Origin of the sequence: Paracoccus aurantiacus (genome assembly GCF_007993065.1) — a bacterium.
GTDB classification, from domain to species: Bacteria; Pseudomonadota; Alphaproteobacteria; order Rhodobacterales; family Rhodobacteraceae; genus Paracoccus; species Paracoccus aurantiacus.
Genome location: NZ_VOPL01000001.1, coordinates 452816 through 509980, shown reverse-complemented (window position 1 = coordinate 509980; position 57165 = coordinate 452816). Strand labels below are relative to the sequence as shown.

The 57165-nt window shown below is 61.7% G+C and carries 52 protein-coding genes, 2 tRNA genes, 1 other RNA gene and 1 pseudogene (2 of these 56 only partly in view); 28 read left to right on the top strand and 28 right to left on the bottom strand.

Annotated features, from left to right (window positions below; translation table 11 throughout):
* The 5 genes from ribB to FQV27_RS02480 form a co-directional block, all read left to right on the top strand.
* Positions 1–400, top strand: the 3' end of a protein-coding gene (gene ribB / locus FQV27_RS02500) for a 3,4-dihydroxy-2-butanone-4-phosphate synthase (RefSeq protein WP_147096232.1). It extends 713 nt beyond the left edge of the window; 400 of the gene's 1113 nt are visible here — the last part of the coding sequence; its start codon lies off the left edge, out of view; the stop codon is at positions 398–400.
* Positions 401–403: 3 nt separating this feature from the next.
* Positions 404–955, top strand: a complete 552-nt coding sequence (locus FQV27_RS02495) for a 6,7-dimethyl-8-ribityllumazine synthase (RefSeq protein WP_147096231.1) — start codon at positions 404–406, stop codon at positions 953–955.
* Entirely contained in the window at positions 955–1428 is a 474-nt protein-coding gene (nusB, locus tag FQV27_RS02490) for a transcription antitermination factor NusB (RefSeq protein WP_246132971.1), read from the top strand. The genes FQV27_RS02495 and nusB overlap by 1 nt, the downstream gene beginning before the upstream one ends.
* A 90-nt stretch (positions 1429–1518) precedes the next feature.
* Complete coding sequence (locus FQV27_RS02485; RefSeq protein ID WP_147096229.1) at positions 1519–1827, top strand: hypothetical protein; 309 nt, start codon at positions 1519–1521, stop codon at positions 1825–1827.
* Between the two features lie 432 nt (positions 1828–2259).
* Positions 2260–3186, top strand: coding sequence for a DUF481 domain-containing protein (locus FQV27_RS02480; RefSeq protein ID WP_147096228.1), 927 nt, complete (start codon positions 2260–2262; stop codon positions 3184–3186).
* Between the two features lie 122 nt (positions 3187–3308).
* Here the strand turns inward: FQV27_RS02480 and ssrS are convergent.
* Positions 3309–3466: non-coding RNA, 6S RNA (gene ssrS / locus FQV27_RS02475), on the bottom strand.
* Positions 3467–3562: 96 nt separating this feature from the next.
* Between ssrS and FQV27_RS02470 the strand changes: the two genes are divergently transcribed.
* Entirely contained in the window at positions 3563–4024 is a 462-nt protein-coding gene (locus FQV27_RS02470; RefSeq protein WP_147096227.1) for an MmcB family DNA repair protein, read from the top strand.
* Here FQV27_RS02470 and FQV27_RS02465 read toward each other — a convergent pair.
* Positions 4021–4239 carry a DUF6324 family protein gene (locus tag FQV27_RS02465; protein WP_147096226.1) on the bottom strand — a complete coding sequence of 73 codons (219 nt, stop codon included), beginning with the start codon at positions 4237–4239 and terminating at the stop codon, positions 4021–4023. The genes FQV27_RS02470 and FQV27_RS02465 overlap by 4 nt on opposite strands.
* A gap of 105 nt (positions 4240–4344) precedes the next feature.
* On the opposite strand from FQV27_RS02465, the gene FQV27_RS02460 reads away from it, so the two are divergent.
* The 3 genes from FQV27_RS02460 to FQV27_RS02450 all read left to right on the top strand — a co-directional run bounded on the left by FQV27_RS02460 (position 4345) and on the right by FQV27_RS02450 (position 5637).
* A tRNA-His gene (locus tag FQV27_RS02460) sits at positions 4345–4421 on the top strand.
* Positions 4422–4557: 136 nt separating this feature from the next.
* Positions 4558–4932 (top strand): ElaB/YgaM/YqjD family protein, encoded by a 375-nt coding sequence (locus FQV27_RS02455; RefSeq protein ID WP_147096225.1) that lies wholly within the window; start codon positions 4558–4560, stop codon positions 4930–4932.
* Between the two features lie 3 nt (positions 4933–4935).
* Entirely contained in the window at positions 4936–5637 is a 702-nt protein-coding gene (locus tag FQV27_RS02450) for a phage holin family protein (protein WP_147096224.1), read from the top strand.
* Between the two features lie 49 nt (positions 5638–5686).
* Here the strand turns inward: FQV27_RS02450 and FQV27_RS02445 are convergent, their stop codons facing one another.
* The 7 genes from FQV27_RS02445 to FQV27_RS02415 all read right to left on the bottom strand — a co-directional run bounded on the left by FQV27_RS02445 (position 5687) and on the right by FQV27_RS02415 (position 12804).
* Positions 5687–6052, bottom strand: coding sequence for a DUF1850 domain-containing protein (locus FQV27_RS02445; protein WP_147096223.1), 366 nt, complete (start codon positions 6050–6052; stop codon positions 5687–5689).
* The gene (locus tag FQV27_RS02440; protein WP_147096222.1) at positions 6049–8133 is read right to left on the bottom strand and encodes a TRAP transporter permease; all 2085 of its coding nucleotides are present in this window, start codon (positions 8131–8133) and stop codon (positions 6049–6051) included. The genes FQV27_RS02445 and FQV27_RS02440 overlap by 4 nt, the downstream gene beginning before the upstream one ends.
* 58 nt (positions 8134–8191) lie before the next feature.
* Positions 8192–9148 (bottom strand): TAXI family TRAP transporter solute-binding subunit, encoded by a 957-nt coding sequence (locus tag FQV27_RS02435; RefSeq protein WP_147096221.1) that lies wholly within the window; start codon positions 9146–9148, stop codon positions 8192–8194.
* 127 nt (positions 9149–9275) lie between these two features.
* Entirely contained in the window at positions 9276–9638 is a 363-nt protein-coding gene (gene grxD, locus FQV27_RS02430) for a Grx4 family monothiol glutaredoxin (RefSeq protein WP_147096220.1), read from the bottom strand.
* A 10-nt stretch (positions 9639–9648) separates the two neighbouring features.
* Positions 9649–9891 (bottom strand): BolA family protein, encoded by a 243-nt coding sequence (locus tag FQV27_RS02425; RefSeq protein WP_147096219.1) that lies wholly within the window; start codon positions 9889–9891, stop codon positions 9649–9651.
* 177 nt (positions 9892–10068) lie between these two features.
* Entirely contained in the window at positions 10069–11907 is a 1839-nt protein-coding gene (gene ilvD / locus FQV27_RS02420) for a dihydroxy-acid dehydratase (protein ID WP_147096218.1), read from the bottom strand.
* 141 nt (positions 11908–12048) lie between these two features.
* Positions 12049–12804: a PAS domain-containing protein gene (locus FQV27_RS02415; protein WP_147096217.1), complete on the bottom strand. Its 756-nt coding sequence runs from the start codon at positions 12802–12804 to the stop codon at positions 12049–12051.
* A gap of 180 nt (positions 12805–12984) precedes the next feature.
* Between FQV27_RS02415 and gmk the strand changes: the two genes are divergently transcribed.
* The 4 genes from gmk to ispG all read left to right on the top strand — a co-directional run bounded on the left by gmk (position 12985) and on the right by ispG (position 16451).
* Complete coding sequence (gmk, locus tag FQV27_RS02410) at positions 12985–13617, top strand: guanylate kinase (RefSeq protein ID WP_147096216.1); 633 nt, start codon at positions 12985–12987, stop codon at positions 13615–13617.
* A complete protein-coding gene (locus FQV27_RS02405; RefSeq protein WP_147096215.1) occupies positions 13614–14135 on the top strand; it encodes a gamma carbonic anhydrase family protein in 522 nt (173 codons plus the stop codon). The genes gmk and FQV27_RS02405 overlap by 4 nt, the downstream gene beginning before the upstream one ends.
* 9 nt (positions 14136–14144) lie before the next feature.
* Positions 14145–15239, top strand: coding sequence for an ATP-binding protein (locus FQV27_RS02400; protein WP_147096214.1), 1095 nt, complete (start codon positions 14145–14147; stop codon positions 15237–15239).
* Between the two features lie 84 nt (positions 15240–15323).
* Positions 15324–16451, top strand: a complete 1128-nt coding sequence (gene ispG / locus FQV27_RS02395) for a flavodoxin-dependent (E)-4-hydroxy-3-methylbut-2-enyl-diphosphate synthase (protein ID WP_147096213.1) — start codon at positions 15324–15326, stop codon at positions 16449–16451.
* A 76-nt stretch (positions 16452–16527) separates the two neighbouring features.
* Here the strand turns inward: ispG and FQV27_RS02390 are convergent, their stop codons facing one another.
* A complete protein-coding gene (locus FQV27_RS02390; RefSeq protein ID WP_147096212.1) occupies positions 16528–17271 on the bottom strand; it encodes a DsbA family protein in 744 nt (247 codons plus the stop codon).
* A gap of 130 nt (positions 17272–17401) precedes the next feature.
* On the opposite strand from FQV27_RS02390, the gene FQV27_RS02385 reads away from it, so the two are divergent.
* The 6 genes from FQV27_RS02385 (at position 17402) to FQV27_RS19105 (ending at position 25764) form a co-directional block, all read left to right on the top strand.
* The gene (locus tag FQV27_RS02385) at positions 17402–18538 is read left to right on the top strand and encodes a pyridoxal phosphate-dependent aminotransferase (protein WP_147096211.1); all 1137 of its coding nucleotides are present in this window, start codon (positions 17402–17404) and stop codon (positions 18536–18538) included.
* A complete protein-coding gene (locus FQV27_RS02380) occupies positions 18538–19746 on the top strand; it encodes an N-acetylmuramoyl-L-alanine amidase (RefSeq protein ID WP_147096210.1) in 1209 nt (402 codons plus the stop codon). The genes FQV27_RS02385 and FQV27_RS02380 overlap by 1 nt, the downstream gene beginning before the upstream one ends.
* Positions 19747–19865: 119 nt before the next feature.
* Entirely contained in the window at positions 19866–22454 is a 2589-nt protein-coding gene (locus FQV27_RS02375; protein ID WP_147096209.1) for a penicillin-binding protein 1A, read from the top strand.
* Between the two features lie 116 nt (positions 22455–22570).
* Positions 22571–23698, top strand: a complete 1128-nt coding sequence (gene prfB, locus FQV27_RS02370) for a peptide chain release factor 2 (RefSeq protein ID WP_147096208.1) — start codon at positions 22571–22573, stop codon at positions 23696–23698.
* A gap of 828 nt (positions 23699–24526) precedes the next feature.
* Complete coding sequence (locus FQV27_RS02365; protein ID WP_147096207.1) at positions 24527–25132, top strand: hypothetical protein; 606 nt, start codon at positions 24527–24529, stop codon at positions 25130–25132.
* A gap of 65 nt (positions 25133–25197) precedes the next feature.
* Positions 25198–25764 (top strand): OmpA family protein, encoded by a 567-nt coding sequence (locus tag FQV27_RS19105; protein WP_281290012.1) that lies wholly within the window; start codon positions 25198–25200, stop codon positions 25762–25764.
* A gap of 364 nt (positions 25765–26128) precedes the next feature.
* Here FQV27_RS19105 and FQV27_RS02355 read toward each other — a convergent pair whose 3' ends face one another.
* From FQV27_RS02355 to FQV27_RS02320, 8 genes and pseudogenes are all read right to left on the bottom strand, one after another.
* Positions 26129–27229, bottom strand: a complete 1101-nt coding sequence (locus tag FQV27_RS02355) for a Hint domain-containing protein (RefSeq protein ID WP_147096205.1) — start codon at positions 27227–27229, stop codon at positions 26129–26131.
* A gap of 209 nt (positions 27230–27438) precedes the next feature.
* Positions 27439–29292, bottom strand: coding sequence for an ABC transporter ATP-binding protein (locus FQV27_RS02350; RefSeq protein WP_147096204.1), 1854 nt, complete (start codon positions 29290–29292; stop codon positions 27439–27441).
* Positions 29292–30341 carry an oligopeptide/dipeptide ABC transporter ATP-binding protein gene (locus tag FQV27_RS02345; protein ID WP_147096203.1) on the bottom strand — a complete coding sequence of 350 codons (1050 nt, stop codon included), beginning with the start codon at positions 30339–30341 and terminating at the stop codon, positions 29292–29294. The genes FQV27_RS02350 and FQV27_RS02345 overlap by 1 nt, the downstream gene beginning before the upstream one ends.
* Before the next feature lie 142 nt (positions 30342–30483).
* Positions 30484–31452 (bottom strand): annotated as a pseudogene (locus FQV27_RS02340) (oligopeptide/dipeptide ABC transporter ATP-binding protein); the annotation flags it as partial.
* 1 nt (position 31453) lies between these two features.
* On the bottom strand, positions 31454–32383 hold the full coding sequence (locus tag FQV27_RS02335) for an ABC transporter permease subunit (protein WP_186827187.1): 930 nt from the start codon (positions 32381–32383) through the stop codon (positions 31454–31456).
* Positions 32384–32387: 4 nt separating this feature from the next.
* A complete protein-coding gene (gene oppB, locus FQV27_RS02330) occupies positions 32388–33311 on the bottom strand; it encodes an oligopeptide ABC transporter permease OppB (protein ID WP_147096201.1) in 924 nt (307 codons plus the stop codon).
* A 108-nt stretch (positions 33312–33419) separates the two neighbouring features.
* Entirely contained in the window at positions 33420–35024 is a 1605-nt protein-coding gene (locus FQV27_RS02325; protein WP_147096200.1) for a peptide ABC transporter substrate-binding protein, read from the bottom strand.
* A 263-nt stretch (positions 35025–35287) separates the two neighbouring features.
* Entirely contained in the window at positions 35288–36892 is a 1605-nt protein-coding gene (locus tag FQV27_RS02320) for a peptide ABC transporter substrate-binding protein (RefSeq protein ID WP_147096199.1), read from the bottom strand.
* A gap of 267 nt (positions 36893–37159) precedes the next feature.
* Here FQV27_RS02320 and FQV27_RS02315 point away from each other — a divergent pair, with 267 nt between their 5' ends.
* Positions 37160–37807, top strand: a complete 648-nt coding sequence (locus tag FQV27_RS02315) for a TRAP transporter small permease subunit (protein ID WP_147096198.1) — start codon at positions 37160–37162, stop codon at positions 37805–37807.
* A complete protein-coding gene (locus FQV27_RS02310) occupies positions 37804–39984 on the top strand; it encodes a TRAP transporter large permease (protein WP_147096197.1) in 2181 nt (726 codons plus the stop codon). The genes FQV27_RS02315 and FQV27_RS02310 overlap by 4 nt, the downstream gene beginning before the upstream one ends.
* A 135-nt stretch (positions 39985–40119) precedes the next feature.
* Here FQV27_RS02310 and FQV27_RS02305 read toward each other — a convergent pair whose 3' ends face one another.
* The 3 genes from FQV27_RS02305 to FQV27_RS02295 form a co-directional block, all read right to left on the bottom strand.
* Positions 40120–40464, bottom strand: a complete 345-nt coding sequence (locus FQV27_RS02305; RefSeq protein WP_147096196.1) for a hypothetical protein — start codon at positions 40462–40464, stop codon at positions 40120–40122.
* A 34-nt stretch (positions 40465–40498) separates the two neighbouring features.
* A tRNA-Leu gene (locus FQV27_RS02300) sits at positions 40499–40582 on the bottom strand.
* Between the two features lie 65 nt (positions 40583–40647).
* Entirely contained in the window at positions 40648–41232 is a 585-nt protein-coding gene (locus FQV27_RS02295) for a flavodoxin family protein (protein ID WP_147096195.1), read from the bottom strand.
* 101 nt (positions 41233–41333) lie between these two features.
* Here FQV27_RS02295 and FQV27_RS02290 point away from each other — a divergent pair, with 101 nt between their 5' ends.
* The gene (locus FQV27_RS02290; protein WP_246132970.1) at positions 41334–41693 is read left to right on the top strand and encodes a winged helix-turn-helix transcriptional regulator; all 360 of its coding nucleotides are present in this window, start codon (positions 41334–41336) and stop codon (positions 41691–41693) included.
* Between the two features lie 3 nt (positions 41694–41696).
* On the opposite strand, the gene lipA is transcribed toward FQV27_RS02290, so the two are convergent.
* The 4 genes from lipA to FQV27_RS02275 form a co-directional block, all read right to left on the bottom strand.
* The gene (gene lipA / locus FQV27_RS02285; RefSeq protein ID WP_147096194.1) at positions 41697–42665 is read right to left on the bottom strand and encodes a lipoyl synthase; all 969 of its coding nucleotides are present in this window, start codon (positions 42663–42665) and stop codon (positions 41697–41699) included.
* Between the two features lie 90 nt (positions 42666–42755).
* Positions 42756–42893: a hypothetical protein gene (locus tag FQV27_RS19100; RefSeq protein WP_246132969.1), complete on the bottom strand. Its 138-nt coding sequence runs from the start codon at positions 42891–42893 to the stop codon at positions 42756–42758.
* A complete protein-coding gene (locus FQV27_RS02280) occupies positions 42893–43168 on the bottom strand; it encodes a GNAT family N-acetyltransferase (protein ID WP_246132968.1) in 276 nt (91 codons plus the stop codon). Before FQV27_RS02280 ends, FQV27_RS19100 begins: the two co-directional genes overlap by 1 nt.
* 89 nt (positions 43169–43257) lie before the next feature.
* Positions 43258–44421 (bottom strand): DUF6456 domain-containing protein, encoded by a 1164-nt coding sequence (locus FQV27_RS02275; RefSeq protein WP_246132967.1) that lies wholly within the window; start codon positions 44419–44421, stop codon positions 43258–43260.
* A gap of 211 nt (positions 44422–44632) precedes the next feature.
* Between FQV27_RS02275 and FQV27_RS02270 the strand changes: the two genes are divergently transcribed.
* A complete protein-coding gene (locus FQV27_RS02270; protein ID WP_186827186.1) occupies positions 44633–45031 on the top strand; it encodes a DUF6477 family protein in 399 nt (132 codons plus the stop codon).
* Here FQV27_RS02270 and FQV27_RS02265 read toward each other — a convergent pair.
* On the bottom strand, positions 44991–46595 hold the full coding sequence (locus FQV27_RS02265; RefSeq protein ID WP_147096193.1) for a helicase HerA-like domain-containing protein: 1605 nt from the start codon (positions 46593–46595) through the stop codon (positions 44991–44993). The two genes, FQV27_RS02270 and FQV27_RS02265, sit on opposite strands and share 41 nt — an antisense overlap.
* 433 nt (positions 46596–47028) lie before the next feature.
* On the opposite strand from FQV27_RS02265, the gene FQV27_RS02260 reads away from it, so the two are divergent.
* Positions 47029–47922, top strand: a complete 894-nt coding sequence (locus tag FQV27_RS02260) for an invasion associated locus B family protein (RefSeq protein WP_147096192.1) — start codon at positions 47029–47031, stop codon at positions 47920–47922.
* An 83-nt stretch (positions 47923–48005) separates the two neighbouring features.
* Here FQV27_RS02260 and FQV27_RS02255 read toward each other — a convergent pair whose 3' ends face one another.
* Positions 48006–48905 carry a lysophospholipid acyltransferase family protein gene (locus FQV27_RS02255; RefSeq protein WP_246132966.1) on the bottom strand — a complete coding sequence of 300 codons (900 nt, stop codon included), beginning with the start codon at positions 48903–48905 and terminating at the stop codon, positions 48006–48008.
* Between the two features lie 70 nt (positions 48906–48975).
* Positions 48976–51546, bottom strand: coding sequence for an aminopeptidase N (pepN, locus tag FQV27_RS02250; protein ID WP_147096191.1), 2571 nt, complete (start codon positions 51544–51546; stop codon positions 48976–48978).
* A gap of 145 nt (positions 51547–51691) precedes the next feature.
* Between pepN and FQV27_RS02245 the strand changes: the two genes are divergently transcribed.
* From FQV27_RS02245 to FQV27_RS02230, 4 genes are all read left to right on the top strand, one after another.
* Entirely contained in the window at positions 51692–52336 is a 645-nt protein-coding gene (locus FQV27_RS02245) for a hypothetical protein (protein WP_147096190.1), read from the top strand.
* Positions 52337–52542: 206 nt separating this feature from the next.
* Positions 52543–54117, top strand: coding sequence for a Re/Si-specific NAD(P)(+) transhydrogenase subunit alpha (locus FQV27_RS02240; protein ID WP_147096189.1), 1575 nt, complete (start codon positions 52543–52545; stop codon positions 54115–54117).
* Positions 54118–54127: 10 nt separating this feature from the next.
* Positions 54128–55570 (top strand): NAD(P)(+) transhydrogenase (Re/Si-specific) subunit beta, encoded by a 1443-nt coding sequence (locus FQV27_RS02235; protein ID WP_147096188.1) that lies wholly within the window; start codon positions 54128–54130, stop codon positions 55568–55570.
* A gap of 213 nt (positions 55571–55783) precedes the next feature.
* Positions 55784–57165 carry the 5' portion of an NCS1 family nucleobase:cation symporter-1 gene (locus FQV27_RS02230; RefSeq protein WP_147096187.1) on the top strand. Its footprint extends 52 nt past the window's final position, so the window shows 1382 of its 1434 coding nt (coding positions 1–1382); the start codon lies at positions 55784–55786; the stop codon falls past the right edge of the window.

Sequence of the window (57165 nt, the reverse complement as noted above, 5' to 3'; positions counted from 1 at the left end):
GCGCGTCTTTGCGGATGAAACGCATGGCGCAGAACATATCGTGCTGTCGAAGGGCGATCTTAGCGCGGCGGGCCCGGTCATGGTGCGGATGCATGCGCTCGATCCGATGCATGATGTGTTGGGGATCGACCGCGCCGGCGAGCTGCCTGACGCCATGCGCATGATCGAGAGAGAGGGACGGGGCGCGGTCGTTCTGATCCGCGACCTCAACAAGACCCTCGCGCTGCAAGGCGAGCAAAGCCCCCATACGCTGCGCCAATACGGGCTCGGCGCACAGATCCTTTCGTCACTCGGCCTGCACGAGCTGATCCTTCTGACCAATTCGGCGCCGCTGAAGGTGGTCGGGCTTGACGCTTACGGACTGTCCATCGCCGAAACCCGTCCCATCGTGAAGGAATAAGACATGGCCGGCATTTCCCATTACCAGCTTCCGTTGCCGCATTTCGACGTAGCGCCGCGCCTGCTGATCGTGGTCTCTCCCTATTACCGGGAGATTGCCGACGGGCTGATCGCGGGTGCGCGCGCTGTCGCGGAAGATGCCGGCGCCGTACTGGATATAATCGAGGTTCCGGGGGCGCTTGAAATCCCAACCGCAATCGGGCTGGCAGCGCGCAGCGGTCGTTTCGACGGATTCGTGGCGCTTGGCTGCGTGATCCGGGGCGAGACGACGCATTATGATACGGTCTGCAATGACAGCTCTCGCGGGCTTACGCTGCTCGGGCTTGAAGGCATCGCAATCGGCAACGGCATCCTCACGGTCGAGAACGAGGCGCAGGCAGAGGTCCGCGCAGATCCCGTTGGTCAGAACAAGGGCGGCGGGGCCGCCGCTGCGGCCTTGCATCTTGTGGCATTGTCGCGCAAATACGCCCCCACCCGCGCGGACCGGTCGCCCAAGGCCGATGATCGCGATCCGATCAGACTGGCGGGACGACTGGAAGGACCAAGCGGCGCATGATGAGCCAAGACCGACAGGACAAACGCCGTCAACGCAGCACGGCCGCGCGACTTTATGCCGTGCAGGCGCTGTTCCAGATGGAGGCGTCGGGCCAGTCTGCCGATCGCGTCAGGCAGGAATTCGAAGACTGGCGCATCGGGGTCGAGAACGAGGGCGAGATGTCGCCCGAGGCTGACGAGGCGCTGTTCTCGCGCATACTCGACGATGCGGTAACCTGGCAGGGGCGCATCGACCAGATGACGGACCGCGCCCTTGTCGCCCGCTGGCCGATTGCGCGGATTGATCCGGTTCTGCGCGCGCTTTTCAGGGCGGCCGGGGCCGAGCTTGTGGCCGCAAAAGCGCCGCCGCGCGTCGTCATCAGCCAGTATGTCGGCATCGCGAACGCGTTCTTTACCGAAGGGCCAGAGACGAAATTCGTGAACGCCGTGCTCGATCACATTGCGCGCGAGGCAGCGCCCGGCGCCCTCGGGTAAATTACGGCCGGCGTAAGCCATTCGCGAGAAATAACCCTATGCTCACACTATCCAGGTGTTAGACTGGCGTTGCCCTCGTGGAGAGCGATGATGCCAAGACTTGTCCGTCTCTACATCTTCAATGTCGCCTTCGGCTTTGTGCTGGCCGTGCTGTTCACGGCAGCGCTGCTCGCCCTCGACATCGGCCACCTGCGCCATCTCGTGTTCTCGACTTCGGCTGGCTGGCTGGCGGCGCTTCTGCTGGTTTTCTTTCACACGCTGCTTTTCGCGGGTGTCCAGTTCGGGATTGCGATCATGCGTCTGGCCGAAGACCAGTCCGGGCCGCCGAGGGGCAACGCGAAAACGCTTATCGATTCGGCCCGGCCTGCATCCTGCGCCGCGATCGCACGAAAGCGCTGAACTTCGGCGCGATTCTGCGTGACCGGCCATCTGTCGGGAAACACGACGAAATCACCAGAAACATGCGGAAACCCAAGCCACGGCATTACGCACCGCCTTGTTGCAATCATGCAACGTCTCGATCACAGATTCTGCCCATCTGTTACCGTTCTGTAACCCATTTTCGCGTCGCTGTGATTACAGTCTGATGTTGTCTGACGAAAATTTCGTTAGCGCAATCGACGGAAACGAAAGCGTTTTCGAACCACGCAGCTGCGCGCAAACCTGTCGATTTGGATAGGTTCCATCTCAAATTCTCACGAATTCGCGACTGCACCCGATGGGCCTGCGGCACTGGAACCTCGGGGGGGAGGGGTCTAGTTCATCCCTCAGAAATGGCGGCGCGCAGAAAAGGCGCATCAATATCCGCCATGATTGGATGAGGATGAAACCATGAAAGCAGTTGCTCTTCTGTTTGGCGCCACCGCCATCGCGACCGCGTTTTCGGTCCCGGCATTCGCGCAGACCGAAATCGCGACCGGCGCTGATGCGACCGGTGTGAGCCAGGTCAATGACCGCATTGATGACATTCAGGAAGCCGTTGAAGACGACTTCTCGCGTTCGAACGACGCAGACCGCTTCGGTCCGCAAGATCGTCGTCAGGGCCTGTTCGGCGGCGTTTCGGCCACCTATGCCGGTTCGTCCGGGAACGACGAAAGCCAGGACTTCGCACTTGCTGGTCGTCTGGCCTATAACCAGGGCCAGTTCGCACAGTCGGTTGGCATCGGCATGGAATTCGGTGAAGACACCGATGGCGACAAGGATCAGGAAGAAGTCTACGCGATCTATGACGCGCAGTATTACTTCAACGACCGCTTCTATGCCTTCGCTCTGGGCCGTATCAACCAGGACGGCATGGTCAGCGAGGAACTGGACGACCTGAACGACGGTCTGCTTGACGCTGATGAGATCACCGATCTGGAAGGCCGCAAGAAGCGTGACGCGTTCCTCGGCTTCGGTCCGGGTTACCGCATCCTGAACACCCCGGATACGACCTGGCGCGTTCAGGCTGGTGTTGGCGTTCGCTACACTCAGGCTGTTGACTATGACGAAGCCGACAACCTGCGTTCGGATACCGAAACCGGTTACATCGTGTCGTCGCGGTTCTACCACCGCTTCAACGAAAACATTTTCGTCACGAACGACACCGACTACCTGACCTCGGACGAGGCCGGTGACGAGATCACCAACGAACTCGGCGTCAACTTCAAGATGTCGGACCAGCTGGCGACCCGCGTTTCCTATGCGACCGAGTATCAGGAAAACCGCGAAATCCGCACCGACAACACCCTGGGCGTTTCGCTGGTTTACGGGTTCTGATCCCTCTGAACCCTCTCTCGAGAAAGGGCGACCTCCGGGTCGCCCTTTTTTCGTTCAGATCATGATTTTTATTCTGGTCGTGGGGCCATGAAAAAAGCCGCCCCAATATGGGACGGCTTGTGGCGGGAACCGCAGCGACCGTGGGCGCACAGGTTTTCCCGAAAGCCTGGAGTACCAGGTGGGCGCCGGGTAACATGACCAGGGCCATGACAGAGCCAGCTCCCATCGAGAAATTATAGGCCAGTGGAAAAAATGGCCCACACGCGAAGAGCAGAAACCCGCCGGGCATCAGAGATAGTCGCGCGTCGCGGGCCTTTCAAGGGGGGGAGACAGTCGTGGGATTGTCAAATGTTTCTGGTTTGTTCATATTGTCGCCATGACCGTCGATCCCTTCCTGCCCGACCAGCCCGGCTTTCGCCTTGCGCGTGGCGTTGCCCGCATGCTGCGCAGCTTCGATCATGCGGTGCTGTGTGAATTCGTGCCCGCGCGTGGGCTGCGTGTCGATGTCATATCCATCTCGCCGGGCGGCGAGATCTGGATCGTTGAATGCAAAAGCTGCCGTGCGGATTTTGTGCAGGACCGCAAATGGCAGAACTATCTGGAATGGAGCGATCGTTTCTTCTGGGCGGTCGATCTGGACTTCCCCGACACCCTGCTTCCGCCGGATACCGGCCTGATCCGCGCCGATGCCTATGGCGCAGAAATCGTGCGTGAGTCGCCGCTGACAAAAATGGCAGGCGCGCGCCGGGCGAGGTTGATCCGTGATATTGCGCGTGTGGCGTCAATCCGGCTGCAGGCGCTGCGTGATCCGCAAGCGGGCGAGGCGTCGCTGCCTTAGCGTCGGGGCTTGCCCTTCTTGCCACCGCTCTTGCCCATATCGCGGGCGACCTCAGCGGCTGCGAGCAATTCCTCGGCGATTTCGGCAGCTTCCTCGGGGTCGAAATCAAGCGGCAGGTCGATCCCCTCACCTTCGAGATAGATCCGCACCATGCCCTGATCGGTCGGCCCGATCTGAAGATTGGCGGTAATATCGCTTTCGCTGTTGATGCCCATGGCTTTTCCCTTTTTTCCTGTCCTATCGCGGCTGCAAATTTGCGGCAAGAGCGGGCTTGATCCTCTTGCATCCTCGACCGGCTGGCGCTAAACGACGCAGACCGTGCCGCCTTAGCTCAGTTGGTTAGAGCGCTGGATTGTGGATCCAGAGGTCCCCCGTTCAAGCCGGGGAGGCGGTACCACCCTTCCTTAACATATTGTGCGCCCAGTGCTGCTCTCGTGGCGGTTTTTAGCATTTATCATGCTGCGGCTCGGAACGTTGGGGGGAGGCCGTGCGTTCTGATGCTGACATCGACCGATGCATTAAGGAGAGCCACTATGGCCAAGAATGATTATACCGCAGACGAACTGAAATCCGACCTTCAGTCGGGCGCCCGTGAAGCCGCCGATACCGCGCGCGCCAAAGGCGAACAGATTGCGGACAAGGCGCAGGATCTGGCGAACACCGCCCGCGACAAGGTCAACGAAGCTGCGGGCAACGCCCGTGAACTCGGCCATGAATATGCCGAAGCTGCACGTGACGAAGCCCGTCGTCTGTACCGCGCGGGCGAGCGTCGTGCCGGTGAAGTCCGCGAATATGCGGAAGAATACTATGACGAAATGTCCGATATGGTACGGCGCAACCCGGCGCAGGCGCTCGGCATTGCGGCTGGCGTCGGCTTTCTGGTGGGTCTGATCCTGGCCCGTCGTTAAGCCATGTTCGACTATGTCAACAAGCTTCAACTGGCGCTCGGTGACAAGGCGCGGCGGACCGGTCTTAAGGTTGGCGCGGGCGTTGTCGTCCTGATCGGTGCCGGCTTCCTTCTGGCCGCCCTGTGGAGCTGGCTGGCATGGAACCTGGAACTGGGTCCGGCAATTGCGTCGCTGATCATCGGGGGCGGTCTCGCGCTGATCGGGCTTATCCTTTGGTTGGCATCCGGTGCCGAAAGACATCCGATGCCGACCGGGTCCGAATTGAAAAGCGAGGTCGAAACCCGGCTGAGCGATGCGACAGACGCGGCCCTCGAAAAGGCGAAGTTCAAGGCTGAAGAGGCATTGGACAGCGCGCAGGCCCGTGTCGCCGGACTGTTTGGCGCGATCACAGGGACCGCCCGCAGCGCAAAGTCGAAAGCGGCGGACGGCGTGCACAGCTTCGCCGATAAGGCTAGCGATCTTGCGTCAAAGGCCAGCGACGTCGCGTCGGACGCCGCCCACAAGGTCGGACTGGACGAGCACACGCTGGACGATGCCAAGGAAAGCATCGACCGCGCGCTGAATTCCCGCGCTGCACCCGGTATCGGTGTGGCCGGTGCATTTGCGGTCGGGGTAGCGATTGCGTCGGCCCTGAAATCTCGTCGTCACGAGGAAGACTTCTACTACGACGATGACGATCTATACGACGAAGACTTCTACGCCTGACCTCGTTCAGACGGAAACGTGAAGGCCCGCCGATCCGGCGGGCCTTTATTCATTGGCTTCCGGGGCACGGGCGCAGGATGACCGCGTCGCCCGGCTCCGCGCCGATATCGCGGCAATCGTCCCCGTCGCACATCCGCCAGGCTGATGGGGTCGCGCCCGATGCCGCAAGCGCAAGTTGGGGCTGTGGCGGCAGGTTCGGACGCCAGACCCACCAGTCGCCTTCAAGCTTGGCATTTGGGCCCGGCTCCATCCCCGCGCCCGATCCCTTGACGGCCGCCTTCATCAGCCGCATTCCGTCCTGATTGACGATCCATGTCTCTCGCCACGCGACCTTCTCGACGGAATGCGTCCATTCCAGGGTGAAACGATCCCCGGTAAGCGCAAGTGCGACTGCGCCTATCAGAAGGCAGCTCATTTCCGGCCTCTCCACCAGATCAGGGCAACCACAAGGACGGTAAGCGCAAAGCCTATCTCGTCGGTCATCGGAAGCGCGGCAATCAGGGTAAACGCCGCCACGATGGCCAGAACACGCTCGAACAGATTAAGGCGATGCCCCATCCAGCCGACAACGGCCGTTCCCCAAAGACCGATGGAGATGGTGCATTTCAACACGATATAGGCCACCGCCAGCGGAAGCCCCATCGCGTCGGCCAGGGGGCCACCGGGTTGCAACATGAGGGCGGGCGTATAGACGGCCATATAGGGAATAACGAAGCCCGCTGCGGCGACTTTGATCGCCTCCAGACTGATTTTGAAACCGGATTCGCGCGCAATCGGGGCGGCGGCGAAGCAGGCAAGCGCAACCGGCGGCGTCAGGTCGGCGAGGATGCCAAAATAGAAGACAAACATGTGGCTGACAATCAGCGGCACCCCAAGCTCCAGAAGCGCAGGGGCCGCGATTGACGACGTGATGATGTAATTCGGGATCGTCGGGATGCCCATGCCCAGCACGATGCAGGTTATCATCGTCAGGATAAGAGAGAGCAGCAGCGAATTCTGCCCGACGCTGACTATGAAAATGCCAAAGGTGTTCGCGGCCCCGGTCAGCGTCATCGTTCCGATGATGACCCCGACAAGCGCACATGCGACGCCGACGGGCAGGGCGGTCTTGGCACCTTCGGCCAGGCTTTCGATCACCTGCCAGATGGTTGCGCGCCCGCCGTTATGAAAGACGCTGAGCGCAAGCAGAAGCCCGACCATTGCCCAAAGCAGGACCTCCTGACGATTATTCAGCAGATAGCCGACAATCAGCCCCAGCCCGATCCAGAAGATCGCGCGGATCACATTGTTCGGCATCCCGAGCATCAGCGAGGCACCGAGGATCAGCATGATCGTCAGCGCCAGGCCGACCGCGCCCGCGTAAAGCGGCGTGAAGCCGGAAAACAGCAGGAAGACCAGCACTGCCAGCGGCAGGATCAGATACCAGCCTTCGCGAAGCGCCCGGCTGGCCGAGGGAAGCTCGTCTTTTGCCATGCCGCGCAGCTCTCGCCTGCCGGCTTCAAGATGCACCATCCAGAATGCCGATGCGAAATAGAGGATCGCAGGCACGATTGCGGCGCGGACAACCTCGACATAGGCGACGCCAAGCGTTTCGGCCATGATGAAAGCCACTGCGCCCATGACGGGCGGCATGATCTGCCCGCCCATTGAAGCCGTCGCCTCGACCCCGCCGGCGAAGGCGGCGCGATAGCCGAAGCTTTTCATCAGCGGTATCGTGAACTGCCCGGTCGTCACCACATTTGCGACGCCAGAGCCGGAAATAGTGCCCATCAGCCCCGATGAAACGACGGAAACCTTGGCGGCACCACCCATCTTGTGACCCACCATTCCCAAGGAAACATCCGTGAACAGCTTGATCATACCGGCTTTTTCAAGAAACGCGCCAAACAGGATGAACAGGAAGATATACGTGGCGCTGACATAAAGCGGCGTGCCGTAGATGCCCTCGGTCCCGAAGGACATCTGTTCAACCACCTGTTCCAGCGCATATCCGCGCGTCTGCATGGCACCCGGAAAATACTGGCCGAACAGCGCGTAAATCAGGAATATGCCCGCAACCACGGGCAGGGCCGGCCCCATCACGACCCAGGCCGCGGCAAAGACCGCGACCAGCGTGGAGATGCCGATGACGGTGTCTATGCCGTTGATGTCGCCCGCGCGCATCATGAGCGGGACATATTCGATCCATTGATAGGCAGCGATCCCGACGCCGATCAGTCCCATGATCCAGGCGGCAATTTGCAGCGGCCTCGCGCCGCCGCGCAACAGTGTCAGCAGCGGAAACCCGAGCAGCAGCAGAAAGCCAAGGTGCACGGCGCGCTGGATCTGGCTGTTGAGGTTCAGAAGATGCGCGGCAGTTGCGATCTGATAGATTGAAAACGCAACCGCGATCCAGAACAGAAGCCGGCCCTGCAGGGACGGCGGAAAGCTTTCGGCGAGTGGATCGTGAATGCCAAGATCGGCTGTATCGGCCGGGTGGGTCTCGACGGTGGTCATATGTGGGCTTTCGACGGGAAAGGCTGGCCGGGCAGACGCGCTGCCCGGCCCTGCGAGATCATTCGGCCTTTACGCCGACTTCGTCATAGTATTTCTGCGCGCCGGGATGCACCGGGATCGGCATGCCCTGAAGCGCCTTCTGCACATCAATCGCATTGGCGGCAGCGTGCGCCGCCTTCATCTCGTCGAGATGTTCGAACATCGACTTGGTCATCATATAGGCCGCGTCGTCGCTGACCGCGTCCGAGCTGACCAGATAGTTGATGACGGCAACGGTCGGCACTGTATCGGTCTGACCCTCATAGGTGCCGCCGGGAATTTCGCCGGCGATATAGGGGGCGCCAAGCGTCTCGGCGACATCGGCGGGCACGGCAACAACGCTGATCGGAATCGAGGTCGAAAGATCCTTCAACGAGGCAACGCCAAGGCCAGCCGATTGCAGCGTGGCATCAAGCTGGCGGTTCTTCATCAGCTCGACCGATTCCGCGAAGGGCAGATATTCGACCTTGCCGAGATCATCATAGCTCATCCCGGCCGCTTCAAGGATTGCACGCGCGTTGAGTTCAGTCCCGGATTTCGGCGCGCCGACCGATACCGACTTGCCTTTCAGGTCGGCCAGCGTCTTGATGCCCGACTCTTCGCTGGCAACGATCTGGATATAGTTCGGATAGATCGCGGCGATCCCGCGAAGTTTGTCAAGCGGGGCGGGAAAGCCCGCATCGGCATTTCCTTCGGCCGCAAGCTTCACGGAATCGCCAAGCGAAAAGCCGACCTCGCCCTTGCCCTGTTGCAGCAGGTTAAGGTTTTCGACCGAGGCCTTGGTCGACTGCACCTGAACCTTCGCGTCCGGCATCGCCTCGGTATAGATTTTAGACAGTGCGACGCCCATCGGATAGTAGACGCCCGAAGTGCCGCCCGTCAGCACATTGATGAATTCGGCAGCACTGGCACCCAACGGCGCAGCCGCCAGCGAAAGCCCGATCGCGGCGGCGGACAGGCGATTGAATATGGTCATTGTTATTCCTCCCAGTGGTCTTTTTGACTTGGGTCACGTTAGGCAGGAAATCGGCTGGCGTCAAAAGGAAAGCCCCGCGGCAAGGCGGGGCTTCTGGAAGCTTCATCGTCAAATAAGTATAACGATATCAGCCGTTTGCTTCACGTATCTTCTCGGCGGCTTCCTTGTTGTAAGGAACCTCGGTTTTATCGAAAAGCTGATCCAGCTCACCCGAAAGGGTCATCTCGGTGACAATATCGCAACCGCCCACGAACTCACCCTTTACATAAAGCTGCGGGATGGTGGGCCAGTCCGAATATTCCTTGATACCCTGGCGGATCGCTTCGTCGGCGAGCACGTTCACGTCGCGATAAGCTACACCCATATAGTTCAGCACGCCGGCAACCCGGCTGGAAAAACCGCATTGCGGCATTTCCTTCGTGCCTTTCATGAACAGCACGACCTCGTTTTCGTCCAGTGCCTGCTGGATCTGACTGCGCGCGTCGGTCATTTCAACTTCCTCAATCTGGGGCTTTGGTGGTCAGGGCAAGCGCGTGCAGTTGCCCGCTGGGACCATCCATTTTGCCATTCAGCGCCGCATATACGGCACGCTGCTGCTGCACACGGTTCAGGCCACGAAAGGATTCGTCGATGACCTCTGCCGCGAAGTGATTCCCGTCTCCGGCAAGATCGGTAATGGTGATCTGCGCGTCCGGGAACGCGGCACGGATAAGGGCTTCGATTTCGTGGGCTTCCATGGCCATTCAACAATCCTTTGGCTTTGATAGAAGATGTAGGGGATGGTCGCTGCTGCCGCAAGGGCCGGGCTGTCAGGTGCAAGGCCGCCAGACCGAAAACATAAGCGGAGTGCGCAAGAATTCGAGTGCCGCCCCGATGCGCAACAGCCATCGAGCGACACGTAAACCGGCGGTAAAACAGACTTACTCTGGCAGGACCCTGACCGCGCCCTTATCCGCACTTGCGGCAAAGGTCGCATATGCGCGCAGCGCCGTTGTCACATTGCGCTTGCGCTTCTCGGCCGGGTGCCAGCCGACCTCGTTCTGGTGCACACGGCGCGCCTCAAGCTCGTCTTCGTCAACGGCAAGGTTGATGGTGCGGTTCGGAATGTCGATCTCGATCAGGTCGCCGTCGCGGACAAGGCCGATCATGCCGCCCTGCGCCGCTTCGGGCGAGCAATGGCCGATAGATAGGCCCGACGTGCCGCCGGAAAACCGGCCATCGGTCACAAGCGCGCAGGCTTTGCCCAGGCCTTTTGATTTCAGATAGCTGGTCGGATACAGCATTTCCTGCATTCCCGGCCCGCCTTTCGGTCCTTCGTAGCGGATGACGACGACGTCGCCCTCCTTGACCTTGCCGGTCAGGATGCCGCTGACGGCTGCGTCCTGGCTTTCATAGACCACGGCGGGGCCGGCGAATTTCAGGATCGATTCATCGACGCCCGCCGTTTTCACGATACACCCATCAAGCGCGATATTGCCTTTCAGCACCGCCAGCCCGCCATCGGCCGAGAAAGGCGAATTGACGGAACGGATGACGCCGCCCTGACGGTCCAGATCCAGCGTCTCCCACCGCTGTGATTGCGAGAACGCGGTTTGCGTCGGCACACCGCCGGGCGCTGCGGAATAGAACTGGTGGACGGCGTCGTCCTGCGTCCGAGAGATATCCCACTGGTCAATCGCATCCCCCAGCGTCGCCGCATGAACAGTCGGGCTGTCGCGATGGATCAGCCCGCCGCGTTCCAGCTGGCCAAGGATCGCCATGATGCCGCCGGCGCGGTGGACGTCCTCCATATGCACATCCTGCTTCGCCGGTGCGACCTTCGACAGGCACGGCACCTTACGGGACAGCGCGTCGATATCGTCCATGTCGAAATCGATGCCGCCTTCATAAGCGGCGGCAAGGATATGCAGCACCGTATTCGTCGATCCGCCCATCGCAATATCCAGCGACATGGCGTTTTCGAACGCCTTCTTGTTGGCGACATTGCGCGGCAGGACGGATGTATCCTCCTGCTCGTAATAGCGCTTTGCCAGCCCGACGATGCGCTGACCGGCCTCCTCGAACAAGCGCTGGCGGTCGGCATGGGTGGCAAGGGTAGAGCCATTGCCGGGCAGGGACAGGCCAAGAGCCTCGGTCAGGCAGTTCATCGAGTTGGCCGTGAACATGCCCGAACACGACCCGCAGGTCGGGCAGGCGGACCGTTCGATAGCGGCGACATCCTCATCGCTGACGCTGTCATCGGCGGCGGCGACCATCGCATCGACCAGATCCAGCGCGTGCATCTTTCCGTCTTTCAGCACGACCTTCCCGGCCTCCATCGGGCCGCCCGAGACGAAGATGGCCGGGATGTTCAGGCGCATCGCGGCGTTCAGCATGCCGGGCGTGATCTTGTCGCAGTTCGAGATGCAGACCATCGCATCCGCGCAATGGGCGTTGACCATATATTCGACGCTGTCGGCGATGATTTCGCGCGAGGGCAGGGAATACAGCATTCCGTCATGGCCCATGGCGATGCCATCATCGACGGCGATGGTGTTGAATTCCTTGGCGACGCCGCCGGCCTTCTCAACCTCTCGCGCGACCATCTGGCCCAGGTCTTTCAGGTGAACGTGGCCCGGCACGAACTGCGTGAAGCTGTTCACGATGGCGATAATCGGCTTGCCGAAATCGCCGTCCTTCATCCCCGTCGCGCGCCACAGACCGCGCGCGCCAGCCATATTGCGGCCATGGGTCGAGGTGCGGGAGCGATAGGCGGGCATGATGAATCCTTCCGTATGGCGATGCCGGCATTGCGACTGCTGTCGCGCGTTATTTAGCGAAGTTTCACCGCCTTCGCCAGAACCGGAATGACGATATGCGCAGGCCGCATTCCCGACACGCATTCCGGCCGCGGTGATGGTTCAGGGTTTCTGCGGCGCGTGTGACGGCAGGGTGGGCACGACGTGAAACCTCGCGCGGCGTTCTTCGGGCGTTTCGCTTTCGGGAATCGCTGTCCGCGCGATCCTGTTTGCGGGCGGGCGCCACGGGGTCGGCGGCTCGTCAAATCCGCCGGGGCCGGGCATAAGCGGCTGCGCGCCGGATATCACGGGCATCACGGTATCGCTGACAAGGTCGAAGCGCCGCGGACCACGACCGATATTGCCCGAGGTCGCAAGGCAGCCAAGCGCGCGCGTGACGTCGCCCAAGTCGGATTTCAGCGGCAGAAACAGCATGCGCCCCTCAAGCGCGGGACGGCCGTAAGCGGCGTCCGAACGCAGCGAGAGATCGGCGATCTGCGGGCCCTTGAACACGGTTTCCAGGACATCGGACAGACGCCCGCGGCTGCTGGGATTGAACAGCGAGCATACCGGCATGCCGCGCACCTCCATCCCCATCAGATCGACGAGATGCCGTCCGGCAAGCCGAAAACGCGCCGCACCGGGGGCGATGCGTTCCAGAATGAACGCATAATCGAGAGCGGTGCGGATGCCCTTCGGTTCGACATCGGCGCGGTCAGGGACTGCGCGCCCATTCCGCAGGCTTTGCCAATAGCTCCGCATCGTGGCGACGACACGCGCCGGATCGGTCCCCGCCGCAAGCGCGAACTGCACAACATCCCCGCCGATTGCAGCGATATCCGCGCCCGGCGGATCGCATTGGTCGAAATCGTCACTCATAACATTTACTTCCGATTGCCAAAGTCAGGCGTCAAGCACCGGCAGGCATAGCAGTCTGCTATCGGAACAATATCCCATCAAACGCGGAAGGTGATGCCCGAATCTTGCCAATTGGTTAAGTTCCGAGGCTTGATTCTTCCCCCTGCTCCCGCGCAAATGCGTGCAACGAAAGGGGGCGGCATGGACCGGACCGGGCTACTCATCATTCTCTCTTCGCCGTCTGGCGCCGGTAAATCGACGCTGGCGCGGCGGCTGATCGAATGGGACCCGCAGCTTTCCTTCTCGGTCTCGGCGACGACGCGCGCGCCGCGCCCCGCCGAAACTGACGGACAGCATTATCACTTCATCGCGCGCGAGGATTTTGCCCGGATGGTCGATTCCGGCGATATGCTGGAACATGCCGAAGTGTTCGGAAACCTTTACGGATCGCCACGCGGGCCGGTCGAGGCCGCGATGAAGGCGGGGCGCGATACGATCTTCGATGTGGACTGGCAGGGCGGTCAGCAGATCCGTGCCTCGGCGCTTGGGCCTCATGTCGTGTCGATCTTCATCCTGCCGCCTTCGCTGCCCGAACTTGAGCGGCGCCTGATCGAACGCGGGCAGGATGACCCCGAGGTCATTGCCGGGCGCATGGCGAAAAGTCGTGACGAAATTTCGCATTGGGCAGAATATGACTATGTGCTGGTCAACGACGACCTTGATGCCAGTTTCGATAAGCTCGTCTCGATCCTGAGCGCCGAGCGGTTGCGGCGAGAGCGTCAGACCGGGCTTGGCGGGTTTGTCAGAACGCTGATGGAAGGGGAACACGCATGATCTGGGAACTGGACGGAATAGCGCCTGAAATCGCGGCCAGTGCATGGATCGCACCGAACGCGCAGATCATCGGGCGCGTCGTTATCGAACCGGGTGCCAGCGTCTGGTGGGGCGCGGTGCTGCGCGGCGATAACGAGGAAATCCGCATCGGCGCGGGATCGAACGTACAGGATCTGTGTTGCCTGCACACTGACCCGGGCTTTCCGCTGAAAATCGCCCAGAATGTGACCGTCGGGCATCGGGCCATGCTGCATGGCTGCACAATTGGCGAGGGCTCGCTTATCGGGATGGGAGCGACCGTGCTGAACGGCGCGCGGATCGGCGCGGGGTCGCTGGTCGGTGCGGCGGCGCTGATCTCCGAAGGCAAGGAGATCCCGGAACGTGTGCTGGTCATGGGCGCGCCCGGCCGTGTCGTGCGCGAAATAGATGATGCGCAATATCAGGGGCTGCTCGGTTCTGCCCGGCATTATCAGGACAATGCAGCGCGCTTTCTGGGCGGGCTGAAACATCTTGGGTAAAGCCGCACCGTGGATTCGCAACTGACACAGGAGCTGATTGCGGCGCTTCCCGTCGCGGTGCTGGCCGTTGATGCGGATGCACGCGTGACCGCCGCGAATACGGCAGCGCAGGCCATGCTGGGCGAAGCGCTGACCGATCGTCCCTTCGTCAACGTGCTGCGCCATCCGGTTGTCGTGCAAGCGCTGGATGCCGTTCTGGACCCGGGGCATGTCGTGCCACCGGTTTCGGACCCGATTTTGCCCGCCGTTGCGTCGGGCGGCCACAGGATGCGGCTTCAGATATCTGCCCGCGGGCGCGACATTCCGGCCGAGGTCACGGTATCCGCCTTGCCGGCGCGCGGCGGTGCACTGATCGTGATCGAGGACAGCTCGGGCATCGAGGCCGCCGAACAGCAGCGGCGCGATTTCGTCGCCAATGTCAGCCACGAGTTGCGCACGCCGCTGACCGCGCTGATCGGGTTTATCGAAACGCTGCGCGGCCCGGCCCGCGACGATCCCGCGGCGCGCGACCGCTTTCTGGGCATCATGGAGGCCGAGGCCGGGCGGATGAACAGACTGGTGCGGGACCTTCTGTCGCTGAGCCGCGTCGAAACAGAGGAACGGCGCCGACCTGCAGAACGGATTGATCTTGCCATGATGATCCGCGCCGTCGCAGCCACGCTGCAGCCGCAGGCTGACGCAGCCGGCGTCGCCATCGTGACCGCTGGGGCGGATGAACCGGTGCTGGTTCAGGGCGATGCCGATCAGCTGACGCAGGTCTTTCACAATCTCGTGGAAAACGCGGTCAAGTATGGCGGTGGGGGCGGTGAAGTGTCGCTTCGCGTGTTCCATATCGATCATGACCCCGTGCTGCGCGGCCCGGCAATCGCCGTCGAGGTCGCCGATCGCGGCGAGGGGATCGACACCATGCATCTGCCCCGCCTGACAGAGCGTTTTTACCGTGTTGACAGCCACCGCTCGCGCGAGAAGGGCGGCACGGGGCTGGGTCTGGCCATCGTCAAGCATATCGTCACCCGCCATCGCGGCAGGCTGCGCATCGAATCCGAAAAGGGGAAGGGGTCGCGGTTTACGGTCATCCTGCCAGAGCGAATCGACCGGCGCTGACGCGGCACCTCTGCCCTAATCCGCCGATGCGCTTGCCCGAAGCGCTGTGAAGGACTAATTGAGGCGCAGGAAAAGAGGTCTCAGATGACGCATAATCCGATCCGGCCGTGGCGCAATATCGAGCGTCGCAAGTCGCGCAAGATCATGGTGGGCAATGTTCCGGTCGGCGGCGACGCGCCGATCAGCGTGCAGACCATGACCAATACCGACGGCCATGACGTCGCCGCGACGCTGGATCAGGTGATCCGGGCGGCGGATGCCGGGGCCGATATCGTGCGGATCAGCGCGCCGGATCAGGAAACGACGCGCGCGCTGCGCGAGATCTGCCGGGAAAGTCCGGTGCCGATCGTCGCCGACATCCACTTTCATTACAAACGCGCAATCGAAGCTGCCGAGGCGGGCGCCGCCTGCCTGCGCATCAATCCCGGCAATATCGGCGATGCGTCCCGCGTGGCCGAAGTCGTGCGGGCGGCCAAGGATCACGGCTGTTCGATCCGTATCGGTGTCAATGCCGGGTCACTGGAAAAGCATCTGCTTGAGAAATATGGCGAGCCTTGCCCGGACGCGATGGTCGAAAGCGGGCTGGATCACATCAAGATCCTGCAGGACCACGATTTCCACGAATTCAAGATCAGCGTGAAGGCGTCGGACGTCTTTCTGGCCACTGCCGCTTATCAGCAGCTCGCCGATGCCACAGACGCCCCGATCCATCTGGGGATCACCGAAGCGGGCGGCTTGCGCGGCGGGACGGTGAAATCGGCGATCGGTCTTGGCAATCTGCTGTGGTCCGGAATCGGTGATACAATCCGCGTCAGCCTGTCCGCCGATCCGGTCGAGGAGGTCAAGGTCGGGTTCGAGCTGCTGAAATCGCTGGGGTTGCGCACGCGCGGCGTGCAGATCATTTCCTGCCCGAGCTGTGCACGACAGGGTTTCGATGTCATCAAGACGGTCGAGGCACTGGAGCAGCGGCTGGAACATATCAAGACGCCGATGAGCCTTTCGATCATTGGTTGCGTGGTGAACGGTCCCGGCGAGGCGCTGATGACCGATATCGGCTTCACCGGGGGCGGCGCGGGGTCCGGCATGGTCTATCTGGCCGGAAAACAGGATCACAAGATGACGAACGACCAGATGATCGACCATATTGTCGGGCTGGTCGAAGAACGCGCCGAGAAAATCGAAGCTGCAAACGCTGCGGAAGCCGCCGAATAGGATGTCTGGGGCGCTGCCCCAGATCCCAAGCTTGCTTTAACGGATAAATACGGAAGGGTTACAGCGCCTCGCGGCCTCAGCCCTCTTTCGCGGCGCGGGCTTCTTCGATCACCGGGGTGATCCCGGTCTGGGGAACGCCGCGCAGCAGCTTGTCGCCAATGATGAAGCTGGGGGTGCCAGAGATCTGAAGCGCCTGCGCAAGCTGCGCGTTCTTGCGCAGAACATCGCTGACCTGATCGGAATTCATCGCCTCGATGATCGCATCGGCGTCGAAGCCCATTTCGGTTGCGGTGGCCTTCAGCCCCTCGATCGAGACGTTTCCGCGCATGGTATAGAAATGATCGTGCACCTTCTTGTAGGCTTCATCGCCCTCGGCCTGCTTCACCGCGACGGCGAATCGTGCGGCGAGGTCGCTTTCCTGCCCGAGGATCGGCAGATCCTTGAAGATGACGCGGACATCTTTGTCGTTGGCCACGACTTCTTCGACATGCGGGAAGACCTGTTTGCAGACACCGCAGCGATAATCGATAAACTCGACCACAGTGACGTCGCCGTCCGGGTTGCCGCCGACCCAGCTGTGACCGTCGTTATAGATCTGGTCGGAAAGCTGCGCGATCATGGCCGCATCGTTCTTTGATTCCTCGGCGAGGCGTCGCTGTTCCAGCGCGTTCATCGCCTCGATCAGCACTTCGGGGTTCTCCATCAGATATTCGCGGACGGCTGAACCGAAGGCCTGCTTCTCGGCATCGTTCATCGCGTCAAGATCCAGCGCGAGCGCTGGCGTGGCGGTCAGAAGCAGGGCGGCGATCAGCGATTTCATCAAGGATATCCTTTCAAGATTTGCGCGGAGACTGGCGAGAAATGCCACGAAACACAAGGCAAGCCTGCGTGATTTGCTTGACCCGGCGCGTAGCGGGGGGGCATAGACCGAAAAAAAAGCAGAGGCAGCGATGCGGCAATCGAAACGGGGTCAGGTCGATCCCTTTATCGTTATGGACGTCATGGAATCGGCGCGCCGCGCAGAGGCCGAGGGTCGCCATATTATCCATATGGAGGTGGGCCAGCCATCGACCGGGGCACCTGCCAGCGCGCGCGAGACGCTCCGGTCCCGGCTGGCAGAGCCGCTTGGCTATACCGTCGCGCTTGGTCTGCCGCAGTTGCGGGCGGGCATCGCGCGGCTTTACCGGGACTGGTACGGCGTCGATCTCGACCCGGCGCTGGTGGTGGTCACGCCAGGATCGTCGGGCGCATTCATGCTGGCCTTTGCCGCGCTGTTCGATGCCGGTGATCGCGTCGCACTGGGCGAGCCGGGCTATCCGAGCTATCGCCAGATCATGCGCGCGATGTCGCTGGCGCCCGTCGGTATCCAGACCGCGCCCGAACATCGCTATCAGCCGCTTCCCGAACAGCTTCCCGCAGATGTGGCGGGGCTGATGCTGGCATCGCCTGGCAACCCGTCTGGCACCATGCTCGGGCTGGACGAATACCGCGCATTGCTTGCGCGCGCGAATGAGCTTGGGATCAGCGTGATCTCGGACGAAATCTATCATGGCCTGAGTTACGGAGAGCGCTGTCATACCGCGCTGGAGGTCAGCGACGACGTCTATGTCATCAACTCGTTCTCGAAGTATTTTTCGATGACGGGGTGGCGGATCGGCTGGATGGTGGTGCCAGAGGATCATATCCGCACGGTCGAGCGGATCGCGCAGAATATGTTCATCTGCCCGCCTCATGCGTCGCAGGTTGCGGCGCTAGCGGCACTTGATGCGCGACAGGAATGCGACGCGAACCTCGCCACCTATGCCGAGAACCGTCGCCTGCTGCTTGACGCTCTGCCCAAGATCGGTTTCGACCGGATCGCGCCGCCGGACGGTGCCTTCTACATTTACGCCGACATATCCGGGCTGACTGATGACAGCCTGACCTTTGCGGCAGAGATCCTGGATCGCGCCGGCGTCGCCGTCACCCCCGGCCTTGATTTCGACCCGCGCCGGGGTGCGCAGACCCTGCGCTTTTCCTACGCGCGCGGGACAGCCGATATTGTCGAAGGGATAGACCGGCTGACGCGGTTCATGGGGTCGCGCTGATGCGCGGCCTGATCCTCGCGCTGTGGCTGCTGCTCCCTTGGTCTGCGGTGGCGCAGGGCATCATGGCGGCAGAACTCGATTTCGGTTCCTCTACGATCGCCGCCGAGAATGGCGAGGTGACGGTGACACTTCGCCTGTCCGCGCCGGCACCGTATCGCATCATGCTTCTGGATGAGCCGAAGCGTCTTGTTCTGGATCTTCAGGGCGTCGATTTCACGGGGACCGAGCCTGCAGCCATAGCCGGGGCAGAGGTGTTCGACGGGATGCGCGCCGGTCCGTTTCGCGCCGGCTGGGGACGCATTGTGTTCGACCTGCGCGAACCCTATGCCGTCACCGAGGCCGCGCAGCATGTCAGCCATGACGCGTCGGGTGCCGCAACGGGCGCAACACTGCGTCTGCGACTGAATCCGGTTGCGGCTGAAAATTACGCGGGTGCCCCAAACGCGATGTCGGCGCTGTGGGATCTTCCGCTGCCGACAACGCCTGTCGTCGATCCGTCGCGTCCGCAACCGCTGCGCGTCGCAATAGACCCCGGTCATGGCGGCATCGATTCCGGCGCGGTCGATAACGGTCTGCGCGAGGCTGATCTGATGCTGGATTTCGCCCGAGAACTGACGGAAAAGCTGATCCGTGCCGGGTTCGAGGTCGTGCTGACGCGGCGCAAGGACGCGTTCATGGGGCTGGAATCGCGGATGACAGAGGCGCGTGCCTCGGGCGCGGATCTGTTCATCTCGCTGCATGCGGATGCCTTGCCAGAGGGGCAGGCGGCAGGGGCCTCGGTCTTCATATGGAACAACGAAGCGGATGACCGTGCGTCACGTCAGCTTGCCGCGCGCCATGATCGCGCGGATCTGGTAGCGGGGCTTGATCTGGCCGGAACGGACGATCTGATCGCCGCGACGCTGATGGATATGGCGCGGGCCGATACGCAGCCAAGATCGGAAACCTTTGCCAAGCATGTCTCATCGCGCCTTGCGCAGGCAGGGTTGGCGCTGCACCGCAATCCGGTCAAGGGTGCGGCCTTCAGCGTGCTGAAATCGCCAGATATTCCCTCGGTTCTGGTGGAGCTTGGGTTTCTGACCGATCCGGGGGACCGGGCCAATCTTGTCGATCCCGCGTGGCGGGCGCGCATGGCGACAGCGATTGCGGCGGCGGTTACGGACTGGTCGCAGGACGATACCGCACGAGCCGCGCTCAGGCGGCACTGACGAATGCCTTCGCAGACATGTGCCGCGCGGAAATTTCGCGACGCAAGATAACCCAAGCTTGTTTTGACTGCATCGGCTGCGGCGTTTAAGAAGCCGCAGGAATCCTCAAGAGGCTGCGCGTGGTCCGTTTTATTCTTTCCTTTTTCGGCGGTATATTCTCGCTGCTCGTGACCGGCCTGATCTTCGGGATGCTGATTCTCGGCGGCGTGTTCTGGGCCTATGGCCGCGACCTGCCCAGCCATGAACAGCTTGCACAATACGCCCCAAAAACCATCAGCCGTGTCTATTCCGGCGAAGGGCGGCTGATCGACGAATTCGCGCAGGAACGCCGCATCTTCGTGCCCGGCGAGGAAATTCCCGATCTGGTCAAGCAGGCCTTCGTGTCCGCCGAGGACAAGAACTTCTACCATCACCACGGTTTCGACCCGCGCGGCATGGCGGCTGCGGCGTTTCAGGCAGTCGCCTCACGCGGTGAAAACCTGCGCGGGGCGTCGACCATTCCCCAGCAGGTGACGAAGAACCTGCTGCTGTCATCCGACCGCACTGTCGAACGCAAGGTGAAGGAACTGATCCTCGCCACCCGGCTGGAACAGTCGCTGAGCAAGGACCAGATCCTTGAACTGTACCTGAACGAGATTTTCCTCGGCCAGAACAGCTATGGCGTGGCGGCCGCCGCGCAGACATATTTCAACAAGACGCTGGCCGAACTGTCCCCGCACGAAGCGGCGACGCTTGCGTCCATGCCGCAGGCGCCGGGACGCTATCACCCAGTGCGCGCGAAAGAGACGCTGACCAACCGCCGCAACTATGTGCTGCGCGAGATGTGGCAGAACGGCTATATCGACGAGGCAACCTATCGAAGCGAGGCGGATGAGCCGCTGCGCTCGGTCCAGAATGGCGACTTTCCGGCATTTGCCGAAAAGCTGCCGCCGCGCGACTATTTCACCGATGAAATCCGTCGCCAGCTATCCGAGGAGTTCGGCCAGGACGAATTCTTTGGCGGCGGTCTGACGATCCGCGCGACGGTCGAGCCGCATATGCAATCGGTCGCCGCAAAAGCGTTGCAAGAGGCGCTGGAAGATTACGACCGGGGCCGGGGCATCTGGCACGGCGTGATCGAGACGATCCCGGCCGAAAAGCTTTCCTCTGAAGCCGATTGGCGCGGCGCTTTGTATGATGTGAAGACCGCGCCCCGTGACATTCCGGGCTGGATACCGGCAGTGGTGCTTGCGGTTGACGGCGGCAACGCGCGTATCGGCATCGAAGGCATCGAGGAGGACAGCGACGGCCACTGGATCCCCGCCAAGGACGCGCAATGGGCGCGCCCGCGTCTCGAAGATGGCTCGCTTGGCCCGAAAGCCCAGGGTGCGGGCGATCTGGTTAAGGTGGGCGATGTCGTCATGGTCCGCGTCATGACCAATGACAGCGATGGCAGCTTCCTTCGCTGGACCTTGCGCCAGGTTCCTGAAATCGAAGGCGGCTTCATGGCGATGGACGTCAACACCGGACGTGTCATCGCGATGCAGGGCGGCTTCTCGTACCAGTCCTCGGTGTTCAATCGCGCGACGCAGGCAATGCGTCAGCCGGGGTCAAGCTTCAAGCCATTCGTCTATGCCGCCGCGCTGGATAATGGTTACACACCCGCGACGATTGTCGTCGACGAGGAGATCGCGATCAACACGCCCGACGGCATGTGGCGTCCGAAAAACAGCTCTAACCGGACCTACGGACCGACGCCCTTGCGCACCGGGATCGAGCAGTCGCGCAACCTGATGACGATCCGCGTCGCGCAGGATATCGGCATGGATACCGTCGCCAAATATGCAGAACGCTTTGGCGTCTATGACGATGGCCAGATGAAGCCGTTCCTTGCGAATTCGCTGGGTGCGCAGGAAACCACGCTGTTCAAGATGGTCGCTGCCTACGCCATGTTCGCCAATGGCGGCGAGCGGGTGGAGCCGACGCTGGTTGACCGCGTTCAGGACCGGCGCGGACGGACGATCTATCGTCACGATCAGCGCGACTGCGTCGGCTGCGCGCAGAACGCGCTTCCTGTCGGCACCGCACCTGAAATCGACAGCAATCGCGAACGGGTGATGGATGCGATCACCGCCTATCAGATCACCTCGATGATGGAAGGCGTGGTCAAGCGCGGCTCTGGCAAGGGCGTTAACCTGCCAGTGCCGATTGCCGGCAAGACGGGCACCACCAATGATGCCAAGGATGTCTGGTTCATAGGCTTTTCCTCGAACATCGTGGCGGGCTGCTATCTGGGCTATGACACGCCGCGTACACTTGGCAGCAATGCCTATGGCGGCACGCTTTGCGTCCCGGTCTTCAATGCCTTCATGCGCGAGGCTATCAAGGAATATGGTGGCAGCGCCTTCAAGGTGCCCGAGGGCGGCTATTTCCGCAAGATCGACCGCTTCACTGGCGCGCGCCTGCCCGACAGCGCGACAGGCGACAACGTGATCTCGGAATTCTTCCGCGAGGGTTCGGATTTCAATACCGGCATGGACTATATCGATGGCGGGTTCGAACCGAAGATCATGCCGGGCGTCGACGGCCTGCCGCTTACGCTGAAATCGCTGCCGAAGTCGGGGGCGGGGACGCAAGGCTCGAAAACCGTCACCACCTCGACCGGGCAGAAAAAGGTCATTCCGCGCAAGACCGACTTCGGAACCTTGTCCTCGGGTGGTCTTTACTGAGGCAACCGGCGCGGAAGGTACCCTGCATCAGCGGCTGTGATACGGACGCCGCAACCCTTGTGAGGACGGCGCGGACGGGTTATCTGACCCTCCACCGCTGAAAAAGGACTAAGCCCATGCGCGCCGAAACCGCTGCCACCATAGAAGCGATCCGCAAATCCCTGCGGCTGCTGGCGCAGCGCATGGACTGGGAAACCGCGCCGCATCGCCTGGAGGAGCTGAACGCCATGATCGAGCAGGGCGACCTGTGGAACGATCCGGCGAAGGCGCAGAAGCTGATGCGCGACCGGCAGGCGCTGTCTGACGCGGTCGAGGGCTATCGGCGCATCGAGGGCGATCTGGACGCAAATGCCGAGATGGTCGAACTGGCCGATGCCGAGGGCGATGCCGAACTGGTCGCAGAGGCCGAGGCGAACCTGAAATCGCTGGCCGAAGAAGCCGCCCAGAAAGAGCTGGAGGCCCTGCTGAATGGCGAGGCCGACGGCAACGACACCTTCCTGGAAATCAACGCAGGCGCCGGCGGGACCGAGAGTGCGGACTGGGCGTCAATGCTGGCACGGATGTATGTGCGTTGGGCCGAAAAGCAGGGCTATGACGTTGAACTGATTTCGGAATCTCCGGGTGAGGAAGCGGGAATCCGGTCGGCCGCCTACAAGATTTCGGGGCATAATGCTTATGGCTGGCTGAAGACAGAATCGGGGGTGCATCGGCTGGTCAGGATCTCGCCCTATGACAGTGCGGCGCGGCGGCATACGTCGTTTTCGTCGGTCTGGGTCTATCCGGTGGTGGATGACAATATCGAAATCAACGTGCCGGACAGCGATATCCGCATCGACACTTATCGATCCTCGGGTGCGGGCGGGCAGCACGTCAACACGACGGATTCGGCGGTGCGGATCACGCACCTGCCGACGAATATCGTGGTGACGAGTTCGATGAAGTCGCAGCACCAGAACCGTGAAGCCGCGATGAATGCTTTGAAAGCAAGGCTTTACCAGATGGAGCTCGACAAGCGAAACGCCGAGATCAACGCCCAGCACGACGCCAAGGGCGATGCCGGCTGGGGCAACCAGATCCGGTCCTATGTGCTGCATCCCTATCAGATGGTGAAGGACCTGCGCACCTCTCACGAGACCTCGGACACGCAAGGGGTGCTCGACGGCGACCTCGACGCGTTCATGGCGGCGACGCTGGCACTGGATGTTTCGGGCAAGAGCCGGGCGGAGGCTACGGCCGAGGATTGAGGCCGGAAGTGGCGTATTTTTACCGTCCATAACGCGTAGATAATGCGTATATACGGTTGGGACTTGGTGGTGAGTTCGAATGGGCGGCGACGCTGGTGCTGCAAGAGCCGCGCCGAGGCCACCGCCGAGGATTGAGCCCCACCACCCGTAGACAGCGCGTACTCTGGCTGTACACAAGCGGCAGTGCTGTGTCGCAATAGCGACAATCTGATTATGCACGACTTAGGCCTTGGCTCGTGTGAACTGCTGGTTGGGCGGACGCCTGTGCTTTTCGGCGCGGTCTTTTCCTCAGCATCCACATTCTGCCAGATTGCACGGGGCTGGGGACAACTTTGCTGCGGCAGCAAGGAGCCGCCCGGTCGCGGTTGGGAAGATCGGCATTAGACAGGTGGCGGGTCAAGCGACCGCTCATCAGATCGACGATTGCAAAAGTATCGGGGCCATAACGCAGCGGATCGGCCAGCCATTCGCTTTCTTCGAGCAAGAACCACTCGTCGCGTGCCTTGGGGTTCCTGAAATCGGAAGCTATCTGAAAGTGGTGAATTATGTCATCGCGAAAGGGTTGCGAGCCTTGGGTCACGCAGTCAATATCACCGTGTCCGAAACCCGGAGTAGCATCAATAGTTCATTCGGTTACCCACGACAATGCGTTTCGGCGATAGCCAGTTTTCATCATTGCGGGCGGTACGCCTGTCAACAAGACGTACACAAGGCCCCAAAACCTTGGCTCGAAACTTTCGCTTGCAGCGGGCGTTGTCAATTCGAACCCGTGCATCGGAAACTGGTGGAAATCGGGTCGGAACTGAACAGGACGAATAGGATTTCAGAATGAATATTCTTCGAATTGTGGCAGTCGGAGCGATGATCGCCGCCGGATTCTCAGCAACTGCGGTTAACGCCCAAGACGCCAGTCAGGCAGCCGAAGATCAGCCCGACCAGGCGCAAAACGCAGAGGCCGCGGTCGAGCAGTCAGCACCGAATCCTGCAGGATTTTCTGATGCGTCCACCGGCACAGATTCAGAGTCGATCGATGCGCAATTTGCCGCAGGGCGCCACGACGGGGGCAAAATTCTGGCGAATGTCGGTCGCCGCTTTGTCATGGGAAATAATCTGATGCTGGACATCGTTTTCCAGCCGACGAGTGACGGTTTGGAGGTCGATCCGGAGGGTAAGGTCGACGCGACCCGCATCTATTCGGGCGTCGCACCTAGCACCTACGAGCAGATGTATCTAATCGCTGGCGACAAGAAATACATGCTTGTGACCGACAGCAACGACAAAATTTCCGTGACACAGAACCTGCAGATAGAGGGCGAGGGTCCGGTCGTCGGACAGTGGACCGGCGTTTTCCCCGCGCCGCCAACCGATACGCCTGTGATGCTGTATCTGCCAGAGTTTTCACCCATCGGACCATTTTCGGTGCCTTCGAACTGATGGCTTATATCGTGCGAAACGCCGTTGTAGTTGCGGCGATGACCCTGTTCGGGGCTGGAGGTGTGGTGGCCCAATCCGCGGCCGATCCCGTGGACATCACCGGGATAACAGAAGACCACGGCGACCGATACACGCGTGATCTGAAATCCGAGATCCGCGACTTATCCGGAGAGGTTCTGGACACCGAGGGCGCTGCGACAGACATGTCCGGCGATGTGCAGGATATGGTCGATAGCAGCGGCGGAAACATCGCCATGCGCGAGACTGAGGACAGCATCATCCTGTCCGTGGCGAGCGATGTATTGTTCGATTTCGACAGTGCCGCGCTGACCGGTGCGGCGCGCCAGACACTGGGTCAGATCGCAGCGATGTTGACCAGCAACGATGGCGGGACGGTGCAGGTTGTCGGGCATACCGACGCGAAAGGCTCTGACGAGTATAATCAGCAATTATCCGAAGAACGTGCGGCGTCCGTGGTTGCGTTCCTGACAGAAAACGATGTGCCGCAGGATCGTCTGGAGGCGGCCGGCCGTGGTGAAACCGAGCCAGTCGCCGAGAATGAAATCCATGGGGCGGATAATCCCGAAGGCCGCGCGCAGAACCGGCGTGTGGAATTCGTGCTGCCACGCTGAGCGAACGGCGCGTGGATTGCACTAGCCTTCGGTCGAGGCATCAGTGACCGGTTCGATGAATGTTGCATTGCGGCGTAATGGGGTTACGAAATCCAACAGCGGGCCGGAAAACCCTCACCGATACCCCGCCGCCTGCAATTCGAACAGCTTTCGATAGCGGGGCCTCGACCCTTCCATTCTCAAGCAGCAATATCCGGTCGGCCGTGCGGATCGAGCTGAAGCGTTGGGAGATCAGGATGGCGGTTTCGTCGGTGCAGAGGTGTCTGGTACGCTCATGCTCCGGGAGCCTTGGCGCAGCGCGGTAAAAAACCGTCAGGCCTGGGACCTGACGGTTTGGGTTGCGGTCACTGAGGTCAGCGCTAGCTCAGCTGACGTAGTCGGGCGCTGGCTCTGGTTTGCAGAGCGCCAGCAGTTCATCGACGGCGCGACGGCGTGAGATCAGGGGGGCCGCGGGGGCGTAGGTGAAGCCTTCATCGAGAAGGCCGGGGAAGATCAGGGTCAGTTCCTCGCGCGCCTCGGGCGAGAGATTGCGCAGGAATTCGGTGCCGAGGTAAAGCGACTCGGTCCATGTGCCTTCGCTGAAAAGCAGGCTGTGTTCATCCAGCAGAAGGTGGAAATAGGTCATATCCTCGGGCTGGTCGCTGATGTACACGCCGTCGAGGCCGGTCAGCTTGACCGCCGGGACAAGCGCCTCGTTCGAACCGACCAGATCGGCGAGCCGTGCGTCGGACAGCATGATGCGGTGCTGGCGAGAGACGCGCAGATCGCGCGAGGGGATGCCATCGCCCAGGCATCCGGCACGCAGGATGACCGGGCGCAGCTTGTCATTGGCGGCAATCTCGGCTGCGGTCAGCCTGCGCGCGCCGATCCAGCGGATGGGCATGGCACCGCCCGAGCGCGTGTTCACGAGATCGCCGACCGCAAGATCTTCGATTTTGCGCGGGCCGGTCGGCGTGTCGATCAGCGTGCCGTCGCAAAAGCAGGGCGGGGGCAGCGTGGTATAGGGAATGCTGGTCGGCTGGCTTACGGACACAACGGTCAGGTTGATATTCGCCGGCGGCTCAACCCCGTTTTTCCAGATATAGAACTGCGTCGGGCTTGCGACGTTGGCGCTGTTGCTGCCGACAGTGCCCGTATAGACGGAATAGGTCTGGTTGGTCAGCGGATCGCGGAATTCTATCTCGCCCGTGGTGGTGATGCGGGTGTTGATATAGGTCGTGCCGTTGATTGTCGCGGAGGCGGCGAGCGTCTGTTGCGAGATATCCCCTTCGACGAAGCCGGGATCATCGTCGCGGACCAGAAGGTCCATTTTCTTGCCGCCGTTGTAACGATAGACCTGACCCGCTGTGGCCTCTGGCAGCCCGCTACCGATTTCGTCGATGGTCGCGCCGGGGTTGGTACCGCCGGAAATCCAAGTGAACAGGTTGTTGGCGTTGATCACGCCGCCGAAATTATAGTCTACCATTGTTTATCTTCCCAGCTGAGGCTTGCTTGCACGTGAGACATGATCTCATCGGATGGGTGGTGGTTGATAACCCGGACAAGAGTGCCCTGAAGGGCATCTACGCTGGCCTGATATGAACTGTCTAGTGCAGTAATTCTGCAACGATGCGCATTTTAGTTGACGGTATGTCGAAGCAGCTAATGTTGCATAAATTGTCGGGGTATGCGCGCTTACCGATACCCCGCCGCCTGCAATTCAAACAGCTCTCGATAACGGCCCTCGGACTCCATCAGTTCCTGATGGGTGCCTTCGGCCTCAACCCGCCCGTTCTCAAGGACCAGGATGCGGTCGGCCATCCTCACCGAGCTGAAGCGGTGGGAGATCAGGATGGCGGTTTTGCCGGTGGAGAGGTGTTTGAAACGCTCGAACACCTCGAATTCGGCGCGGGCGTCCAATGCCGCGGTGGGCTCGTCGAGGATCAGGACCTGGGCGTCGCGCATATAGGCGCGGGCGATGGCGAGTTTTTGCCATTCGCCCCCCGACAGTTCGACCCCGCCCGCGAAGCGCTTGCCGATCATCTGGTCATAACCTGCAGGCAGTTTGGCGATGACCTGATCGGCCATGGCGCTTTGGGCTGCGGCCTCGATGCGGGGGCGGTCGGCGCGGGCCTCGATCCGGCCGACGGCGATATTGTCGGCGGCGGTCCAGCTGTAGCGGACGAAATCCTGAAAGATCACGCCGATGGCGGCGCGCAGGCTGTCGAGGTCGTAATCGCGCAGGTCGCGGCCGTCGAGCATGATGCGGCCTTCGTCCGGGTCGTAGAGGCGGGCGAGGAGTTTCACCAGCGTTGTCTTGCCGGCGCCGTTTTCGCCGACAAGGGCGAGGGTTTCGCCCGCGTGCAGCGTGAAGGTCAGGTTGCGGACGGCCCATTTTGTCGCGCCGGGATAGCGGAAGCCGACATCTTCGAAGCGGAAGCCGTCGCGGATGGTGGCGGGGACGAGGATGGCGCCGGGGTCCGAGGTGATTTCGGGTTCGACCTGAAAGAATTCAAACAGGTCTTCGAGGTAAAGTGCCTGTGCGGCGGTGGTCGAGAATGAGGTGAGCAGCCCGTTCAGCAGCGATCGCAGCCGCTGGAAAGAGCCGGCGAGGAAGGTCAGATCGCCGATGGACAGCGCGCCCGCCAGCGTCGCGCCGACGATCCAGAGATAGGCGGTGTAATAGCCAAGCGTGCCGATGGCGGTGAAGATCACGCCCCAGAAGGCGCGCGAGCGGGCGATCTGGCGGCGTTCGCGGTAGAACTTCTCGGACAGGGTGCGGTAACGCTCGGCCAGGAAGGCGTGGAGGTTGAAGATCTTGACTTCTTTCGCGGTGTCAGGCTGGGCAGCGACCTGGCGGATATAGTCAAGCTCTCGGCGTTCGGGGGTGCGGCCGTGGTCGAGATTGTAGTTCTTCGCGTTGAAATGCGCCTCGCCCAGAAAGGCGGGGATGAGGGTCAGAAGCAGCAGGACGACCAGCCACGGATTATAGGCGATCAGGCCGCCCGCGAAGGTCAGAACGGTCAGCATGTCCTGCAATTGCTGGAAAATAAGGCCCATCAGCGACATGCGGCCCGCAGCCTGACGGCGCGCGCGGTCGAGCTTGTCCTGAAATACCGCGTCCTCGAAATCCTCCAGATCGAGTTCGGCGGCGTGTTCCATCAGGTCCATCGTCAGCGAGATGGTCAGGCGTTCGGCCAGAAGCGCGTCGATCAGCGAGACGAGGCGGGCGAGGCCGTCGGACAGGATCGCGAGGCCGAATTCGGCTGCGACAAGGATCATCAGGTGGTTCGCCTGACCCCCGGTGAACCATGCGGTCAGGTTTTCGGGGCCGTCGAGGGCGACAAGGCGGATCACCTCGTCGATGATCAGCTTGCCGATCCACAGGGAGGTGACCGGGATGACCGCGCGGATCAGGCGCAGGATCATGCTGGCCAAGGTCAGGGCCGGAGCGGCCTTCCAGACGAGGCGAAGGAAGGGCGGGATGTTCTTCATCGCCGCCCAACGCGCGCGGAAGCTGCGCGGCGGCTCCTTCAGGGGCATGGGCATCAGGCGGGTTCCGCGACCCGGGTTTCAAGGCTGGTCGCGCGCGCGATTTCTTCGGGCGTCAGCGGACCGGGGAAATGGCAGGCGGTCAGGTGGGCGGGTGTGCCCAGCAGTTCCGGCACCGTGGCCGCGCAGGCGGATTGGGCGCGCGGGCAGCGGGTGCGGAACACGCAGCCCGAGGGCGGGGCCATGGGTGACGGAAGTTCGCCGGCCAGCGGGATGATGGTTTTCGCGCGTTCCAGTTCCGGGTCCGGCACCGGGACAGCCGACAGAAGCGCCTGCGTATAGGGGTGCTGGGGGTCGGCATAGAGCGATTCCGCCTGCGCCAGTTCCATGACCTTACCCAGATACATGACCAGCACGCGGTCGCTGATATGCTTCACCACGGAAAGGTCATGCGCGATGAAGATCAGCGCGAGGCCAAGATCGCGTTGCAGATCGGCCAGCAGGTTGATGACCTGCGCCTGAATGGACACATCCAGCGCCGAGACGGGTTCGTCGCAGATCACCAGCTTCGGTTCCACGATCAGCGCGCGGGCGATGCCGATGCGCTGGCACTGGCCGCCGGAAAATTCGTGCGGATAGCGGTTGATCTGGTTGGGCAGCAGGCCCACGCGTTCCATCATCTGCTTGACGCGGGTTTTCACTTCGTCGCGTTTCAGGCCGGGGTGATGCGTCACCAGCGGCTCGGCTATGATCTGGCCCACGGTCATGCGCGGGTTCAGCGATGCCAGCGGGTCCTGAAACACCATCTGGATGTCGTTGCGGTATTTCATCATCCGGCGGGGCGACAGGCCGATCAGGTTGGTGCCGTCCTGCCAGTTGGCGGTGCCGGTGGCGGGGGCAAGCCCGATCAGCGCGCGGGCAAGGGTGGATTTGCCTGAACCGGATTCGCCCACAATCCCCAGCGTTTCGCCGGGTTGCAGGGTGAAATCGACACCGCCCACCGCTTGCAGCATGCGCGGGGGTGTCCACGGCATGTCGCCTTCGCGGCGGATATTGAAGGTGACGCGCAGGTCGCGCACATCGAGAAGCGGCTTAGCGTTTGTCATCGGGAAGCTCCTGCGGGGTGCCTGCACTGGCGGGGCCAACGACCAGCCCTTCGCTGATTTGAGGATCGGTTTCGCCGATATCCTGTTCGTCCATCTCGTCCGCGGCGGCTTCCATCGGCAGATCCTCGTGATGGGTCGGACCGGCGCGGACAACGTCGATCGCCGCATAGCAGGCGCGGTCGCGGCCCGGCGCGAAACCTTCCAGCGGCGGCGGGGCGGTAACGCAGATGTCCATGACGTAATCGCAGCGCGGGGCGAAGGGGCAGCCTGCGGGCGGGCGCGACATATTGGGCGGGCTGCCGGGAATGGCTGACAGCTTGTCGCCCTTCTGATCGACGCGCGGGATCGCCGCCAGCAGGCCTTGAGTATAGGGGTGGGTTGGATCGGCAAACAGCGGATCGGTCGGCGCGCGTTCCATGACGCGGCCGCCATACATGACCATGACGCGTTCGCACGAACCTGCGACCACGCCCAGATCATGGGTGATCAGGATCATCGCCATGCCGAATTCGGATTGCAGATCGTCCAGCAGCTTCATGATCTGCGCCTGCACCGTCACATCAAGCGCGGTCGTCGGTTCGTCCGCGATCAGCACGTCGGGCTTGCACAGAAGCGCCATGGCAATCATCACCCGCTGCCGCATCCCGCCGGAAAATTCGTGCGGATACAGCCGCGCGCGGCCCTTGGCGTCCGGGATGCGCACGGCATCCAGCATGCGCACGGATTCGGCAACCGCCGCCGATTTTGACAGCCCGTGATGCAGGGTCAGCACCTCGGCCATCTGGTCGGATACCCGCATATAGGGGTTCAGCGAGGTCATCGGGTCCTGAAAGATCATGGCGATATTTTCAGCCCGGATCTGGTTCAGCACCTTGGGTTTCGCGTTCAGAATTTCCTGCCCGTCGAAGGTGACACTGCCGGTGGCGCGCCCGTTCTTGGCCAGTAGCCCCATGATCGCAAAAGATAGCTGCGATTTGCCGGAACCGGATTCGCCCACGATCCCCAAGGTCTCGCCACGTTCCAGCGACAGGTTGATGCCGTTGACGGCGTGAACCTCGCCATCATTGGTCGAAAAGGTCACGTTCAGGTCTTTGACGTCAAGAAGTGCCATGTCAGCGGTCCCTTGGGTCAAGGGCGTCGCGAAGGCCGTCGCCGATGAAGAAGAAGGCGAACAGCGTCACCACGAAGAAGCCCAGCGGGAAGGCCAGCTGCCAGATGGTGCCGTAGCGCATGGTGCCCGAGCCTTCGGAGATCAGCGCGCCCCAGCTTGTCAGCGGTTCCTGCACGCCAAGGCCCAGAAAGCTGATGAAGCTTTCCGTAAGGATCATCAGCGGCACCAGCAGCGTCGCATAGACCGCGACCACGCCCAGCAGGTTCGGGACGATATGGCGGATGATGATTTTCCAGGTGGGAACGCCGGTGGCGCGCGCGGCCTCGATGAATTCGCGGTTCTTCAGGGTCAGCGTCTGGCCGCGCACGATGCGCGACATTTCCAGCCATGAGATCAGCCCGATGCCCAGAAACAGCATCGACAGCGAGCGCCCGAAGATCACCAGCAGCAGGATGAGGACGAACATATAGGGGATCGACAGCAGGATATCGACGGTCCGCATCATGATCGCGTCGGTGCGCCCGCCGATATAGCCCGAGGTTGCGCCATAAAGCGTGCCCACGATCACCGCGACGCTAGCGCCGACAATGCCCACCATCAGCGAGATGCGGGTGCCCTGAATGGTGCGGGCGAACAGGTCGCGGCCCAGATCGTCGGTGCCGAAGTAATGGCCGTTTGCGATGGATGGCGCGCCCTGCGTCGCCGCCGATCCCATCACGCTGAAGTCGATGGAATCGTATGTCCATGTCGCGAACAGGTTGCCGAAAGCCGCGAAGGCGATGACCAGCAGCAGGACGAACAGCGCCACCATCGCGGCCTTGTTCTTGAAGAAGCGCTTGCGGGCATCGGCCCATGGGCTGCGGCCCTTGACCTCCTCGGCCGCCATGCGCGCGGCCATGCCTTCGATTTTATTGTGTTCTATCATGGTCATGGAATTAATACCTGATCTTCGGGTCGATCCATGCATACAGGATGTCAACCACCAGACTGAAAAGGATGGTCAGCGCCCCGACAAGGATCGTGACCCCCATCATCACCGCGTAATCGCGGTTCAGCGCTGAATCGACGAAGCTTTTGCCGATCCCGCCGGTCGAGAAATACATGTCGATCACGACCGATCCGGTAATCATCGACACGAATGCCGGGCCCAGATAGGAAATCACCGGCAGAAGCGCGGGTTTCAGCGCGTGGCGCATGATGATCTTGCGCGCGGGCAGGCCTTTCGCCTTTGCGGTGCGGATATGGTTCGAACTCAGCACCTCTAGCATGGACGACCGGGTGATCCGGGCGATGGACGCCATGTAGGACGTGCCAAGCGCGATCACCGGCATGATCCAGTAGTCGGGGTTCTGAAAGCTCCACCCGCCGCCGGGCAGCCAGCCGAGGATCAGCGTGAAGACCAGCACAAGGATCGGTGCCATGACGAAGTTCGGCAGCACCTGCGCGCCAATCGACACGCCGACCGCCAGATAATCCAGCCATGTGTTCTGACGGATCGCCGCCGCAGCGCCAAGCGTTACGCCCACGACCACCGCAAGGATGAAGGACAAAAGCCCGTAGGTCAGCGTGATCGGAAAGCCCGCCGCGATGATCTGGTTCACGGTGCGGTCGGGATAGACGAAGCTGGGACCGAAATCGAAATGCCGCACGATCCCCCAGACGTAATCCACGATCTTACGCCACAAGGGATCATCAAGACCGTATTTCGCTTCGAGGTTGGCAAGCACCTGCGGGGGCAGGGCGCGTTCCTGCGTGAAGGGGCCACCGGGGGCCGCATGCATCAGCAGGAATGAGAATATGATAAGCAGCAGCAGCGTTGGTATGGCCACTGCGAGCCGTCGAAGAATGAATCCGAACATCCTCTGGTTCCGTCAGGGTGCCGCGAGGGCGGTAAAGTCGTTGGGGCAGATGCCGGGACAGGCAGGCTGCCCCGACGATTCTGTCATGTTATTGATACGAGCCTGCAATCAGTGCTCGGTGATGTAAATGTCCTTGGCGTACCAGGCATCCATGACGTTATGTTCGGGCAGGCCTTTGACGTAAGGCTTTATCAGGTCCACCTTGGTGTATTGATACAGCGGAACATAAGGCACATCGGCGGCCAGAATGCGCTCTGCCTCGGCATATTCGACGGCCGGATCGTCCGAGGTCTTGGACGCGTCCATGACGGCGTCGAATGCCTCGCTGTTGTATTTGCCGACATTGTAGCCGGTCGAGCGGAAGTAATCGAGGAAGGTCGATGCCTCGTTGTAATCGGCGCACCAGCCGGAACGCACGACTTCGTATTGCTGGGAATTCATGCGGTCGGAATAGACCTTCCATTCCAGATTGTTCAGCACCAGGTCGACGCCGATCTGTTTCCACATCTGCTGGACGACGATGGCGATTTTGCGGTGCTCTTCCGATGTGTTGTACATCAGGTCCAGCTTCAGCGGGTTCGAGGCGCTATAGCCGGCCTCTTCCATGATCGCCTTGGCTTCGGCCAGACGGTCGGCCTGCGTCATCTTGGCCATGTCGAGTTCCGGCATGGTGAAGCCTTCGATGGCCTCGTTGGTCCAGCCGTAGGCGGGCTGCTGACCGGCCTGCAGAACCTGACCCACCAGAACGTCGCGATCCACGGCAAGCGCCAGCGCGCGGCGGATCTTCTGGTCCTGAACGGCGGGATTGCCGGTATCGGTCAGGTTAAGCAGATAGGCATAGGTGCAGGCATAGGGCCGGGCGACGGCTTCGTCCGGGAATTCTTTCAGCAGGCGCGGGAACTGGCCCGAAGGTGGCTGCACGCGGTCAAGCTCTCCTGCCTGATAGCGGGTCAGACCGATATTTGCGTCGGGCACGGTGACGGCCGTCACCTTGTCCAAGATGACCGAATCGCGGTCCCAGTATTCCGGGTTCGGAACCATCGTGATGTCCACGCCGACATTGTGGCCCTGCATCACGAAAGCACCGTTGCTGACGATATTTTCGGGAGTCGTCCAGTCGGTGCCGAATTCTTCGACCACCTTCTGGTTGACCGGGTAGGTGGACGGGAAGGCCAGCGTCTTTTCGAAATGCGGCGTGGGCGATTTCAGGGTGACTTCGAAAGTATGGTCGTCGATGGCCTTGACGCCCAGTGCCTCGGGCGGCTGTTCGCCCTTCACCACCTCGGTCGCGTTGGCGACGTTCATCAGTTCGATGAACCAGGCGTATTCCGACGCGGTCGCCGGATCGGCCAGACGGCGCCAGGAATAGACGAAATCGTTTGCTGTCACCGGATCGCCGTTCGACCATTTGGCATCGGGGCGCAGCGTGAAGGTATAGACGGTCTTGTCGTCCGACACGGTATATTCGCTGGCGACGCCCGGCTGCATCGCGCCATTGCCGTCTTCGGTCATCAGCCCTTCGAACAGCTGGCGCACGATCTGCGAGCCGTCCTTGCTGGTATTCTTGTGCGGGTCCGCGCTTTTCAGCGCATCCAGCATCCAGAAGCGGTATTCCTGCGTGTCGTCCAGCACATCGCCTTCGGCGACAGTCGCGGCGGCAACGGGTGCGGCAAAGGACAGCGCGAGCGCCGTCGTCATCAGAAATCTGGTCATGTCTCTCTCTCCCTGATGGTTCAGGGCGTTCAGCCCGAACCGAATTGGGGGTAATTAGCGGATTGGAGCGGTCGGGCAAGCAATTTAAGGTTGTGCGCAATTATCGGTGGATTTCCGCTTATGCGGAGGAAGTTCCGTAATGATGGAAACAAGGCAACCGCGCAAGCGCGCATTGCGCGACCGGGAAATTACATGCCGGTCCCTGCCGGCAGTTGTCCGGGACGGGGCTGGCCCGTCCCGGATCAGATCACCTTAGCACGAAATCAGTGCTTGGTGATGTACATGTCCTTGCCATACCAGGTGTTCATCACGTTCTCACGCGGGAGGCCCTTCACATAGGGCTTGATCATGTCGACCTTGGCATAGTGATAGATCGGAAGCAGCGGCAATTCGGTCGCGAGGATTTCCTCGGCGCGCTTGTACTGATCGTTCGGATTTTCGGACGTCACCGAATCCTGCAGAAGCTGGTCATATTCGGCGTTCGAGAACTTGCCCTCGTTCTTGCCGGTGCTGCGGAAGTAATCAACGAAGGTCGAGGCTTCGTTGTAATCCGCGCACCACGCATAGCGGGCCAGTTCGAAGTCCTGGTTCTGCATGCGGTCGGTGTGGACCTTCCATTCCATATTGTTCAGCGTCAGGTTCACGCCAAGCGGCTTCCACATCTGCTGGGCCACCACGGCGATCTTCTTGTGATCTTCAGAGGTGTTATAGTTCAGCGTCAGGTTCAGCGGGTTGTCGGGCGTATAGCCCGCCTCTTCCAGCAGCTTCTTGGCTTCAGCAGTGCGGTCGGCCTGCGTCATGCTGGCCATCGGGATGTCGGGCATTTCGAAGCCCTCGATTGCCCAATGGGTCCAGTTATAGGCCGGGCGCTGTCCACCCTGCAGCACCTGATCGACAATGATGTCACGATCGAGAGCGAGCGCAAGCGCCCGGCGGACATTCACATCCTTGAGCGATTCCGGGCCTTTGTCGGAGAGGTTGACGATATAGGCATAGGAGCAGGAATAGGGCAGCGATACCGCCTCATCCGGGAATTCCTCTTTCAGGCGCGGATACTGGCCGGCCGGGATCTGAAGGCGGTCCAGTTCTCCGGCCTGATAGCGGGTCAGGCCGACATTCTGGTCGTTCACGGTAATCCCGGTCAGCTTGGTCAGCACGACATTGTCGGCTTCCCAGTATTCGGGGTTCTTTTCCATCGTGATGTCGACGCCAAGATTGTGCCCGGTCAGCACATAGGCGCCGTTGCCGACGATATTGCCGGGCTGGGTCCAGTTGTCGCCGAATTCCTCGATCACTTTCTGATTGTTCGGGAAGGTCGATGAATGGCCGAGCATCTTGACGAAATAAGGGGTCGGCTTGGTCAGGGTGACTTCCAGCGTGTGATCGTCAACGGCCTTTACGCCCAGTTCTTCCTTGGGCTTGTCGCCTGCAACTACTTCCGACGCGTTCACCACGTTCATCAGTTCGATATACCAGGCATATTCAGACGCCGTCGCGGGATCGGCCAGCCGCTGCCAGGCATAGACGAAATCACCCGCCGTGACCGGGTCGCCATTCGACCACTTGGCTTCGGGACGCAGCGTGAAGGTATAGGTCAGACCGTCGTCGGACACGGCATAGTCGCTCGCCACGCCCGGCACCATCGCGCCTTTCGCATCTTCGTTCATCAGCCCTTCGAAAAGGTTGCGGATGACGTCAGAGCCTTCGACATCGGTGTTTTTCTGCGGATCGACGGTCTTGATCGCGTCGAGCAGCCAGAAGTTGTATTCCTGCGTATCGGCGAGTTCGTCGCCCTCGGCGACAGTCGCAGCGGCGGCAGGCACGGCCAGAAGGCAGGCCAGCGCCGTGCTCATCAGGAAACGGTTCATGGGGCAATCTCCCTATTTGTCTGAGGCGCATCTGACGGCGCCGGAATGGCGCAAGGTTAGGCAAAACCGAACGTCTGGCAAGCCTTGTCGCAATGACGTAACGGCAGCTTCCCCCTGACACCGCACGCTTTGCGGGGTGTGACTTTCGAAAAACCCCGCCGAGTGCCCGTCAAGGGGTTGATCGGACGCGGCGGAAGGTTACAAAACATCAAGTTTGGCGCGGCCGCTATAAACCGAAAAAGGGCCGCCGCACGGGGAGGGATCTATATGAGTGGCCTTTTGGCCCTGTCGCGCGGCATCGACCGCATGAACACGACGATCGGGCGGGCGGTGTCCTGGCTGATTCTGCTTGCAGTGCTTGTCAGCGCCGGGAACGCCATCGTGCGCAAGGTGTTCAGCACCTCGTCCAACATGTGGCTGGAACTGCAATGGTATCTGTATGGCGCGGCCTTTCTGGGTGCCGCCGCCTACACGCTTCTGGAAAACGAACATATCCGCATCGACCTCGTCTATGGGATGTGGTCGCGCCGGGTTCAGCACTGGATCGACCTGATCGGGCATATCTTGTTCCTGATGCCCTTCGTGATCCTGATGGTCTATTTCCTGTATCCCTGGACCATGCGGTCATTCGCGCGGGGCGAAGTGTCGTCCAGCGCAGGCGGGCTGATCCTGTGGCCCGCGAAGGCGATCCTGCTGATCGGCTTCGTGCTGCTGTTCTTTCAGGGCATCTCGGAAATCATCAAGAAAATTGCCGTCATGCGCGGCCTGATCGAGGACAAGCACGCGATCAGCGGACACCATGCGCCGCTGGAGATCGACGAGGCACTGCGCGCCGAATCGGGCTTCGCCGAGCCCGATCATCCGCTGACCGAGCTTGATGCAGACAAAGCCGATGGGCGGGGGACGCGCAAATGATGGAGCTTATTGCGCAGAACATGGCGCCGATCATGTTCGCTTCGCTGATCCTGTTCCTGCTGTTCGGCTATCCGGTGGCCTTCGCGCTTGCCGCAAACGGCCTTTTGTTCTTCGTGATCGGCGTCGAACTCGCCCCGCTTTCCGATTCGATCTATCTCGACTGGAACCTGCTTGGCACGATGCCCGACCGGTTATGGGGGGTGATGTCGAACGAGACATTACTTGCCATTCCATTCTTTACCTTCATGGGCATCCTGCTGGAAAAATCCGGCATGGCCGAGGATCTGCTGGACACGATCGGCCAGTTGTTCGGCCCTGTGCGCGGCGGGCTTGCCTATGCGGTCGTCATCGTCGGTGCACTGCTGGCGGCGACGACGGGTGTGGTTGCGGCTTCGGTCATCGCGATGGGGCTGATCTCGCTTCCGATCATGCTGCGATATGGCTATGACCGGCGGCTGGCATCGGGGGTGATCGCGGCATCAGGGACTCTCGCGCAGATCATTCCGCCGTCGCTGGTGCTGATCGTCATGGCCGACCAGCTTGGCCGGTCGGTGGGCGACATGTACAAGGGCGCGCTGATCCCCGGCCTGGTGCTGACCTGCATCTATCTTGGCTATATCTTCGTGATGTCGATCATCCGTCCGAATGCGGTGCCCGCCCTTCCGAAAGAGGCGCGGACACTCGGTTCGGGGGTGATCTCGCTGCTGGTGCTGATTCTGGTCGGTGTCGGCATCTTCTACGGCGCGCATCACTATCTGTCGGCCTCGCAGGGGAACAATGCCGATATCCTTGGCGCTGCGGTGGGCGTCGCGGCGATGTATCTGATCGCCATGACGGACCGCGAGGGCTGGCGCTTTATCGTGAAGGTGGCCGCAGGGGCAATCGGTGCGCTTGCGGGCTGGTATTTCCTGCATACCATCGACAGCCTGCCCTGGCTGGACACGGTCGACACGAATATGCGCGTCGGCGTGCTGATCGTGACGGTCTTCGCCTCGGCGATTCTGGCCTTCGCGGTCTATTCGCTGCTGATCCGGCTGCTTGGCGGGGTCATCGACTTCACCCATCGGGACGAGCATGCCTTCGGGATGACCAGCCGTCTTGCCCAACAGGTTGTCATCGTTCTGGTGCCGCCGCTGGCGTTGGTGTTCTTTGTGCTTGGCACGATCTTCCTTGGCTGGGCGACCCCGACCGAAGGCGGCGCGATGGGCGCGGTCGGCGCGCTGGTGCTGTCGGCGATGAAAGGGCGGCTCAGCCTTGATGTGATCCGGCAGGCGCTGGCATCCACGACGCGGCTTTCGGCCTTCGTGATGTTCATTCTGATCGGGGCGCGGGTCTTCTCGCTGACCTTCTACGGTGTGAACGGGCATCTGTGGGTCGAACATCTGCTGACCTCGCTTCCGGGCGGCGAATACGGCTTCCTGATCGTCGTGTCGGTGATGGTGTTCTTCCTGGCCTTCTTCCTCGACTTCTTCGAACTGGCCTTCATCATCGTGCCTCTGCTGGTTCCGGCAGCCGAGGCGCTTGGCATCGACCTGATCTGGTTCGGGGTGATCCTTGCGGTGAACATGCAGACGTCGTTCATGCACCCGCCCTTCGGCTTCGCCCTGTTCTATCTGCGATCCGTGGCCCCGCGCGCATCCTATCAGGATCGCGTGACCGGCCGCACGATCGAGGGCATCAGGTCAAGCCAGATCTACTGGGGTGCCGTGCCTTTCGTCTTCATCCAGATCGCGATGATCGGTGTGGTGATCCTGTTCCCGGGCCTTGTGATGCATTACAAGGGCGCGCCGGTGGACATGCAGGATGTCCAGATCAATATCCCGATGGGTGGCAACGATGGCGGGTTCGGCTCTCTCGGCGGGCTTGGATCGCCCTTCGGTGCGCCGGGCGGCGCGCCTGCCACGGGCACCGATGCCGCGCCGGGTGGCACGACCGCGCCAAACGGCGGCGGTATGGACCCGTTGGGCGGCCTGCCGCCGGGGCTGAGCGCGCCGGGCGCGACGACCGCGCCGGCGCCCCAGGCGCCGGGGGCTGCGGATGCACCTGCCGCCGGCGCACCGGCTGCGGAAGCACCGGCCCCGGCAGCATCGGACGCGCCGGCGTCATCGGGTGGAATGTCGGGTGACACGGACCCGCTTTCCGGGCCGCCGCCCGGTCTGGCCGCGCCATCAAACTGAGCGATACGGGGGCTTCGGCCCCCGTTTTCATTTGCCTCGCAAGCTCGAAAATCAGCCTTCGATCATGCGCGATATGTCGATCCTGTCAGCGGCTTGTGCCCGCGCGCTGTTGCAGCAGTCAGCGACGGTCTGCTGTCAGCAGCTTTCCGGCGTCTCGGGCGTGGCGCAGTCCGCCGGTTCCGCCGCAAGCGCCTGCGCGCGTCGGCGCAGCGCGGCCGCACGGTCTTCCAGCGCCGCTTCGTCAGCGACATCCTGCTGGGTGACTTCTGCGGCCGAGACGTTCAGCGCTTGGCCCGCCGCTTCAAGATCCGAGCGCACCTGATCGGGGCTGCCCGCGGCGATCTGCGCATGACCGGGAATAGACGGCTCTGCCAGAACCTGATCGGTCGGAAGAAGTGCCGGATAATCAATCCCGTCATCCCCACAGGCAGCCAGAAGCAGGACCGGAAATCCGAGGGCGGGCAGGGCGCGTATCGCCATCACTGTTCCTTTACGCGCGATGGATCTCACTGGCTGGTACCCGAGGCCGGACTCGAACCGGCATGCCTTGCGGCGGCGGATTTTGAATCCGCTGCGTCTACCATTCCGCCACTCGGGCCAGGTTGGAAAGCGATAACGGGGAACGCGCCCGGCGGCAAGGGGGTGCCGCCGGGCGCGTTGCGTTCAGGCGGCAATCGCCGGGGCGTTGCGCGCGGCCAGTTCGGCGATGCGCTTGCCGTAAAGGCGGCCTGCTTCCAGATCGCCCGCATAAGGGCCCTGATCGGTGCTGGAATCAGAGCGTGCGATGGCCAGCAGTCCGGTCGAAAAGCCGGTCCAGTTCGCGTCTGCCGGGGTATGTGCCAGCGTGTTGCTGGGCAGCATTCCCGGCCCGGCCCAAAGCTGGCCGTGCTGCTGCGCGAAGGTCATCAGCCAGGACATGGTTTCGCCCTTGTCGCCAACTGTGCTGGCAGAAACGGTGAAACCGCCCGCGACCCGGCCGGCGAGTACCTGCCTCATCCACAGTTTCGAACTGGCATCCGCGAAGCGTTTGAACTGCCACGCGGCGTTGCCCATATAGGTCGGGCTGCCATAGATCAGCCCATCCGCGGCCTCGATCGCGGCCCAGTCGGCATCGGTGATGACGCCATCTTCGGGGATGCGAATCTCGACCGGGGTGGCGCCTGCGTCGCGAACGCCCTGAATGACGGCCTCGGCCAGTTTGGCGGTATGGCCGTAGCCGCTGAAATAGATGATTGCGATATTCGTCATGGTCGCTTCCTTTCAATCGATGAACGCAATCTGAGGTCTTTACTTTCGAAAGGTAAGTAGGCACCTTTTGGTAAGTGACTTACCCGCACGAAAGATTTGCTGTGAAAGCTGCCTGCGACCTGAATGAAAAAAATGTTTCCTGCTGCCCGGTCGAGCGCTTGCTGGGCGTCGTTTCGGGGCAATGGACGGCTTATTTGCTGTGGGTTCTGCATCAGAATGGCCCGCAGCGATTCGGCGCGCTGCAGAAGCTGATACCGGGCATTTCGACCAAGGTGCTGACCGAAAGGCTGCGGATGCTGGAGGCATCGGGGCTGCTGCTGCGCGAACAGGCGGCGACAATTCCGCCGCAGGTCACCTATTCCCTGACCCCGCGCGGGCTGGAATTGCGCGCACTAATGGATGGGTTGGGTGATGTCGCGCGCCGCTGGGACGCCGAGGGGTGGCGTCCGCCCGTGCGCTAGGCCCTAGGCACGGCCCAGCTTATTCAGGCGCGCCTCGCGCAGTTGCGCGAAATCGTCGCCCGCGTGATAGCTGGACCGGGTCAGGGGCGTGGCCGAAACCATCAGGAAGCCTTTGCCAAAGGCGGATTTTTCATAGCCCTTGAACTCCTCGGGCGTGACGAAACGGTCCACGCGGTGATGTTTCGGCGTCGGTTGCAGATATTGACCGATGGTCATGAAATCCACATCGGCCGCGCGCATGTCATCCATGACCTGCAAAACGCCCTGACGATCCTCGCCCAGACCGACCATGATGCCGGATTTGGTGAACATGGCCGGATCGAGTTCCTTCACCCGCTGCAGCAGCCGCAGCGAATGGAAATAGCGCGCGCCGGGCCGCACGGTCGGATAAAGGCCGGGCACGGTCTCAAGGTTGTGGTTGAACACGTCAGGGCGGGCTTCGACAACGATTTCAAGCGCTTCCGGACCGCATTTCAGGAAATCCGGGGTCAGCACCTCGATCGTCGAACCGGGTGAGCGGTGGCGGATCGCGCGGATTACCTGCGCAAAATGTTCTGCCCCGCCATCGTCCAGATCGTCGCGGTCGACCGAGGTGATAACGACGTGTTTCAGCCCAAGCTTCTGGACGGCATGGGCGACGCGGCCCGGTTCGAACGGGTCGAGCGCCTTGGGTTTGCCGGTGATGACATTGCAGAAGGAACAGCCGCGGGTGCAGATCTCGCCCATGATCATCATGGTGGCGTGACCCTGCGACCAGCATTCGCCGACATTGGGGCAGCCGGCTTCCTCGCAGACGGTGGACAGCTTGTTTTCGCGCAGGATGTCGCGCGTGTCCTTGTAGCCCTGCGAGGTCGGTGCCTTCACGCGAATCCAGTCCGGCTTTTTAGGCTGGGCCTGATCCGGGCGGTGGGCCTTTTCCGGGTGACGGGCGCGTTCGGCAAGCGCGCGAAGGGCAGGGGGCTGTTCGGTCATGACATCCTCTGGACGGGGTCACGATCAGAGTTAATCGGTTTCCGCCGCGTTATCAACGGCGTCCCGGTCAGGGCTGATATGCAGATGCGCCTATGCGCGCCGATAGGCCATTCCGACGGATCGCGGCGCGGTCGGCACAAAGCCGAATTGAGCATACAGCCCGTCCGCCGGCACATCCGCGATCAGGCTGACATAGGCACTTTCCGGCAGGGTTGCGATATGGTCCATCAGCGCCCGCATGATCTGCTTGCCCAGCCCTTGCCCTGATAGGCGGGATCGACGGCGATATCGACGATCTGGAAGAAGCAGCCGCCATCGCCAATGATCCGGCCCATGCCGATCGCACGGCCTTCATCTTCGACAACAACACCGAAAACGCTATGCGGCAGACCGATTTCCGCTGCCTTGGCCGCAAACGAACTGAGGCCCGCAGTGCGACGCAGATGCAGGTATTCGTCCACGCTGGGGATGCGCGCGACAGTGGAAATGGTATTTTCCGACATTCAGAACGGCCTATTGTGAACTTGCGGCACGCTCGCATCCGCCTGCACAAATGAAAAGGCCGCCCCTGCGGACGGCCCATTTCGCGCGATTACCCGATCAGCGGGCCGCCGGGGCCGTATCTGTCGGCATAGTGACGCGCCAGCCGTTCCAGCGCCAGTTTCAGCACCACCTTGCCCGACCGCGCCGACCAGCCAAGGCGGCGTTCGGTCATTTCCAGCCCTTCCAGAAAGCAGCACACTCGCAGGACCAGATCGCCCATACCGGGGCCAAGCTCTCGCAGCGCCTCGGCCACGCGGGTGCGCGCCCGGTCCGATCCGCCAATGTGACGATCCCCCCGCAGGGATTCGTCGATGCCAGAGGTCATGAACCGGTCCCAGTTCTGGGTGACGCGCGGACCCATCTGTGCCAGTTCGAAATCCTCGCGCAGCATCTCTCCGGCCGAGACAAGCTCTGGCGCGAGAAATGCCTTGCCCTGGCCGTCGCGGCGGCGCGCCAGCAACTGCAGCGGGCTTTCGGCCAGATTGACGCGCATGCGCCGGGGCTTTTCCTCTTCGGGATCGGTCAGCACACGCTCGCCCCATACGCGATGCTGTGCGGCGTGATCGAAACCGGCCGCCGCCTCCTCCATCCCGTCAGGACGTGCCGGGCCGCCGACGGGTTCGGCATCGGCGAAATCGACAGCGCGCGGCAAGCCGCCATGGCCAAGGCGGCGCAGCGCGTTGCGGCCGGAATTGCTGAGGTGATAGCGGCTCATCCGGTTGCCACTCGCGATCAGGTCGACCCAGCCGTTCAGGGCAAACTGCTCGGCCAGGCGGGTGTCGAGAATGGCCGTGCGGATGTCGCCCCGGCTGATGATCGCCTTGTCCATACCCGGTGCGACGATCAACTCGGCGCCGGGTTCGGCCAGCCTGCGCAACACGCGACGGGTCTGATCCTCGCGGCGGCGATCGGTGCGTTCGGGCGGTGCCTCGGCCCCGAGCTTCTGAAGGGCGATATCGACCAGCGGGTCGTCGCGACGGCTTTCGAAGCGGCGGATGCGGCGCAGGATCGTCGAGGCATGGCATCCGGCATCGCGGGCAATCGCGCGGATCGATTCGCCGCCTTCGACATGGCGCAGGTAAAGCCGGGCATCGTCGGCAAGATTTTCGTCGATGGCTGTCCCGGTTCCGGCCGTCGCCTCTCCCGTCGCGCCCCCCTGCGCAGCGGGCAGAACCGTCCCGGCCATGCCGAAATCTGGCGTCATTATGGTCATGTTCGTCCCTTGTCTCTGTCAGGCAGATCGGCAGCGATTCGCCTGTAAGTTGTACCTGTCGATTTGGACAGGTGATGGTTAAGCAGAACTGCATATTTCCTAACAATTCCTAAAGAATCCCTGCGGCGTCGCACGTTGCAGCGTGAATTTGGCAACGCACGTATAAGTTGTGCGACTCTCGTCACATCGTCAGCACTCAGGAGGATATGCGATGAGTTTCTTTGCCGATCAGACGGTTTTCACACTGCCTGCACCGCCCGCCCCGCTGCGCCGTCCGGCCAGCTTGATTCGTGCCGCAAAGGCGGGGCAGGGGGCGTGGCACCGCACCCGCGACCTGCCGCGCCTGCTGGGACGCGAAACCATGCCAGCCAACCCGTCCGCGATCCGGCAATTGCGCGCCGCAGAGGACGCGATGAATGATGCGAGGCGCGAGAGCCGTGCCGATTACGACCTGCACCGGCATGTCAGGCTTATCATCGCGCTGCTTGCAGAGCTGCGCGTCGCGGCCGAAACCGCGCCGCAACCCGTCATGCCGGGGACGAGGAAGCTTGCCGGCAAGGTCGTCGCATTCAGCGGCCGCGGAACAGCCCGCCCAGCACGCCACGCATGATCTCTCGGGTTCCCGAGCGGCCGAGTTCGCGCATGACGCTTTTCCCGAATGTCTGCAGGACCGTGTCGCGCCGCGAACCCGATGTCCGGCGGCCGCCAGACGCTGTTTCGCGGCTTTTCGAGGTCGGGATCGTCAGGTTCGGGTCATACCGCCGGGCTCGGGTGAACTTTTCGTCGGGTTTTCCGCCGACGACCCACAAATCGTCGTCAGCCGCGGGCTTGGCGGTGGCCTGCGCCTCCTCTGCCGCTGCGTCGGCGCGCTTTGACAGGATCTCCTGCGCGGATTCCCGATCGAGTGGTGTGTCGTATTTCAGGCCCATCGGCGATTGGGCGAGGATCGCCGCGCGTTCCGCGTCGGTGATCGGCCCAAGCTGCGAGAAAGGCGGCCGGATCAGCGTCCGCATCACGACGCCCGGCACGCCTTTCGGGTCGAGAAAGGATGTCACGGCCTCGCCCGTGCCGACCTGCTGGATCGCCTCGGCAGTGTCGAAGTCCGGGTTCGGTCGATAGTTTTCGGCGGCAAGCCGCAATGCCTTCTGATCCTTCGCGGTAAAGGCGCGCAGCGCGTGCTGGACGCGATTTCCAAGCTGGCCGAGGATTTCTTCGGGGATATCGGTCGGATTCTGGCTGACAAACCAGACACTGACCCCCTTGGAGCGGATCAGCCGCGCGACCTGTTCGACCTTGTCGACAAGCGCTTTCGGCGCATCATCGAACAGCAGATGAGCTTCGTCGAAGAAGAAGGCGCATACCGGGCGGGCAGGGTCGCCGACCTCTGGAAGCTGTTCGAACAGTTCGGAAAGCAGCCACAGAAGGAAGGTCGAGTACAGGCGGGGCGCGTTCATCAGCCGGTCGGCTGCAAGGATATTTATCATCCCTTTGCCGGATGCGTCCTGACGAATGATGTCGGTCAGCTGCAGCGCCGGTTCCCCGAAAAGGTTTGCCCCCCCTTCATTTTCCAGCGTCAGCAATGCGCGCTGGATCGCACCGACAGACGCGGTGCTGACATTGCCGTATGTCAGCGACAGCTCGGACGCGTTTTGCCCGACCCAGACCAGCATCGCCTGAAGATCCTTCAGATCCAGAAGCGCCAGTCCCTGTTCATCGGCGATTCGAAAGGCGATGTTCAGGACACCTTCCTGAACGTCGGTCAGATCCAGAAGGCGCGACAGCAGAAGGGGCCCCATCTCTGCCGGGGTTGTTCGGACAGGATGGCCCTTCTGCCCGAACACGTCCCAGAAGGTCACGGGATAGGTCTGATAATCGAGATCGAGCCCGATCTGTTCGGCGCGCCTGGCAAATGCCTCGTGCATTTTTGATTCGGTCGATCCAGGCTTGGCAAGCCCGGCCAGATCGCCCTTCACGTCCGCCAGAAAAACCGGCACCCCGGCCTGCGACAACGATTCGGCGAGTGTTTGCAGCGTGACGGTCTTGCCGGTCCCGGTCGCACCCGCGATCATGCCGTGGCGATTGGCATATTTCATCAGAAGCGTTTCGGGATCGGCATAATCCGGCCCGCCGCCGCCGACGAAAATAGTGCCATTTTCCAGATCGATAGCCTTCATTCGCGCCCCCAGACGTGTCTTTTTTATCGCGATGCGCAAGAAGCGCGCGGAAAGACAATACTAAGTTAACGAATATGTGCCAGAGTGGTGTTGTTCGCAGGGTCATATGACCCTTCCTGAACACTTCCTCCCTGTTGGACTGCCGCGCCTTCGGGCGCGGCTTTTTTCTTTCAAAGCATATCCGAAAGTATAGTTGACGGGTGGGGCTTGCTGCCACTAACGTCCGCTCAATAATGATGACCGGCCAGTCCGGCGGGGAGAAGAAAGGTCGCGCGTGCGCGGCCTTTTTTCATTTCATTTCAGATTCTTATTCGAAATTCTCAAAAATCCTCAGTGACAGAAGCGTGAGGGAAGGCAGGCGCGATGGGCGCTGACATTCCCAAAAGCAGGTGCTAGTCGTCTTTCCGACCGCATTCACGGAAGGGAGACTAGAATGTCACCGAAAACCACCTCTGCCGCGCTGGCAGCGATTCTTCTGCTTGGTGCTGCACCGTTGATGGCGCAGACCGCGACCGATACGCCTGCCGATACGTCGGGCGCCACCGAGACACCTGTCGAAACACCTGCCACTGACGCGCCTGCGACCGATGCGCCTGCGACTGACGCTCCCGCAGCCGATGCCCCTGCCGCCGATGCACCCGCAACGGACGCGCCTGCGACCGATGCGCCCGCAGATGCAAGTGCCGATGCCACCGCAGAGCCGCAGGTCGGCGCGTATTACGTGCGCTCGTCCTCGGACGACTGGTCGCTGCGCTGCATCAAGACCGACAGCGGCGCCGATCCTTGCGAGCTTTATCAGCTGATGAAGGACGGGCAGGGCAACTCGGTGGCCGAGATCACCCTTATCCCGCTGGAAAATGGTGGCCAGGCCGTGGCTGGCGCGACAGTGGTCTCACCGCTTGAAACCGATCTGACCAAAGGCATCACGCTGAAAGTCGATAACGGTCAGGCGCGTGCCTATCCCTTCAACTTCTGCGCCCCAGTCGGCTGCGTTTCGCGCATCGGCCTGACCGCCGACGAGCTTGCCGGCCTGAAGCGCGGTAATGCCGCGACCGTCAGCGTTCTGCCCTATGGCGCGCCGGCAGATCAGGTCGTCAATCTGACGCTGTCGCTGAAGGGCTTCACCGCAGGCTATGCGGCACTCGAAGAGGCCGTTGCTGAACTGCGCGCGAAGGCTGAAGCTGCGGCGACTGCAGCGCCCGCCGCTGCCCCTGCCGCTCCCGCCGATGCGGCTCCGGCGGCTGACGCTCCGGCGACGACTGAAACGGCGCCTGCGGCTGATACGCCTGCGGCTACCGACACCCCGGCAGCAACGCCCGCGCAATAATCGCGCCGAAACAGAACTGAAAAAGGGGCCTTCACGGCCCCTTTTTTCTTGCTTGGCCTGTCGCGCGGACAGGTTTTGCGCCCTCAGATGTGCTTGATAATTCGCCGCTTCACAAGGCGCGAGGTCGAAACCGGGCGCGTATCGGCGGGCTCGGGCAAGGACAGGACGATCCGGCGCAACATCTCGATTGCCTCGTCGCTTTTCGCGGGCAGTGATTTTGCTGCGACAGGCGCACCGATGGTGATCTGATACTGCTGGCCAGCCTTGTTCAGCACCTCGTGGAACAGCGTCACATCGCGCAGCGTCGGGTGGATCGCGTCGAACAGATAGAACAGGATCGAGTTGCGCGCCCGTATCCGCAGCGGAATCACCGGCACATCCATTTTGCGCGCGATCATCGCAGCCGATGCCATCCACGGCCGTTCATGAAGCGTCATGCCGCGCCGCTTGGCCAGCCGGCCAGACGGAAAGATTAGCCCGATCCGATCCTCTGCCAGCCAGGCGCGGGTCTGTTCCATCGTCGCGCGGGTCTTGGCATGGGTGCGCTTGTCCTGCCGCCATTCGACCGGAACGATCATGTTTTCAAGCTGGGGCAGAACGCGCAGGATGTCCTGATTGGTATAGACGAACAGATCGGGCCGCACGCGACCGATCAGCGAATACAGGACGATCCCGTCGGCGATTCCGGTCGGATGGTTCGCGACGATCAGCGCCGGGCCATCCTTCGGAATATGATCCAGACCGGACACTTCCAGATCGCGGATAATCATGCGCTCCATACGCGCGAAAATCTCGGGCGTGGGCGTGTCGCGGAACTCTGCACCCAGATCGAGCGTGCGCGGATAGCCAAGCATCCGCATGAGAAGCTTGCGCGCCAGCGCGTGATGCGGCTTGCCCGAATAGAGCCAGGGTGCCCGCTCTTCGATGAGCGGGTCGAGGCGACGCTGCATTTCGTCGCGCGGATTATCACCCTGTCGAGTCATGATTTATTTTATCGCCGCGGGCGCGCGTATTCGCAAGGGGGGTGCGCAATCTGTAATCTTCTCGGCAAGTTCATGCGGCATTCCTGATACGGCTGACCATTTCCCGCAGGTTTCTTGACAGCGACGGCGCATCGAGCATGCGGTCGAGCGCGGCGCGCGCATGCGACTTGCGCGCCTCGTCATATTGCGCCCAGCTTTCAAATGCGCCCGACATGCGCGCAGCGATCTGCGGGTTTACGGCGTCCATTTTCAGAAGCCAATCGGCAAGGAAGTCATAGCCCAACCCGTCCGCCGCATGAAAACCAGCGTGATTGCTGCTCAGTCCGCCAATCAGGGCGCGGAAGCGATTCGGGTTCTTCCAGTCGAAATCCGCGCGTGCGGCCAGGGTCTTTGCGACCTCGACCGCCTGTTTCGGCGGGGCCATGGCAACCGGCAGCATGAACCACATATCGACGACCAGCCGGACATCGCTGAATTCGTCGTAAAAGCGTTGCAATGCATCATCTGCCTTGCCGGCCGCAATCAGAAGGCCAAGCGCGGCGGCGCGTTCGGTCATGTTGCCAGCCTGATCGAACAGCGACGTCGCGCCCGCGCCGCCGTCGATCCGGTTCAGAAGCCCAAGCGCGGCCAGCCGCAACGCGCGGCGGCCGGATTGATCGGCATCGGGTTCATAGGGTTCACTGACCGCATTTTCGCGGTAGATCCGGTCCAGTGCAGTGTCATGCGCGCTGGCAATTGCTGCGCCAAGCGCCTCGCGCGCTTCGTGGATAGCATCGGGGTCGGGGACGTTGCCGGCATCTGAAATCGCCACCGCGATCTCCTCGTCTGACGGCAGGCGAAGGCACATCGCGCGGAAGGCCGGGTCGGCATCGTCATCGGCGAGCACGCGCCCGATCGCGGCGATATATTCGGGGTCGGGCGACGCACCGCCGGTCATCGCGACCAGCGTTTCGCGCGCCAGATCCCGACCGGCCTCCCAGCGGGCGAAGGGGTCGGTGTCATGGGCAAAAAGAAACGCCTTGCCGGCAGCGTCAAGCTGCCGCTTCAGGACGACCGGGGCCGAGAACCCGCGCAATGCCGATACGACCGGCTGCGCTGACAGGCCGTCAAACGTAAACTCCTGCTTTTCCTTCGTCATTTCCAGAACAGTGGTCGGCTGCACCTCGTCGCCATTCGGTGAGATAAGGCCGATTGCGATGGGAATGACGCGCGGCGGCTTATCGGGCTGTCCGGGCGTCGGCGGCGTTTTCTGCTCGAATGTCAGGGTCAGCGTTCCGGTGGCCGCATCCCATGCCTCGGACATCGTGAGGATCGGCGTGCCGGCATCAGAATACCAGCGCTTGAACTGCGTCAGGTCGCGCCCGGTCGCATCCTCGAACACTTTCAGCCAGTCTTCGATGGTCGCCGCATCACCGTCATGGCGGTCGAAATAAAGATCGAGCGCCTTCGCATAGCCGTCATCGCCGACCAGTCGCTTTAACATGCCGATCACCTCGGCACCCTTTTCATAGACCGTCGCGGTGTAGAAATTGTTGATCTCGACAAAGGATTCCGGGCGGACCGGATGGGCAAGCGGGCCCTGATCTTCGCGGAACTGGCGCGCGCGCAACGTGACCACATCCTGAATGCGTTTGACCGGGGCGCTGCGCATCGCGCTGGTGAATTGCTGGTCGCGGAAAACCGTCAGCCCTTCCTTCAGGCAAAGCTGGAACCAGTCGCGGCAGGTGATCCGGTTGCCGGTCCAGTTGTGGAAATATTCGTGCCCGATCACGCCCTCGATCCGCTCGTAATCCATGTCGGTCGCGGTTTCCGGCGAGGCGAGGACCAGCTTCGAGTTGAAGATGTTCAGGCCCTTGTTTTCCATGGCTCCCATGTTGAAGTCGTCAACGGCGACGATGTTGAACACGTCGAGATCGTATTCGCGCCCATAGGCTTCTTCGTCCCATTTCATCGAACGCACGAGGCTTTCCAGCGCGTATCCCGCGCGCGGCTCGTCACCGGGGCGCACCCAGACGTTCAGATCGACATGGCGGCCCGACATTGTCGTGAATTCGCCGGAAACGGCGTGCAGGTCGCCTGCGACAAGCGCGAACAGATAGGCTGGCTTCTTCCAGGGGTCCTGCCAGACAGCCTGGCCGTCGCTTTGGCTGACCGGGTTCCCGTTTGAAAGAAGAACCGGCAGCGCGGAATGGATCGTCACCTCGAACGGTGCCATGACGTCGGGACGGTCGGGGTAGGGGGTGATATGACGAAAGCCTTCGGCCTCGCACTGGGTGCAGAATATCCCGTTCGACAGATAAAGCCCTTCAAAAGCCGTATTCGCCGCAGGGTTGATCGTGACCTCGGTCGCAAGCGTGAACTGATCGGGCAGGGCGGCGTGAACCGTCAGCACTTCGCCGTCGCGCGTGACATCCGCTGGCTCCAGTTCGACGCCGTCGACCGAGATGCGATGCAGCGTCACGTCCTTGCCGATGTCTAGTTCAAGTTCGCCGGATTGCCGTCGCGTCATCTGAATCTCGGCGCGGACTACGGTTGCCGATGGATCAAGCGTGAAATCCAGACGCACCTGATTGATCGTAAAGGGATATGGGCGATAATCCGCCAAAAGATGCGGGGTCTGGACCGGCTGCTCTTCGCTCATCTGAATGCACTCCCCAAAAATGGTGGTTCGGTGGGAACTTGTGTCGTTGTGCCCGAGTTAAGCGCAAGACAGCTATCTCGCAAGTCGCGCGGGCGAAGCCTGCAGTGGCGCGAATATTGGCTGAAGTTTTTTGAAGGAGACCTAAATGGCCAACTACGATCCGAACGATCCCAACAAAACGACGCCGCGCGAGACTTATGTCGAGCCTGTGGAAAAGCGCTCTTCGCCGCTGCCGTTGATCATCGGCATTCTGCTGGCACTGGCTCTTGCTTACTTCGTTCTGACCCGCTTCATGGGCAGCGACGAAGCAGTTGTCGAGGAAACCGTGGTCGAGCAGCCGGCTGCCGATGCAACCGCCGACACTTCGGCTGACACTTCGGCTGACGCGGCTGCCGACGCAGCAGCAGATTCCGCTGACGCTGCCGGCGAAGCCGCCGATGACGCCGCCGCCGCTGCAAGCGATGCGACGGACGCTGCGGCTGACGCTGCTTCCGATGCCGGCACCGCAGTCGAAAACGCGACCGAGAACGCCGCGGATGCCGCTGCTGACACCGCATCCGACGCAGCGACCGCTGCTGAAAATGCCGCCGACAATGCTGCTGATGCTGCTTCGGACGCTGCCGATGCTGCGACCGACGCCGCCAACTCGGCTGCTGATGCAGTCGGCGACGCCGCTTCGGACGCCGCGACTGCTGTCGACAATGCCGTGACGACCGACACGACGACGACGACGACCGGGACTGATGCGACGGGCACGGACACGACGACGACCGTTCCGCCTGCTAACTGATCCGACTGACGTTACGGCGCATTTTCATGCGCAATGGGCCGCCGCATCGCTGGATGCGGCGGCTTTTTCGTGCCCGCCTGGCGTGACGAACGGAAATTTCCTGTTTTCGATCAGGCAGAATCATCGCGTAAAATCCGCACACTTACTTGTGAAACAATCTTTCGCGATGATAGAGCTTGCACGACCGACATCGAAGGGGGATGGCGATGAAGATTGGTGCATTGAAGGAAACTCTGGACGGCGAGGCGCGGGTGGCGATCACGCCAGGCTCGTCGGCGCATCTGCAGAAGCTGGGTCACGAGGTTCACATCGAAAGCGGCGCAGGGGCGCGGGCCGGGTTCTCTGACGCGGCGTATGAGGCTGCGGGCGTGACAATCCACCCCTCTGCGAAAGCGCTGACCGAAGCCGTCGATGTCGTGGCGAAAGTGCGCCCGCCTGAAGACGCTGAAATCAAGCGCATGCATGACGGGCAAACGCTGATTTCCTATTTCTATCCCGCACAGAACGCAGAGTTGCTGGAAGCGGCGCGCGCGCAGGGCATTACCGCAATCGCGATGGATATGGTGCCGCGCATCAGCCGGGCGCAGAAGATGGATGCGCTGTCCTCGATGGCGAATATCGCGGGCTACCGCGCTGTGATCGAGGCCGCTAACAATTTTGGTCGCTTCTTTACGGGTCAGGTGACAGCGGCTGGCAAGGTGCCGCCCGCGAAGGTGCTGATCGTCGGTGCGGGCGTGGCGGGCCTTGCCGCGATCGGCGCGGCGACCAGCCTTGGCGCGCAGGTCTATGCCTTCGACGTGCGTCCCGAAGTCGCCGAGCAGATCGAATCGATGGGCGCTGAATTCGTCTATCTCGATTTCGAGGAGACGCAGCAGGACGGTGCCGCGACGGGCGGCTATGCCGCCCCGTCCAGTCCCGAATTCCGCGAGAAGCAGCTTGAGAAGTTCCGCGAGCTTGCGCCCGACATGGACATCGTCATCACGACGGCGCTGATACCGGGCCGCGACGCGCCGCTGCTGTGGACCAAGGACATGGTCGAGGCAATGAAGCCCGGAAGCGTGATCGTCGATCTTGCTGCGGAAAAAGGCGGCAATGTCGAACTTACCCAGCCTGACGAGAAGATCGTGACCGATAATGGCGTGACCATCATCGGATATACCGACTTCCCCTCGCGCATGGCGGCGCAATCGTCTGAACTTTATGGCAACAACATCCGCCATTTCCTGACCGATCTGACCCCCGCCAAGGACGGCCAGATCAATCAGAACATGGAAGATGACGTGATCCGCGGCGCGACCGTAGCCCATGACGGCGACATCACCTTCCCGCCGCCACCGCCGAAAGTCGCCGCAATCGCGGCGCAGAAGCCAAAGGAAAAGAAGAAAGAGCTGACCGCAGAAGAGAAGCGCGCGCAGGAAGTCGCCGCCTTCAAGGCCGAGACGCGCCAGCAATATATGCTGCTTGGCGGCGGGGGCCTGATATTGCTGCTGATCGGCCTTGTCGCACCGGCCAGCTTCATGTCCCATTTCATCGTCTTCGTGCTGAGCTGCTTCGTGGGCTTCAAGGTCATCTGGAACGTCGCCCATTCGCTGCACACGCCGCTGATGGCAATCACCAACGCGATCAGTTCCATCATCATCCTGGGTGCCTTGATGCAGATCGGTTCGGGGTCGGGATTTGTCATTATCCTGGCGGCCGCCGCCGTTCTGATGGCCGGCGTCAATATTTTCGGGGGCTTCCTCGTGACGCGGCGGATGCTCGCCATGTTCCAGAAATCGTAAGGAGGGGACGATGGAATTCGGATTTACCACCGCCGCCTATGTCGTCGCCTCGATCCTGTTCATCCTGTCGCTTGGCGGGCTGTCAGGTCAGGAAAGCGCAAAACGTGCCATCTGGTATGGAATCGTCGGCATGGCGCTTGCTGTGCTGGCGACCCTGTTCGGCCCCGGTGCGGGCAACTGGTGGCTGTCGGTCGTGATGATCGCCATTGGCGGCAGCGTCGGCTGGGTCATCGCAAAGCGTGTCCAGATGACCGAAATGCCGCAACTTGTCGCGGCCATGCATTCGCTGGTCGGTCTCGCGGCGGTTTTCGTGGGCTTCAACGCACAGCTTGAACTGGGCCGCGTTTTGCGCGCGCAGGCGTCCGGCACAATCGAAACCTTCCGCGGCTTCGCGGAAGTCCTGACCCACAAGACCCCGGCAGAGCTGAACATGCTTCAGATCGAGGTCTTTCTGGGGGTCTTTATCGGGGCCGTCACGTTCACCGGCTCGATCGTCGCGTTCGGCAAGCTGGCGGGCAAGATCGACGGCAAGCCGAAGAAGCTGCCCGGCGGGCATTTGCTGAACGCGGGTGCCGCGGCGCTGTCGCTGATCCTCGGCCTGCTGTATATCGGCGATATGGGGCCGTCGGTGTTCTGGCTGCTGCTGATCGCGATATTGGCGGGCTTTATCGGCTGGCATCTCATCATGGGGATCGGCGGGGCCGATATGCCGGTCGTCGTGTCGATGCTGAACAGCTATTCCGGCTGGGCGGCGGCGGCCATCGGCTTCACGCTGTCGAATGACCTGCTGATCGTGACCGGCGCGCTTGTCGGGTCGTCCGGTGCGATCCTCAGCTATATCATGTGCAAGGCGATGAACCGGAACTTCGTCAGCGTGATCCTTGGCGGCTTCGGCGGCGAAAGCGGCCCCGCGATGGAGATCGAGGGCGAGCAGATCGCCATCGACGCCGAGGGTGTCGCAAATGCCCTGAACGAAGCGGACGAGGTCATCATCGTGCCGGGCTACGGCATGGCTGTGGCACAGGCGCAGCAGGCGGTAAGCGAGCTGACGCGCAAGCTGCGCGCGGCTGGCAAGAACGTGCGTTTCGCCATTCATCCGGTCGCGGGTCGTCTGCCGGGCCATATGAACGTGCTGCTGGCCGAAGCGAAGGTGCCATATGACATCGTCATGGAAATGGACGAGATCAATGATGACTTCCCGAACACGGATGTCGTCATCGTCATCGGTTCGAACGACATCGTCAATCCGGCGGCGCAGGACGATCCTAACAGCCCCATCGCCGGAATGCCTGTGCTGGAGGTCTGGAAGGCCAAGAATGTCTTTGTCAGCAAACGCGGGCAGGGGACAGGTTATTCGGGGATCGAAAACCCGCTGTTCTACAAGGACAATACGCGGATGTTCTATGGCGATGCGAAAGATTCGATCAACGCGCTTCTGCCGCTGATCGACTGAGAAAGGCATCCCGCGACAACGAAAAGCCGGCCGCTTTGGCCGGCTTTTTCGTGGGCTGACATCCAGCGTTCGCCCATTTTGCGTGCAAAAGCGCCGGCAGCTTCCCGGAAGTGCAGGATTGAGGCCTATCTTCGCCACCCGCGCGCGCTGCCCCTTGCCGCGCGTCGCGCTCTGCGCTGTTGTGCGAGCGAAGGATCAAGCCAGAGGTGACGAATGACCCATACCGATACGCCGCAGATCACCGGAGGTGACCCCTCGCTTTACAATGACGACCTGGCCCCGATTCCGCCGGAACGGCGAAGCTGGGGTGCGTTCGAGATTTTCAACGTCTGGAACAACGATATACAAAGCCTGTTCGGCTATACGCTCGCCGCATCGCTTTTCCTCAGCTATGGCCTGAACGGATGGCTGACCTTCGCGGCAATCGTGGTGTCGGGCCTGCTGGTGATGTGGCTTGTGAACCTTTCGGGCCGGCCCTCTGTGCGCTACGGCATACCCTATGCGGTGATGGCGCGGGCGGCGATGGGGGTGAAGGGCGCGCGCTTTCCCGCGCTGGTGCGGGGCATCGTCGCGATTTTCTGGTATGGCGTGCAGACCTATTTCGCCTCTACCGCCGTGGCGCTGGCGCTTCGCGCGCTGTTCGGCGTCGAAGCGGTCGAGGGCGGCTTTCTTGGCCTCGGCACTGTCGACTGGATCGCCTATATCATCGTCGCGGGCTTCCAGATCGGGCTGTTTCTGATGGGGATCGAATGGGTCGGCAAATTCCTGAACTGGGCCGGTCCGTTCGTTTACGCTGTCATGATCGCGCTGGCGCTGATGATCTGGTGGCAGGCCGGTAACGGAATCTGGGCCGAAATCGGCGACATCTTCCAGGGCGGAGGCAGCGAAACAAGCACGCTCGCGGGCTTTGTCGCCGTGGTTGGCACGATGGTTGCCTATTTCGCGGCAGTGGTCATCAACTTCGGCGACTTCTCGCGCTTCGTCCGGACCGAGGGCGAGATGCGCAGCGGGAACTTCTGGGGGCTTCCGGTCTCGATGGCGTTCTTTTCATTCATCGCGCTTTTCATCACCGCCGGATCCGTCGTCCTGTTCGGAGAGCAGCTAACCGACCCGACCGCAATCGTTGCCCGCGTCGACAATATGGCGCTGACCCTGATTGCTGCAGTGACGTTTTTTGCGGCGACGGTCGGGATCAACCTGGTCGCGAACTTCATCCCCGCAGCCTATGACATCGCGAACATGTCGCCGTCGCGCATCAGCGCAAAGACCGGCGGGCTGATCACCGCAGCCCTTGCCTTCGTGATCGGCGCCTTGTGGGTGTCGCTTATCTCGCAGATCGGGATTGCGGGGTTCGTCGATACGCTCGGCGCGATTCTGGCGCCGCTCTACGGCATTCTGATTGCGGATTACTATGTGGTGCACAAACGTCAGCTTGCCGTTGACCAGCTGTTCAGTGCCAGCCCGAGCGGGACATATTACTATGACGGCGGCTGGAACAAGCGCGCGATTGCCGCAGTTGCCATCGCAGCGGTCTTTTCGGTCGGGACGGTCTGGTTGCCTGCGCTTCAGTCGCTTTCAGGCTTTGGCTGGCTGAT

Bases quoted from the DNA above. Each gene is read 5' to 3' on its own strand.
- FQV27_RS02495 (WP_147096231.1), top strand. From the start codon at position 404: ATGGCCGGCATTTCCCATTACCAGCTTCCGTTGCCGCATTTCGACGTA.
- nusB (WP_246132971.1), top strand. From the start codon at position 955: ATGAGCCAAGACCGACAGGACAAACGCCGTCAACGCAGCACGGCCGCG.
- FQV27_RS02485 (WP_147096229.1), top strand. From the start codon at position 1,519: ATGCCAAGACTTGTCCGTCTCTACATCTTCAATGTCGCCTTCGGCTTT.
- FQV27_RS02480 (WP_147096228.1), top strand. From the start codon at position 2,260: ATGAAAGCAGTTGCTCTTCTGTTTGGCGCCACCGCCATCGCGACCGCG.
- FQV27_RS02470 (WP_147096227.1), top strand. From the start codon at position 3,563: ATGACCGTCGATCCCTTCCTGCCCGACCAGCCCGGCTTTCGCCTTGCG.
- FQV27_RS02465 (WP_147096226.1), bottom strand. From the start codon at position 4,239: ATGGGCATCAACAGCGAAAGCGATATTACCGCCAATCTTCAGATCGGG.
- FQV27_RS02455 (WP_147096225.1), top strand. From the start codon at position 4,558: ATGGCCAAGAATGATTATACCGCAGACGAACTGAAATCCGACCTTCAG.
- FQV27_RS02450 (WP_147096224.1), top strand. From the start codon at position 4,936: ATGTTCGACTATGTCAACAAGCTTCAACTGGCGCTCGGTGACAAGGCG.
- FQV27_RS02445 (WP_147096223.1), bottom strand. From the start codon at position 6,052: ATGAGCTGCCTTCTGATAGGCGCAGTCGCACTTGCGCTTACCGGGGAT.
- FQV27_RS02440 (WP_147096222.1), bottom strand. From the start codon at position 8,133: ATGACCACCGTCGAGACCCACCCGGCCGATACAGCCGATCTTGGCATT.
- FQV27_RS02435 (WP_147096221.1), bottom strand. From the start codon at position 9,148: ATGACCATATTCAATCGCCTGTCCGCCGCCGCGATCGGGCTTTCGCTG.
- grxD (WP_147096220.1), bottom strand. From the start codon at position 9,638: ATGACCGACGCGCGCAGTCAGATCCAGCAGGCACTGGACGAAAACGAG.
- FQV27_RS02425 (WP_147096219.1), bottom strand. From the start codon at position 9,891: ATGGCCATGGAAGCCCACGAAATCGAAGCCCTTATCCGTGCCGCGTTC.
- ilvD (WP_147096218.1), bottom strand. From the start codon at position 11,907: ATGCCCGCCTATCGCTCCCGCACCTCGACCCATGGCCGCAATATGGCT.
- FQV27_RS02415 (WP_147096217.1), bottom strand. From the start codon at position 12,804: ATGAGTGACGATTTCGACCAATGCGATCCGCCGGGCGCGGATATCGCT.
- gmk (WP_147096216.1), top strand. From the start codon at position 12,985: ATGGACCGGACCGGGCTACTCATCATTCTCTCTTCGCCGTCTGGCGCC.
- FQV27_RS02405 (WP_147096215.1), top strand. From the start codon at position 13,614: ATGATCTGGGAACTGGACGGAATAGCGCCTGAAATCGCGGCCAGTGCA.
- ispG (WP_147096213.1), top strand. From the start codon at position 15,324: ATGACGCATAATCCGATCCGGCCGTGGCGCAATATCGAGCGTCGCAAG.
- FQV27_RS02390 (WP_147096212.1), bottom strand. From the start codon at position 17,271: ATGAAATCGCTGATCGCCGCCCTGCTTCTGACCGCCACGCCAGCGCTC.
- FQV27_RS02385 (WP_147096211.1), top strand. From the start codon at position 17,402: ATGCGGCAATCGAAACGGGGTCAGGTCGATCCCTTTATCGTTATGGAC.
- FQV27_RS02380 (WP_147096210.1), top strand. From the start codon at position 18,538: ATGCGCGGCCTGATCCTCGCGCTGTGGCTGCTGCTCCCTTGGTCTGCG.
- prfB (WP_147096208.1), top strand. From the start codon at position 22,571: ATGCGCGCCGAAACCGCTGCCACCATAGAAGCGATCCGCAAATCCCTG.
- FQV27_RS02365 (WP_147096207.1), top strand. From the start codon at position 24,527: ATGAATATTCTTCGAATTGTGGCAGTCGGAGCGATGATCGCCGCCGGA.
- FQV27_RS02355 (WP_147096205.1), bottom strand. From the start codon at position 27,229: ATGGTAGACTATAATTTCGGCGGCGTGATCAACGCCAACAACCTGTTC.
- FQV27_RS02350 (WP_147096204.1), bottom strand. From the start codon at position 29,292: ATGCCCATGCCCCTGAAGGAGCCGCCGCGCAGCTTCCGCGCGCGTTGG.
- FQV27_RS02345 (WP_147096203.1), bottom strand. From the start codon at position 30,341: ATGACAAACGCTAAGCCGCTTCTCGATGTGCGCGACCTGCGCGTCACC.
- FQV27_RS02335 (WP_186827187.1), bottom strand. From the start codon at position 32,383: ATGACCATGATAGAACACAATAAAATCGAAGGCATGGCCGCGCGCATG.
- oppB (WP_147096201.1), bottom strand. From the start codon at position 33,311: ATGTTCGGATTCATTCTTCGACGGCTCGCAGTGGCCATACCAACGCTG.
- FQV27_RS02325 (WP_147096200.1), bottom strand. From the start codon at position 35,024: ATGACCAGATTTCTGATGACGACGGCGCTCGCGCTGTCCTTTGCCGCA.
- FQV27_RS02320 (WP_147096199.1), bottom strand. From the start codon at position 36,892: ATGAACCGTTTCCTGATGAGCACGGCGCTGGCCTGCCTTCTGGCCGTG.
- FQV27_RS02315 (WP_147096198.1), top strand. From the start codon at position 37,160: ATGAGTGGCCTTTTGGCCCTGTCGCGCGGCATCGACCGCATGAACACG.
- FQV27_RS02310 (WP_147096197.1), top strand. From the start codon at position 37,804: ATGATGGAGCTTATTGCGCAGAACATGGCGCCGATCATGTTCGCTTCG.
- FQV27_RS02305 (WP_147096196.1), bottom strand. From the start codon at position 40,464: ATGGCGATACGCGCCCTGCCCGCCCTCGGATTTCCGGTCCTGCTTCTG.
- FQV27_RS02295 (WP_147096195.1), bottom strand. From the start codon at position 41,232: ATGACGAATATCGCAATCATCTATTTCAGCGGCTACGGCCATACCGCC.
- lipA (WP_147096194.1), bottom strand. From the start codon at position 42,665: ATGACCGAACAGCCCCCTGCCCTTCGCGCGCTTGCCGAACGCGCCCGT.
- FQV27_RS19100 (WP_246132969.1), bottom strand. From the start codon at position 42,893: ATGGACCATATCGCAACCCTGCCGGAAAGTGCCTATGTCAGCCTGATC.
- FQV27_RS02280 (WP_246132968.1), bottom strand. From the start codon at position 43,168: ATGTCGGAAAATACCATTTCCACTGTCGCGCGCATCCCCAGCGTGGAC.
- FQV27_RS02275 (WP_246132967.1), bottom strand. From the start codon at position 44,421: ATGACCATAATGACGCCAGATTTCGGCATGGCCGGGACGGTTCTGCCC.
- FQV27_RS02270 (WP_186827186.1), top strand. From the start codon at position 44,633: ATGAGTTTCTTTGCCGATCAGACGGTTTTCACACTGCCTGCACCGCCC.
- FQV27_RS02265 (WP_147096193.1), bottom strand. From the start codon at position 46,595: ATGAAGGCTATCGATCTGGAAAATGGCACTATTTTCGTCGGCGGCGGC.
- FQV27_RS02260 (WP_147096192.1), top strand. From the start codon at position 47,029: ATGTCACCGAAAACCACCTCTGCCGCGCTGGCAGCGATTCTTCTGCTT.
- FQV27_RS02255 (WP_246132966.1), bottom strand. From the start codon at position 48,905: ATGACTCGACAGGGTGATAATCCGCGCGACGAAATGCAGCGTCGCCTC.
- pepN (WP_147096191.1), bottom strand. From the start codon at position 51,546: ATGAGCGAAGAGCAGCCGGTCCAGACCCCGCATCTTTTGGCGGATTAT.
- FQV27_RS02245 (WP_147096190.1), top strand. From the start codon at position 51,692: ATGGCCAACTACGATCCGAACGATCCCAACAAAACGACGCCGCGCGAG.
- FQV27_RS02240 (WP_147096189.1), top strand. From the start codon at position 52,543: ATGAAGATTGGTGCATTGAAGGAAACTCTGGACGGCGAGGCGCGGGTG.
- FQV27_RS02235 (WP_147096188.1), top strand. From the start codon at position 54,128: ATGGAATTCGGATTTACCACCGCCGCCTATGTCGTCGCCTCGATCCTG.